At 71.1% G+C, this 55,253-nt stretch carries 53 protein-coding genes (1 of these 53 cut by a window edge); 46 read left to right on the forward strand and 7 right to left on the reverse strand.

Annotation, left to right across the window (positions count from 1 at the left end; all coding sequences use genetic code 11):
* Window positions 1-135, forward strand: partial view of a hypothetical protein gene (locus ACFRFH_RS09655; protein WP_382462802.1) — the 3' portion only. It extends 294 nt beyond the left edge of the window; 135 of the gene's 429 nt are visible here — the last part of the coding sequence; its start codon lies beyond the left edge, outside the window; its stop codon occupies window positions 133-135.
* Window positions 136-203: 68 nt separating this feature from the next.
* Here the strand turns inward: ACFRFH_RS09655 and ACFRFH_RS09660 are convergent, their stop codons facing one another.
* Window positions 204-959 (reverse strand): class I SAM-dependent methyltransferase, encoded by a 756-nt coding sequence (locus ACFRFH_RS09660; protein ID WP_382462803.1) that lies wholly within the window; start codon window positions 957-959, stop codon window positions 204-206.
* Window positions 960-1,106: 147 nt separating this feature from the next.
* On the opposite strand from ACFRFH_RS09660, the gene ACFRFH_RS09665 reads away from it, so the two are divergent.
* Complete coding sequence (locus ACFRFH_RS09665; RefSeq protein ID WP_382462804.1) at window positions 1,107-1,706, forward strand: AAA family ATPase; 600 nt, start codon at window positions 1,107-1,109, stop codon at window positions 1,704-1,706.
* Between the two features lie 5 nt (window positions 1,707-1,711).
* On the opposite strand, the gene ACFRFH_RS09670 is transcribed toward ACFRFH_RS09665, so the two are convergent.
* A complete protein-coding gene (locus ACFRFH_RS09670; protein ID WP_382462805.1) occupies window positions 1,712-2,152 on the reverse strand; it encodes a GNAT family N-acetyltransferase in 441 nt (146 codons plus the stop codon).
* Between the two features lie 331 nt (window positions 2,153-2,483).
* Between ACFRFH_RS09670 and ACFRFH_RS09675 the strand changes: the two genes are divergently transcribed.
* From ACFRFH_RS09675 to ACFRFH_RS09690, 4 genes are all read left to right on the forward strand, one after another.
* Window positions 2,484-3,461 carry a TolB family protein gene (locus ACFRFH_RS09675; RefSeq protein ID WP_382462806.1) on the forward strand — a complete coding sequence of 326 codons (978 nt, stop codon included), beginning with the start codon at window positions 2,484-2,486 and terminating at the stop codon, window positions 3,459-3,461.
* Window positions 3,462-3,649: 188 nt separating this feature from the next.
* Window positions 3,650-5,638: a protease pro-enzyme activation domain-containing protein gene (locus ACFRFH_RS09680; protein ID WP_382462807.1), complete on the forward strand. Its 1,989-nt coding sequence runs from the start codon at window positions 3,650-3,652 to the stop codon at window positions 5,636-5,638.
* Between the two features lie 103 nt (window positions 5,639-5,741).
* On the forward strand, window positions 5,742-7,709 hold the full coding sequence (gene thrS / locus ACFRFH_RS09685; RefSeq protein WP_382462808.1) for a threonine--tRNA ligase: 1,968 nt from the start codon (window positions 5,742-5,744) through the stop codon (window positions 7,707-7,709).
* Window positions 7,697-8,311, forward strand: coding sequence for an HIT family protein (locus ACFRFH_RS09690; protein WP_382462809.1), 615 nt, complete (start codon window positions 7,697-7,699; stop codon window positions 8,309-8,311). Before thrS ends, ACFRFH_RS09690 begins: the two co-directional genes overlap by 13 nt.
* 71 nt (window positions 8,312-8,382) lie before the next feature.
* On the opposite strand, the gene pdxY is transcribed toward ACFRFH_RS09690, so the two are convergent.
* Both pdxY and ACFRFH_RS09700 read right to left on the reverse strand, forming a co-directional pair.
* Window positions 8,383-9,234, reverse strand: a complete 852-nt coding sequence (pdxY, locus tag ACFRFH_RS09695) for a pyridoxal kinase PdxY (RefSeq protein WP_382462810.1) — start codon at window positions 9,232-9,234, stop codon at window positions 8,383-8,385.
* A 17-nt stretch (window positions 9,235-9,251) separates the two neighbouring features.
* A complete protein-coding gene (locus ACFRFH_RS09700) occupies window positions 9,252-10,577 on the reverse strand; it encodes an aminotransferase class I/II-fold pyridoxal phosphate-dependent enzyme (RefSeq protein ID WP_382462811.1) in 1,326 nt (441 codons plus the stop codon).
* 95 nt (window positions 10,578-10,672) lie between these two features.
* On the opposite strand from ACFRFH_RS09700, the gene pdxS reads away from it, so the two are divergent.
* The 12 genes from pdxS (at window position 10,673) to ACFRFH_RS09760 (ending at window position 23,053) form a co-directional block, all read left to right on the forward strand.
* Window positions 10,673-11,575: a pyridoxal 5'-phosphate synthase lyase subunit PdxS gene (gene pdxS / locus ACFRFH_RS09705; RefSeq protein ID WP_382462812.1), complete on the forward strand. Its 903-nt coding sequence runs from the start codon at window positions 10,673-10,675 to the stop codon at window positions 11,573-11,575.
* Window positions 11,565-12,200, forward strand: coding sequence for a pyridoxal 5'-phosphate synthase glutaminase subunit PdxT (gene pdxT / locus ACFRFH_RS09710; RefSeq protein WP_382462813.1), 636 nt, complete (start codon window positions 11,565-11,567; stop codon window positions 12,198-12,200). The genes pdxS and pdxT overlap by 11 nt, the downstream gene beginning before the upstream one ends.
* Window positions 12,201-12,239: 39 nt before the next feature.
* A complete protein-coding gene (locus tag ACFRFH_RS09715; RefSeq protein ID WP_382462814.1) occupies window positions 12,240-13,913 on the forward strand; it encodes an FAD-dependent oxidoreductase in 1,674 nt (557 codons plus the stop codon).
* A gap of 103 nt (window positions 13,914-14,016) precedes the next feature.
* Window positions 14,017-14,778: a YebC/PmpR family DNA-binding transcriptional regulator gene (locus ACFRFH_RS09720; RefSeq protein ID WP_382462815.1), complete on the forward strand. Its 762-nt coding sequence runs from the start codon at window positions 14,017-14,019 to the stop codon at window positions 14,776-14,778.
* Window positions 14,779-14,793: 15 nt separating this feature from the next.
* The gene (ruvC, locus tag ACFRFH_RS09725; RefSeq protein ID WP_382463392.1) at window positions 14,794-15,408 is read left to right on the forward strand and encodes a crossover junction endodeoxyribonuclease RuvC; all 615 of its coding nucleotides are present in this window, start codon (window positions 14,794-14,796) and stop codon (window positions 15,406-15,408) included.
* Entirely contained in the window at window positions 15,405-16,037 is a 633-nt protein-coding gene (ruvA, locus tag ACFRFH_RS09730; protein ID WP_382462816.1) for a Holliday junction branch migration protein RuvA, read from the forward strand. Before ruvC ends, ruvA begins: the two co-directional genes overlap by 4 nt.
* Window positions 16,034-17,086, forward strand: coding sequence for a Holliday junction branch migration DNA helicase RuvB (gene ruvB, locus ACFRFH_RS09735; protein WP_382462817.1), 1,053 nt, complete (start codon window positions 16,034-16,036; stop codon window positions 17,084-17,086). Before ruvA ends, ruvB begins: the two co-directional genes overlap by 4 nt.
* A gap of 59 nt (window positions 17,087-17,145) precedes the next feature.
* Window positions 17,146-17,547, forward strand: a complete 402-nt coding sequence (gene yajC / locus ACFRFH_RS09740; protein WP_382462818.1) for a preprotein translocase subunit YajC — start codon at window positions 17,146-17,148, stop codon at window positions 17,545-17,547.
* A gap of 65 nt (window positions 17,548-17,612) precedes the next feature.
* The gene (secD, locus tag ACFRFH_RS09745; protein ID WP_382462819.1) at window positions 17,613-19,352 is read left to right on the forward strand and encodes a protein translocase subunit SecD; all 1,740 of its coding nucleotides are present in this window, start codon (window positions 17,613-17,615) and stop codon (window positions 19,350-19,352) included.
* Entirely contained in the window at window positions 19,352-20,368 is a 1,017-nt protein-coding gene (secF, locus tag ACFRFH_RS09750; RefSeq protein WP_382462820.1) for a protein translocase subunit SecF, read from the forward strand. The genes secD and secF overlap by 1 nt, the downstream gene beginning before the upstream one ends.
* 9 nt (window positions 20,369-20,377) lie before the next feature.
* The gene (locus ACFRFH_RS09755; protein ID WP_382462821.1) at window positions 20,378-20,731 is read left to right on the forward strand and encodes a rhodanese-like domain-containing protein; all 354 of its coding nucleotides are present in this window, start codon (window positions 20,378-20,380) and stop codon (window positions 20,729-20,731) included.
* A gap of 72 nt (window positions 20,732-20,803) precedes the next feature.
* The gene (locus ACFRFH_RS09760) at window positions 20,804-23,053 is read left to right on the forward strand and encodes a RelA/SpoT family protein (protein ID WP_382462822.1); all 2,250 of its coding nucleotides are present in this window, start codon (window positions 20,804-20,806) and stop codon (window positions 23,051-23,053) included.
* Here ACFRFH_RS09760 and ACFRFH_RS09765 read toward each other — a convergent pair.
* From ACFRFH_RS09765 to ACFRFH_RS09775, 3 genes are all read right to left on the reverse strand, one after another.
* Window positions 23,040-23,609, reverse strand: coding sequence for a hypothetical protein (locus tag ACFRFH_RS09765; protein WP_382462823.1), 570 nt, complete (start codon window positions 23,607-23,609; stop codon window positions 23,040-23,042). The two genes, ACFRFH_RS09760 and ACFRFH_RS09765, sit on opposite strands and share 14 nt — an antisense overlap.
* A 124-nt stretch (window positions 23,610-23,733) precedes the next feature.
* On the reverse strand, window positions 23,734-24,963 hold the full coding sequence (locus tag ACFRFH_RS09770) for a DUF349 domain-containing protein (RefSeq protein WP_382462824.1): 1,230 nt from the start codon (window positions 24,961-24,963) through the stop codon (window positions 23,734-23,736).
* A gap of 57 nt (window positions 24,964-25,020) precedes the next feature.
* Complete coding sequence (locus ACFRFH_RS09775) at window positions 25,021-25,809, reverse strand: peptidylprolyl isomerase (RefSeq protein ID WP_382462825.1); 789 nt, start codon at window positions 25,807-25,809, stop codon at window positions 25,021-25,023.
* Between the two features lie 183 nt (window positions 25,810-25,992).
* Between ACFRFH_RS09775 and ACFRFH_RS09780 the strand changes: the two genes are divergently transcribed.
* The 28 genes from ACFRFH_RS09780 (at window position 25,993) to ACFRFH_RS09915 (ending at window position 55,175) form a co-directional block, all read left to right on the forward strand.
* A complete protein-coding gene (locus ACFRFH_RS09780) occupies window positions 25,993-27,333 on the forward strand; it encodes a replication-associated recombination protein A (protein WP_382462826.1) in 1,341 nt (446 codons plus the stop codon).
* Between the two features lie 192 nt (window positions 27,334-27,525).
* Entirely contained in the window at window positions 27,526-28,152 is a 627-nt protein-coding gene (rpsD, locus tag ACFRFH_RS09785; RefSeq protein ID WP_382463393.1) for a 30S ribosomal protein S4, read from the forward strand.
* Window positions 28,153-28,287: 135 nt separating this feature from the next.
* Window positions 28,288-28,665: a DUF948 domain-containing protein gene (locus tag ACFRFH_RS09790; protein WP_382462827.1), complete on the forward strand. Its 378-nt coding sequence runs from the start codon at window positions 28,288-28,290 to the stop codon at window positions 28,663-28,665.
* 50 nt (window positions 28,666-28,715) lie between these two features.
* On the forward strand, window positions 28,716-28,907 hold the full coding sequence (locus ACFRFH_RS09795) for a hypothetical protein (RefSeq protein WP_382462828.1): 192 nt from the start codon (window positions 28,716-28,718) through the stop codon (window positions 28,905-28,907).
* A gap of 60 nt (window positions 28,908-28,967) precedes the next feature.
* Window positions 28,968-31,625 carry an alanine--tRNA ligase gene (gene alaS, locus ACFRFH_RS09800; RefSeq protein WP_382462829.1) on the forward strand — a complete coding sequence of 886 codons (2,658 nt, stop codon included), beginning with the start codon at window positions 28,968-28,970 and terminating at the stop codon, window positions 31,623-31,625.
* 3 nt (window positions 31,626-31,628) lie between these two features.
* Window positions 31,629-32,096, forward strand: a complete 468-nt coding sequence (gene ruvX / locus ACFRFH_RS09805; RefSeq protein WP_382462830.1) for a Holliday junction resolvase RuvX — start codon at window positions 31,629-31,631, stop codon at window positions 32,094-32,096.
* Between the two features lies 1 nt (window position 32,097).
* Window positions 32,098-33,687: an endolytic transglycosylase MltG gene (gene mltG, locus ACFRFH_RS09810; protein ID WP_382462831.1), complete on the forward strand. Its 1,590-nt coding sequence runs from the start codon at window positions 32,098-32,100 to the stop codon at window positions 33,685-33,687.
* The gene (locus ACFRFH_RS09815; RefSeq protein WP_382462832.1) at window positions 33,680-34,897 is read left to right on the forward strand and encodes a shikimate dehydrogenase; all 1,218 of its coding nucleotides are present in this window, start codon (window positions 33,680-33,682) and stop codon (window positions 34,895-34,897) included. Before mltG ends, ACFRFH_RS09815 begins: the two co-directional genes overlap by 8 nt.
* A gap of 64 nt (window positions 34,898-34,961) precedes the next feature.
* A complete protein-coding gene (gene aroC / locus ACFRFH_RS09820; protein ID WP_382462833.1) occupies window positions 34,962-36,170 on the forward strand; it encodes a chorismate synthase in 1,209 nt (402 codons plus the stop codon).
* Between the two features lie 5 nt (window positions 36,171-36,175).
* Window positions 36,176-36,724 (forward strand): shikimate kinase, encoded by a 549-nt coding sequence (locus tag ACFRFH_RS09825; protein WP_382462834.1) that lies wholly within the window; start codon window positions 36,176-36,178, stop codon window positions 36,722-36,724.
* Window positions 36,721-37,800, forward strand: a complete 1,080-nt coding sequence (gene aroB, locus ACFRFH_RS09830; RefSeq protein ID WP_382462835.1) for a 3-dehydroquinate synthase — start codon at window positions 36,721-36,723, stop codon at window positions 37,798-37,800. Before ACFRFH_RS09825 ends, aroB begins: the two co-directional genes overlap by 4 nt.
* Window positions 37,800-38,189: a hypothetical protein gene (locus tag ACFRFH_RS09835; RefSeq protein ID WP_382462836.1), complete on the forward strand. Its 390-nt coding sequence runs from the start codon at window positions 37,800-37,802 to the stop codon at window positions 38,187-38,189. The genes aroB and ACFRFH_RS09835 overlap by 1 nt, the downstream gene beginning before the upstream one ends.
* Window positions 38,190-38,194: 5 nt before the next feature.
* Window positions 38,195-38,632, forward strand: coding sequence for a type II 3-dehydroquinate dehydratase (locus ACFRFH_RS09840; protein ID WP_382462837.1), 438 nt, complete (start codon window positions 38,195-38,197; stop codon window positions 38,630-38,632).
* 100 nt (window positions 38,633-38,732) lie between these two features.
* Entirely contained in the window at window positions 38,733-39,296 is a 564-nt protein-coding gene (gene efp / locus ACFRFH_RS09845; protein ID WP_382459918.1) for an elongation factor P, read from the forward strand.
* Window positions 39,296-39,718 carry a transcription antitermination factor NusB gene (nusB, locus tag ACFRFH_RS09850; RefSeq protein WP_208039424.1) on the forward strand — a complete coding sequence of 141 codons (423 nt, stop codon included), beginning with the start codon at window positions 39,296-39,298 and terminating at the stop codon, window positions 39,716-39,718. Before efp ends, nusB begins: the two co-directional genes overlap by 1 nt.
* A complete protein-coding gene (locus ACFRFH_RS09855) occupies window positions 39,715-40,431 on the forward strand; it encodes a DsbA family protein (RefSeq protein ID WP_382462838.1) in 717 nt (238 codons plus the stop codon). Before nusB ends, ACFRFH_RS09855 begins: the two co-directional genes overlap by 4 nt.
* Before the next feature lie 77 nt (window positions 40,432-40,508).
* Complete coding sequence (pyrR, locus tag ACFRFH_RS09860; protein ID WP_382462839.1) at window positions 40,509-41,078, forward strand: bifunctional pyr operon transcriptional regulator/uracil phosphoribosyltransferase PyrR; 570 nt, start codon at window positions 40,509-40,511, stop codon at window positions 41,076-41,078.
* Window positions 41,075-42,067, forward strand: coding sequence for an aspartate carbamoyltransferase catalytic subunit (locus ACFRFH_RS09865; protein WP_382462840.1), 993 nt, complete (start codon window positions 41,075-41,077; stop codon window positions 42,065-42,067). The genes pyrR and ACFRFH_RS09865 overlap by 4 nt, the downstream gene beginning before the upstream one ends.
* A complete protein-coding gene (locus ACFRFH_RS09870; protein WP_382462841.1) occupies window positions 42,064-43,392 on the forward strand; it encodes a dihydroorotase in 1,329 nt (442 codons plus the stop codon). Before ACFRFH_RS09865 ends, ACFRFH_RS09870 begins: the two co-directional genes overlap by 4 nt.
* Complete coding sequence (locus ACFRFH_RS09875) at window positions 43,385-43,909, forward strand: hypothetical protein (protein WP_382462842.1); 525 nt, start codon at window positions 43,385-43,387, stop codon at window positions 43,907-43,909. Before ACFRFH_RS09870 ends, ACFRFH_RS09875 begins: the two co-directional genes overlap by 8 nt.
* Before the next feature lies 1 nt (window position 43,910).
* Window positions 43,911-45,080, forward strand: coding sequence for a glutamine-hydrolyzing carbamoyl-phosphate synthase small subunit (carA, locus tag ACFRFH_RS09880; RefSeq protein WP_382462843.1), 1,170 nt, complete (start codon window positions 43,911-43,913; stop codon window positions 45,078-45,080).
* The gene (gene carB / locus ACFRFH_RS09885) at window positions 45,080-48,361 is read left to right on the forward strand and encodes a carbamoyl-phosphate synthase large subunit (RefSeq protein ID WP_382462844.1); all 3,282 of its coding nucleotides are present in this window, start codon (window positions 45,080-45,082) and stop codon (window positions 48,359-48,361) included. Before carA ends, carB begins: the two co-directional genes overlap by 1 nt.
* Window positions 48,358-49,230, forward strand: a complete 873-nt coding sequence (gene pyrF / locus ACFRFH_RS09890; protein ID WP_382462845.1) for an orotidine-5'-phosphate decarboxylase — start codon at window positions 48,358-48,360, stop codon at window positions 49,228-49,230. The genes carB and pyrF overlap by 4 nt, the downstream gene beginning before the upstream one ends.
* Window positions 49,223-50,155, forward strand: a complete 933-nt coding sequence (gmk, locus tag ACFRFH_RS09895) for a guanylate kinase (RefSeq protein WP_382462846.1) — start codon at window positions 49,223-49,225, stop codon at window positions 50,153-50,155. Before pyrF ends, gmk begins: the two co-directional genes overlap by 8 nt.
* Before the next feature lie 96 nt (window positions 50,156-50,251).
* Window positions 50,252-50,512: a DNA-directed RNA polymerase subunit omega gene (gene rpoZ / locus ACFRFH_RS09900; protein WP_185277257.1), complete on the forward strand. Its 261-nt coding sequence runs from the start codon at window positions 50,252-50,254 to the stop codon at window positions 50,510-50,512.
* Window positions 50,513-50,620: 108 nt separating this feature from the next.
* Window positions 50,621-51,904: a bifunctional phosphopantothenoylcysteine decarboxylase/phosphopantothenate synthase gene (locus ACFRFH_RS09905; RefSeq protein WP_382463394.1), complete on the forward strand. Its 1,284-nt coding sequence runs from the start codon at window positions 50,621-50,623 to the stop codon at window positions 51,902-51,904.
* Window positions 51,905-51,963: 59 nt separating this feature from the next.
* On the forward strand, window positions 51,964-53,157 hold the full coding sequence (gene metK, locus ACFRFH_RS09910) for a methionine adenosyltransferase (protein WP_382462847.1): 1,194 nt from the start codon (window positions 51,964-51,966) through the stop codon (window positions 53,155-53,157).
* Between the two features lie 2 nt (window positions 53,158-53,159).
* Window positions 53,160-55,175, forward strand: coding sequence for a primosomal protein N' (locus tag ACFRFH_RS09915; RefSeq protein WP_382462848.1), 2,016 nt, complete (start codon window positions 53,160-53,162; stop codon window positions 55,173-55,175).
* The last annotated feature ends 78 nt before the right edge of the window (window positions 55,176-55,253 follow it).

Consider the following 55,253-nt stretch of genomic DNA (forward strand, 5'->3'; position numbering starts at 1 on the left):
GACGCGGGCTTCCGCCAGGCGATCGTGTCGTTGCAGGGCGACACCGTCCGATCCGCCCGGACGTCTCGGGATCGGGAGGTCGTGATCGAGCCGGGTGGGGGGACGTTCCTCATCGAGCCGAGCGCGGGGGAGTGAGAGGCGGGAGGATCGGGAAGCTGTCCGCGGCGCTCACTCCCCGGCCACGTTCACGACGTCGACGATCCTCACTGCGGCGGCTCCGCCACCAGCACGAAGAGCACGAACGCGAGGAACCGCCCGCTCGCGTGCTTCCGGATCTCCGGGAAGCGGTCGAACGCCTCCGGTGCGGGGGCCGGCTCGCTGATCGTAGCGATCCTGAAGCCGGCGGCGGCGAACGCGTCGGTCATCGCGTGCAGCGGCCGATCCCAGAAGGTGAGCTCGGCGGTCCGGCCTCCGAGCACCCACTCCTCGGTCCGCTCGTGGACCCCGAAGTACTCGCGGTCGCCGCCCGACAGCCGGTCGGAGAGGAAGAGGGCGGTGGGATGCTCCTCCGACACGATCAGGCGCCCGCCGGGCCGGAGGACGCGGTGGAGCTCGGCGAGGGTCGGTCCCCAGTCCTTCAGGTAGTGGAGGACCTGCGAGGCGACGACGTCGTCGAAGCTGTCGTCGTCGAACGGCAGCGGCTCTGCCAGGTCGGCGACGTGCAGGTCGACTCCGGTCCCGAGCCGGGCTCGTGCCTGTTCGAGCATCCCGGCGCTCGCGTCGACGCCGGTGACCATCGCACCACGGTCGCGGAGGTCGGCCAGGATCGGTCCCGAACCGCACCCGACGTCCAGGATGCGGTGACCGGCGACATCGCCTGCGAGCTCCACGAGCGCGGGCCGGTTGTAGTACTCGTTCAGCAGGCTGGTCGCGTTGAGCTCCGTGTAGCCCTCGGCGATCGCGTCGTAGGGAGCCGCGCGAGGAGTGTGGTCACGGTCGGCGTCGAGTGATCGAGTCATAACGGCATGCTTTCAGACGGAGCGGTCAGCCCGCATCCGCGATCACCTGGTCGATCCAGCCGTGCCGCGGCAGCGCTCGGATCGACAGGATGTAGTCGGACAGCGGCATCCCTGCAGCCTACGCAGCCCCGGGCTACCCTGTCCGTCATGCCGTCGCAACAGCCGCCACTCCCGCCCGCCGCCGCCGGCCCCGCCCTCATACTGGTCGTCGGCCGCCCCGCGTCGGGGAAGACCACCGTCAGCACGGCCATCGCCGACCGCTGGGGGCTCCCCGTGGTGTCCAAGGACGGGCTGAAGGAGGTCCTGTTCGACACCCTCGGCGCCGGCGACCGGGAGTGGTCGATGACGCTGGGCCGCGCAAGTTTCGCGCTGCTCGACTACGTGGTCGAGCGGCAGCTGCAGGCGGGCGCCCCCTTCGTGGTGGACGCAGCGTTCAACGCCGCCTACGAGGACGCCAAGTTCCAGGCGTGGCAGGCGCAGTACGGGTTCACGACGATCCAGGTGCACTGCACCGCGCCGGCGGACGAGCTGGTCCGCCGGTTCGAGCAACGCGCCCGCGACGGGTCGCGGCATCCCGGTCACGGCGACCACGCCTGGGTCGAGCAGTTCCGGGAGAGCGTCGACGACGACCGGCGGGAGGTGCTCGACCTGCGCGGGACGGTGCTGCCGTACCCCTCGGAGGCTCCCGGGGCGCTGGACGCCCTGCTCGCGCGACTCGACCGGCTCCTGTCAGCGCCCGGGCGCTGAGCGACCTAGTCCCGCGCCCCCGCGTACCGCATCAGCGTCGACTCCCGGCGCACGAACCCCACCGACTCGTACAGCGCGATCGCCGCCCGCCGGCTCGGTCGCGAGGTCAGGTCCAGCGTCCGGAGGCCCCGCGCCTCGGCGAGCTGGATGATCGCCTCCAACAGCCGCCGGGCGATGCCCCGGCCGCGGTGCGCCTCATCCACCACCACGTCGTCCACATGACCGCGCCAACCGGTCGTGAGCGGGAACGAGGCCAGCGTCGCCATCCCGGCCACCTCGCCGTCCACGCGGGCGAGCCGCAGGTCGGCGCCCGGGTGGCCCAGCATCGCCACCAGCCGCTCCTCGTCGAACGTGGATGAGCGGGAGAGCTGCGGGAGCAACCGGCGGATGGCCTCCAGGTCGGCGCTGTCGAGGGCGGTCGGGACGTCGATCTCGATCGTGGTCATGCGCTCCACCGTAACCTCCGCTCACCGTCACGGCGCACCGGTCCCGGCCCGGCGCGAACCCATCCGGATTCCGCGCATCCCATCCAGCTCGCGCAGAACGCTTGCCATGACGGTTCCTCCTGATGCACCGTGAGCGTGCGGGCGCCGGGTGTCAGATCATCGGCTTCCGGTTCCCGGCAGGTGATTGCTCGTGGAGACGTGCGTCAGGGTCGCGGCCCGAACCGCGAACCGGCCACGGCCGGTATGGAGGCAGGCGGTCGCGGGGGATCGCCTGCGATGAACCATGCGCCACAGCGGCGGGAAGGGTGGTGTCGTCCGGCGGCGGGTCAGTGTGCTCGCTCCTCTGTTCGGCGCCGCCCTGCTCGTCGCCGCGCTGCTGGCCGCCGCGCTGCTGGCGGCCACCCTGCGAGCCCCCAAGTCCGCGTCCGCGGCCGCCCATGAGGTCGGGGTGTACGTCTGGTCGCGCGTCAGCGATTCGGGCACCAGCACCCACCTCGCCCTCTACGACTTCGCCAGCCACCGGGTCCGTCAGCTGACGCACCCACCCGACCTCTCGGTCGACTACGGCCCCCGGGTGTCACCCGACGGCCGCTACGTGCTCTTCGGCCGTGCGACCGGGAGCCTCCGCTTCGAGGTGCGGGTCATCGGGCTCGACGGTCGGGGCGAACGACGCCTCGACGACGGCAGCCGGCTCGCCCCCGACGGGCCGACTCACCCGGTGTGGGCGCCCGACGGCCACCATGTGATCTACACGATGCAGACCGGGGACCGGCGAGGCGAGTTGTGGCAGACCGACCTCGCCGGGGCTATTCACATCCGAATAACCGCGGGCAGCCCGGGATTCAGCCAGAGCGCCCCGACGTTCGCACCGGCCGGGTACCGTGTCGTGCTGGCACACGACCCCACCGGTCGGACCGCGCTGTTCCGGGAGGACCGCGACGGCTCGCACAGTGTCCAGCTCACCGCCTGGTCCCTGGGCGTCGGGATCGCCCATGTCTCCACCGCGCGCTCAGGGCCGACCCGCGACCTGCTCGCCTTCACCATCGGCGCACAACTGGCGACGATGCCGGCGACGTGCCGGTCCGTCGCCGCCTGCTACGCGAAGCTCAGATACGTCGCGCCCGGCAGGATCGCGTTCGGCGTCACCTGGGCCGGCGGCCGGGCCATCGTGTTCCACGACCCGACCCAGGGGCGCGGCCGGGAGGGGACGCTCTGGGCGCTCATCTGGTACGGCGACCGGCCGGTGCTGCGCGAGCTGCCGGTCACCGACCATGCCGAACCGACGTGGCGGCACATCCCGCTGCGGTGAACGTCGTCGCCCCTTTCTGAACACTTTCTCAGAAAACCATGCTTGGTCTACCCCCGTTCACAGGGGTTGGATAGCCGTGCGCTTACCAGCGCATCCATCGCATTGGTGAAAGGACATCCATGCGCACGACAACCAGAACCCTCAGGGCCGCAGCCGTCACCACCGGCGCGGCCCTTCTCTTTGCCGCGGTGGCAGCGTCACCCGCCGTCGCATCACCAGGAAGGAACGCCCTACCGGGCAGCCAACCGGCCTGGGCGAACGCGAAAGCGCTCCGCTCCGCAGCCCCCGCGACCGACACGGTCGACCTGCGGGTGTACCTGCCGTGGCAGAACCAGGCGCAGGCGGCGGCGACGGCGCTCGCCGTGTCCACGCCCGGCTCGGCGAGCTATCGGCACTACCTGACCCCGCAGCAGTTCCGCCAGCAGTTCGCTCCCGCGCAGTCCAGCGTGGTCGCGGTGCAGCAGTTCCTGCGGTCCGCCGGGTTCAACATCGTGGACACGCCGTCCAACAACCGCTACGTCTCCGCCGAGGGCACCGTCGCCCAGGCGCAGAGCGCGTTCGGGGTCACCCTCGGCGAGTACGACGCCTACGGCACCACGCTGCGCGCGCCGGAGTCCGCGGTCACCATCCCGGCCTCCCTCAACGGGATCGTCGAGAGCGTGGCGGGCCTCGACCAGGGCGCCGACCTGATCGCGCCGAGCAACACGAACGGCAACGGCCCGAACCAGGTGCACGGCGCACCGTCCGCGGGCTTCCGCGCCGGCCAGCCGTGCTCGCTCTGGTACGGGGAGAAGACGGTCGCGATGCCGAACGCCCCCGCGTACGGCACCAGCAGCAAGCCGATCGCCCCATGCGGGTACACGCCGGCCCAGGTGCGCGGCCTCTACGGCCTCGACTCCGTCGCCGCGACGGGAGCGGGCCAGACGGTCGCCTTCGTCGGCGCCACCGCGAGCCCGACGATCGTGCAGGACGTGACGAAGTACAGCAGCCTGCACAACCTGCCCGCACCGAAGATCACCCAGATGGTGGCGCCGGGGGTCTACAAGCTCCCCGACACGCCCAAGCAGACGCCTGGTGACTTCTACGGTGAGGAGACGCTGGACGCCGAGGCCATCCACTCGATGGCGCCGGATGCCAGCCTGCTCTATGTCGCCTCGTCGAACGCGCGGCAGGACTTCGACGCGTCGGTGAACCACATCGTCGACAAGCACCTGGCGAGCATCCTCTCGATCAGCTACGGGTTCGCAGGGGAGGCCGTGCCGCAGGGCTTCATCAACAGCCTGAACAACACGTTCATCCAGGCGGCCGCGACCGGCATCGGCGTGTTCGTCTCCAGCGGTGACAGCGGTGACGAGGTCGGCAGCTTCGGTTCGCCCCAGGTCGACTTCTACGCCGACAGCCCGTGGGTGACCGCGGTCGGCGGTTCGTCCGCCTCCGTCGTCCCGACCGGCGCTGCTCCGACCGGTCTCGGCTACGGCTCGGTCGACGACCCGTCCTCCGCCCTCAACCAGAACGGCTGGAAGCGGTCGTTCGAGGTGGGCTGGCAGACCGGGCTCGACGCGGTGAAGCCCACCGCGACCGACCACATCACGAGCGCGCCGTACGAACTGGACGGCACGTTCGCGGCGGCCCTGCCGGGCAACTTCAACGGCGGTGGCGGTGGAGGCGTGAGCAAGATCTTCGCGCAGCCGTCCTACCAGGCCGCGGCGGTCGGCTCGGCGTCCGGACGACTGGTGCCCGACATCAGCGCCCTGGCCGACCCGAACACGGGCCTGCTCGTCGGTCAGACCCAGACGTTCAGCAACGGGACGTACTACGACGAGTACCGCATCGGCGGCACCTCCGTCGCCGCTCCGCTGACCGCGGGCATGGCGGCCGTCGCCAACCAGGTCGCCGGCGCTCCGCTCGGGTTCCTGAACCCGCGCATCTACGGGGCGTACTCGGCCGGAGGCTCGGCGTACTACGACGTCGACCAGAAGGACATGTTCGGCTCGGCGCTGCCGAGCGTCCTCCGGGTGAACTACGTCGACAGCGAGAGCGCCGCGGGCGGTCTCAGCTACAGCCTGCGGACCCAGGAGTCGCCGAACCAGACGCTCCACAGCACCAAGGGCTACGACACCGCCACCGGAGTGGGGACGCCGAACGGCGCCTCCTTCTTCGCAGCGATCACGAAGTAGCGCGTCCATCGCAGTGCCGAGTGCCCCCTCCCGGACGGGAGGGGGCACTCGTGCCGACTAGGCTTGACGCATCCCATTGGAATACGACTCAAGGAGTGGACAGGTGGCCGACGGCTTCGAGCTCTTCACCGACCGTTCCGTTGTCGCGATGCGCGTCAACGGTGAGCTGAAGGATCTCGCGACGACCGTCACGACCACCGACACCGTCGAGCCGGTCACCATCGACTCGCCCGAGGGCCTCAGCATCCTCCGCCACTCCACCGCGCACGTCCTCGCGCAGGCCGTGCAGGCGGTCAACCCGGAGGCCAAGCTCGGCATCGGGCCGCCCATCACCGACGGCTTCTACTACGACTTCGACGTCGCCGAGCCGTTCACCCCCGAGGACCTGAAGGCCCTCGACAAGGAGATGGCGCGGATCGTGCGCGCGGGCCAGCGTTTCATGCGCCGCGTGGTCACCGACGACGAGGCGCGCGCCGAGCTCGCCGGCGAGCCGTACAAGCTCGAGCTGATCGGCCTCAAGGGCTCCGGCGCGGAGTCCGGCGGCGACGAGTCCGTGGAGGTCGGCTCCGGCGAGCTGACGATCTACGACAACGTCGACCCGAAGACCGGCGAGACGGTCTGGAAGGACCTCTGCCGCGGCCCGCACGTCCCGAGCACGCGCATGCTCGGCAACGGCTGGGCGCTCACCCGCGTCGCCGCCGCCTACTGGCGCGGCTCGGAGAAGAACCCGCAGCTCCAGCGCATCTACGGAACCGCGTGGCCCAGCAAGGACGAGCTGCGCGCGTACCAGACCCGCATGGAGGAGGCCGCCAAGCGCGACCACCGCAAGCTCGGCGCGGAGCTCGACCTGTTCAGCTTCCCCGACGAGATCGGCTCGGGCCTGGCGGTGTTCCACCCCAAGGGCGGGATCATCCGCAACGAGATCGAGAACTTCATGCGCGAGCGGCTGATCGCGAACGACTACGAGCTGGTGAACACGCCGCACATCACCAAGGCGCACCTGTACGAGATCAGCCAGCACCTCAACTGGTACAAGGACGGAATGTTCCCGCCCATGCATCTGGACGAGGAGCGCGACGCCGAGGGCAACATCACCCGGCAGGGGCAGGACTACTACCTCAAGCCGATGAACTGCCCGATGCACAACCTGATCTTCCGGGCGCGCGGGCGCAGCTACCGCGAGCTGCCGCTGCGCCTGGCGGAGTTCGGCACCGTGTACCGGTACGAGAAGTCCGGCACGCTCTCCGGCCTGACCCGCGTGCGCGGCCTGACGCAGGACGACGCGCACATCTACGTGACCGACGAGCAGATCAAGGACGAGGTCGCGCGCCAGCTCGAGTTCGTGCTGGAGACCCTGCGCGGCTACGGCCTCACCGACTTCTACCTGGAGCTCTCCACCAAGGACCCGGAGAAGTACGTCGGCAGCGACGAGAGCTGGGAGACCGCGACCCAGACCCTCCACGAGGTGGCCGTCGAGTCCGGGCTGGAGCTCGTGGACGACCCGGGCGGAGCGGCCTTCTACGGCCCGAAGATCTCGGTGCAGGCCCGCGACGCGATCGGCCGCACCTGGCAGCTCTCGACGGTCCAGCTCGACTTCAACCAGCCGGAGCTGTTCGAGCTGGAGTACAACGCGGCCGACGGCACGCGCAAGCAGCCGGCGATGATCCACCGCGCGCTGCTCGGTTCGATCGAGCGGTTCTTCGCGATCCTGCTGGAGCACTACGCGGGCGCCTTCCCGGTCTGGCTGTCGCCGATCCAGGTCGTGGGCATCCCGGTCGCCGACAACTACGGGCCGTTCCTGGACGACGTGATCGCCCGGCTGAAGGCCAGGGGAGTGCGCGCCGAGGTGGACCACTCCGACGACCGCATGCAGAAGAAGATCCGCACGCACACGAAAGCCAAGGTGCCCTTCCAGCTCATCGTGGGCGAGGAGGACGCCACGGCAGGCACGGTCAGCTTCCGCTTCCGCGACGGCAGCCAGCGCAACGGCGTGACCGTGGACGAGGCGATCGAGCGGATCGTCGCGAGCATCGAGAGCCACGAGCTGGTCGAGACGGCATGGCTCGACTGAGCCTCGACGACTACGCCGACGGCTCGGCCGGTGAGGGCGGCGGGGACGTCCACGCGGAGGGAATCCGCGTGGACGACCCGTCGCACCTCGTCGGCGTGCCCGACGAGTTCCAGCGGCTGTGGACCCCGCACCGGATGGTCTACATCCAGCACGGCCAGCAGCCGGGCAAGGACGACTGCCCGTTCTGCGTCGCCCCGATCCTGAGCGACGAGGACGCGCTGATCGTCGCGCGCGGCGAGCACGCCTACGCGCTGCTCAACCTGTTCCCGTACAACAGCGGCCACCTGCTGGTCTGCCCGTACCGCCACATCGCGAACTACGACGAGGCGACGCCGGAGGAGGTCGCCGAGATCGGCAGCATCACCCAGACCGCGATGCGCGTCATCCGCGAGGTCTCGCACAACGACGGCTTCAACATCGGGATGAACCAGGGCGAGGTCGCCGGCGCCGGGATCGCCGCGCACCTGCACCAGCACATCGTGCCGCGCTGGGCGCAGGACGCGAACTTCTTCCCGATCATCGCCAAGACGAAGGCGTTGCCGCAGCTCCTCGGCGAGGTCCGCGAGGCCATCGCGAACGCCTGGCCCCACGACGCCGACTGACCCCCCCGCATTCGTGCCGAATGTCGTGTTTGCGGGCGCGAAAGGCGACATTCGGCACGAATGCGTGCGGGTCAGCGCACCTGCGTGACGGTGAACTGCTCTCGCGGGTGCGCGTACGACTCCTGGGACTCCACAAGCTGCAGCTCGCGCTCACCCGACGCGAGCGTGTTCGCGAGCAGGTCGTACACGCTGGACACGGTCTTGCTCAGCGCGGAGGCCGCATCGCCGGACGCGACATAGTGTGCCGTGAACAGCGCCGCCGTGACGTCGCCCGACCCGTTCGCCTTCAGCGGCAGCCGCGGCGTCTGCACGATCCACGCGCCCGCGTCGTCCACCGCGAGCATCTCGATCGTGTCCTCCGGCTGGTCCGGCCGCTCCACACTGGTGACGAGGACGGTGCGCGGCCCCATCGCCCGCGCGGCGTCGACCGAGGCGAGCGTGGACTCCAGGTCGGCCGGCTCGGTCCCGGTGAGGTAGCCGAGCTCGAACTGGTTCGGCGTGATGATGTCGGCGACCGGGACGACCCTGTCGCGCAGCAGCTCGGGGATGGCCGGCGCGACGAAGCAGCCGGATTTGGCGTTGCCCATCACCGGGTCGCACGCGTACACGGCGTTCGGGTTGGCCGCCTTGACGCGGGCCACGGCGTCCACGATCACGTCCCCGATGCCCTCGCTGCCCTGGTATCCGGACAGGACGGCGTCGATGCTCCCGAGCACACCCCGCTCCTCGATCCCGGTGATCACCGCCCGAACGTCGTCCGGCGCGATCAGCGGCCCACGCCACGCGCCGTAGCCCGTGTGGTTGGAGAAGTTCACGGTGTAGACGGGGAGGACCTCCACGCCGATGCGCTGGAGCGGGAACACGGCGGCGGAGTTGCCGACGTGGCCGTAGGCGACAGCGGACTGGATGGAGAGGATACGCATCCTTCGATCCTGGCAGATCAGACGCGGGCCGAGCGCTCGGCCGCCTCCACCAGGTCGTCCACCAGCCGGCCCGCCTCCTCGTCGCCGAGGTCGTGCACGGTCAGCCGCAGGTGATGCGACGCTGCGGGCCGCCCTCCCAGCAGGAACTCGTCCCCGGTCCGCGCCAGCCACCCGCGCCGCATCAGCCGCTCCGCCACGATCCGCGCCTCGACCGGCAGCTCCACCCAGAGGTTGAGCCCGTCGCCGGCCTCGGTCGGGAGGCCCCGAGCGCTGAGCAGCGCCGCGAACGCCGCGTTCCGCGCGGCGTAGTGCCGACCGGCCTCCGCGACCTCGCTCAGCACCGTGTCGTCGGTGAGCTGCGCGAGCACGAGCCGCTGGAGGATGTGGCTCACCCAGGTGGTGCCCGGGCTCAGCCGGAAGGCGAGCCGGTCGGCGGTCTCCGCGTCCGTCGCGGCGATCGCGAGGCACATGTCGGGGCCGAGGAACTTCGAGACCGAGCGGACCAGCGCGAAGCGGCGGTGGCCCGGCCCGATCAGCGTCTCGTACGGCCGTTGCGACAGCATGGAGAAGTGGTCGTCCTCAATGACGAGCACGTAGGGATGGTCGGCCAGCAGCGCACGCAGGGCGGCGGCGCGCGCGGGGGAGAGGGTGGCGCCGGTCGGGTTCTGGGCGCGCGGCGTGCAGATGATCGCGCGCACGCCGTCGTCGAGCGCCGCGCGCAGGCCGTCCACCGTCATCCCCTCGGCGTCCACCGGCACGGGCACGGCGCGGTAGCCGCCGTGGCGGACCGTGTGGATGCTGGCCAGGAAGCACGGGTCCTCGAGCGCGACCGCGTCGTCGCGCAGTAGCGCCTGGGCCAGGAGCCGCTCGACGGCGTCGACCGCGCCGTTCGTCACGGTGATCCGGAGGTCCGGATTCGGCAGGTCCTCCCGCACCCAGGCGAGCGCGATGGCCTCCAGGGCCGGGTCGATCACCGGCTCGCCGTAGAGCACCGGCCGCCCGGTCGCGCGGGCCAGGGCGGAGGAGAGGTCGGGGATGCGGCCGGGATCGGGATTGCCCGTGCCGACGTCGCGGAGGACGTTGTCGGCCGCGTAGCCCTCCTGCGCGACGGCCTCCACGCCCGCGATGACCGTGCCGGCCCTGCCGCGTGCGACGACCACGCCCGCCTGCGCCAGCAGCCGGTACGCGGCGACGGCCGTGTTGCGGTTGACCTGCAGCCGGGCGGCCAGCTCGCGCACCGGGGGGAGGGCGTCGCCACGGCGCAGCGCACCGCGTTCGTGCAGTGCTCGCACGCTCGCCGCGATCTCCGCCGCGGTCGTGCCCGTGATGACCTGTTCGTCCAATTTCCGCTCCCCGGCGTCGAGTCTAACCAGCCCTCAGGAGGATGATATCTTCGGCATAGGCCAAAACTTTTTTCGTACCGCACGAGAGGGCGATCATGACAGTCACAGAACAGGGCACCGCCACGGGGTCGAGCCGGGTCAAGCGCGGCCTGGCCGAGATGCTGAAGGGCGGCGTCATCATGGACGTCGTCACGCGGGACCAGGCCCGCATCGCCGAGGACGCCGGAGCCGTCGCCGTGATGGCGCTCGAGCGCGTCCCCGCCGACATCCGCGCGCAGGGCGGCGTCGCCCGCATGAGCGACCCGGACCTGATCGAGGCGATCATCGCCGAGGTCTCCATCCCGGTCATGGCGAAGGCCCGCATCGGCCACTTCGTCGAGGCCCAGGTGCTGCAGGCGCTGGACGTGGACTACATCGACGAGTCCGAGGTGCTCTCGCCCGCCGACTACGTCAACCACATCGACAAGTGGCAGTTCACCGTGCCGTTCGTCTGCGGTGCCACCAACCTCGGTGAGGCCCTGCGCCGCATCAACGAGGGCGCGGCGATGATCCGCTCGAAGGGCGAGGCCGGCACCGGCGACGTCTCGGAGGCCACCAAGCACATCCGCAAGATCACCTCCGAGATCAACGCGCTCAAGTCGATGACCCGCGACGAGCTCTATGTCGCCGCCAAGGACCTCCAGGCCCCCTACGAGCTGGTCGCCGAGATCGCCGAGACCGGCAAGCTCCCCGTCGTGCTGTTCACCGCGGGCGGCGTGGCCACCCCGGCCGACGCGGCGATGATGATGCAGCTCGGCGCGGACGGCGTCTTCGTCGGCTCGGGCATCTTCAAGTCCGGCAACCCGGAGCAGCGCGCGGCCGCCATCGTCAAGGCGACCACGTTCTTCGACGACCCGCAGGTCATCGCCGAGGTCTCCCGCGGCCTGGGCGAGGCGATGGTCGGCATCAACGTCTCCGACCTCGCCGCGCCGCACCGCCTCTCCGAGCGTGGCTGGTAACGCCACTCCTGCCGGCCCCCGCGTCGGCGTCCTGGCCCTGCAGGGAGACTTCCGCGAGCACCTCGCGGTCCTGCGGGTCCTCGGCGCCGACGCTGTGCCCGTCCGACGGGCGGAGGAGCTGGAGAGCATCGACGGCCTCGTCATCCCGGGCGGCGAGTCCAGCGTCATGGACAAGCTGTCGCGGGCGTTCGGCGTGGCCGAGCCGCTGAAGGCCGCCATCGCCGCCGGGCTGCCGGTCTACGGCACCTGCGCCGGGCTCATCATGCTCGCGGACGCGATCGTCGACGGCATCGCCGGCCAGCAGAGCCTCGGCGGCCTGGACGTCGCCGTGCGCCGCAACGCCTTCGGCTCCCAGGTGGACTCCTTCGAGACCGACCTCGACATCCCACAGCTCGGCGACGAGCCGGTGCACGCGGTGTTCATCCGCGCGCCGATCGTGGAGAGCGTAGGGGAGAAGGCGACCGTGCTCGCGCGCGTGCCGGACGGGCGGGTCGTGGCGGTGGAGCAGGGCGACCTGCTCGGGACGTCGTTCCATCCGGAGATCACGGGGGATACGCAGTTCCATGAGTACTTCCTGGCGAAGGTGCGGGCGCGGGTGAACGCGCGGGTGGACGCGGCTGTCTGAGGATGGCACCACCCCGCCGCGGTCCCCTATGATCACCGCGTGCCGACGCCTCCCGCCGAGCGGCCGCCGTTCCGGGTTCCGGTCGGCACCGCGGCCAATCCCGTCCTGGAGCAGGACGTCCTCGCCCGCCTGATGTCGCTCGGCGAGCCGGAGGAGTTCGGCGTCGGCGACACCCTGTTCCGCGCCGGGGACGAGGACCTCGACTTCTTCGTCATGGAGTCCGGGCGGGTCGACATCGTCCGGGAGGCCACGGTGGACTCGCGCGAGCGCGTCGTCGCCGAGTGGCAGGCGGGCGAGTTCCTCGGCGAGCTGAGCATGCTGACCGGGCAGGCCTCCCTGCTCACCGCCCGGATCGTCGAGCCGAGCCGGGTGCGGCGCATCTCGAACGCGGCGTTCAAGCAGCTCATGGCGAACGACGGGGAGCTGTCGGAGATCCTGCTCGCGGCCTTCCGCGCCCGGCGGCGCCTGTTGATGGCCGCCGCCGACCGCACCACGCAGATATTCGGGACGGAGGGTTCCGCCGCGGCCCTGGCGCTGCGCCGCTACGCCGCACGGATGGAGCTGCCGCACCGCTGGACCGACGTCTCGACCGAGGCGGGCCGGGCGGCGCTGGAGGCCTCGGAGCACGCCGGCCTCGACCTCCCGCTGGTGGTGTCGCGCGGCGCGGTGATCGCCGCCGCGACCCCGCTCGCCCTCGCGGAGGCGGTCGGCCTGGCGTACCGCTACCGCGACGGGGACGAGTTCGACCTGGTCGTCGTCGGCGCGGGTCCCGCCGGGCTGGCGGCCGGCATCTACGGCGCCTCCGAGGGGCTGCGGACGCTGGTGCTCGACGCCCTCGCACCCGGCGGCCAGGCGGCGGCCAGCTCCCGGATCGAGAACTACCTCGGCTTCCCGTCCGGCGTCTCCGGCGCCGAGATCACCGAGCTGGGCCTGGTGCAGGCGCTGAAGTTCGGCGTGCGGCTGTCGGCGCCCGCGGAGGTCACGGCGCTGTCGCCGCGGGAGGGCGGCCACGAGCTGACGCTGGCGGAGGGCGACGGCATCCGGGCACGCGCGATCGTCGTGGCCACCGGAGCGCGCTACCGCCGCCTCCCGCTGGAGCGCTGGGCGGACTTCGAGGGCGGCAGCATCTTCTTCGCGACGACCGAGCTGGAGGCCAGGACCGTTGCGCGCCGGCCCGCGGTCGTCGTGGGCGGCGCGAACTCCGCGGGGCAGGCCGCGCTCTACCTCGCGGAGCTGGGCAGCGAGGTGGCCGTGGTCGTCCGCGGTCCGGACATCGCCGCCAAGATGTCCAGCTACCTGGTCGACCGGGTGCGGGCGCACGAGCGGATCACGGTGCACGCGTCGTCCGACGTGACCGCGCTGCACGGCGGCGATCAGCTGGAGGCCGTCACGCTCACCTCGTCCGCCACCGGCGAGAGCGAGGACGTCGCCGCCGCGGCGCTGTTCTGCTTCGTCGGCGCGGAGCCGCGGGCGTCGTGGCTGAGCGGCGCGGCGGTGGACGGCAGCGGCTTCCTGCTGACGGATGTCGACCTCCCGGCGGACGGCCCGGTCGGCGCGGACATAGGGCGCGGGCCGCTGCCGTTCGAGACGAGCCTGGCCGGCGTGTTCGCGGCAGGGGACGTGCGGCACGGCTCGATGAAGCGCATCGCGGCCGCGGTCGGCGAGGGCGCGAGCGCTGTCGCCTCGGTTCACAGGGCGCTCGCGGCGCAGTAGCGCTCGCGGCGCAGTAGCGCTCCCACGGCCGGCCGCGCCTTCGGGCGGCCTCCTGCCGAGGCATTATTATGGACAGGTTCAACCGCAATTCGAGGGAGCACCAGTGTCCGGGCATTCCAAGTGGGCAACGACCAAGCACAAGAAGGCGGTCATCGACGCCCGCCGCGCGAAGTCGTTCGCCAAGCTCATCAAGAACATCGAGGTGGCGGCGAAGACCGGCGGAGCCGACCTGACCGGCAACCCGACCCTGGTCGACGCGGTCCAGAAGGCCAAGAAGACCTCGGTCCCGAACGACAACATCGACCGCGCGATCAAGCGCGGCGCCGGCCTCACCGGCGAGTCGATCGAGTACACGACCATCATGTACGAGGGCTACGGCCCGGGCGGCGTCGCCCTCATGATCGAGTGCCTCACCGACAACAAGAACCGAGCAGCCGCCGAGGTCCGCACCGCGATGACCCGCAACGGCGGCACAATGGCCGACCCGGGCAGCGTGGCCTACAACTTCCACCGCAAGGGCGTCATCGTCGTCCCGCACGCGGACGGGGTGGACGAGGACACCGTCCTCACGGCGGTCCTCGACGCGGGCGCCGAGGAGGTCACCGACCGCGGCGAGAGCTTCGAGGTGCTGACTGAGGCCACCGACCTGGTCGCCGCGCGAACCGCGCTGCAGGAGGCCGGCATCGACTACGACTCGGCCGACGCCGAGTTCGTCGCCACGGTCAACGTGGAGGCCGACGCCGAGCTGGCGCGCAAGGTCTTCCGCCTCATCGACGCCCTGGAGGACTCGGACGACGTGCAGAACGTCTTCACGAACCTCGACCTCACGCCCGAGGTGCAGGCGCAGCTCGAAGACGACGAGTAAGGCGCTGCGATGACGATCCGGGTGCTCGGCATCGACCCGGGTCTGACGCGCTGCGGCGTCGGCGTCGTGGACGTCCGCCCCGACCGCACGGCCGCGCTCGTGGAGGTCACGGTCATCCGCACGCCCGCCGACATGCCGCTGGAGCAGCGGCTGCTGGCGGTCGGCACCGGGATCGACGAACTGCTCGACGCCCACCGCCCGGACGTGGTGGCGATCGAGCGTGTCTTCGCCCAGCACAACCTCCGCACCGTCATGGGCGTCGCGCAGGTGAGCGGAGTGGCGCTGCACGCCGCCGCGCGCCGCGGCCTGAGCGTCGCGCTGCACACGCCGAGCGAGGTGAAGGCGGCGATCACCGGGTACGGCGCCGCGGACAAGAAGCAGGTGCAGGCGATGGTCGCCCGCATCCTCGGCCTCGCCGAGGTGCCGAAGCCGGCGGACGCCGCCGACGCCCTCGCCATCGCGATCTGCCACGCCTGGCGCGGCGCGCCCGCTGCCGCCGGGGAAGCAGGCGACGGCGGAGCGACCGGCGGGCGAGCAGCCGGCGCGGCGCAGACCCCCGCGCAGGCCGCGTGGCTCGCCGCCGAGCGCTCCGCCCGGACGTCGGCCGTTCCCCGTAGGCTGGCCAGGTGATCTCCTCCCTCCGCGGCACCGTCCTCTCTGCCAGCGGCGGCACCGCCGTGATCGAGGTGGGCGGGGTCGGCATGGCCGTGCAGCTGACGCCCGACCATGTCCTCTCGCTGCGCGTGGGGGACGAGGCGTTCGTGCACACGTCGCTCATCGTCCGGGAGGACGCCCTCCAGCTCTTCGGCTTCGCCGACCTCGAGCAGCTCCAGGTCTTCGAGCTGCTCACCGGCGTGTCCGGAGTCGGCCCGAAGTCCGCGATCGGCGTGCTCTCGGTGCTCGGCCCCGACCAGATCGCCGACGCCGTCGCGGCCGACGATGACGCGCCGTTCCGCAAGGTGTCGGGGATCGGCCCCAAGACCGCCAAGCTCATCGTCGTCTCGCTCACCGGCAAGCTCGCCGCAGCCCGACGCGCGCCTACCCGCGCGGTGAAGACCAAGGGCGCGCCCTCCGCCGTCCCCGACAGCGTGATCGTCGCCCTGGTGGGCCTCGGCTGGCCGGAGAGGATCGCGGCGGAGGCCGTGTCCGACGTGGTCGCCGAGACCGAGGAGGGCGAGCGCGACTCCGTGCAGGCCCTGCTGCGGCTCTCGCTCGCGCGCCTCGGCCCGGCCGGCGCGGCGAGCGGAGCGGGCCGATGACAGACGACCTCACCGCGCCGGAACTCGAGTCGGAGTCCGAGCTCGCCTTCGAGGGCGCGCTGCGTCCGCGCACGCTGTCCGAGTTCGTCGGCCAGGCGAAGGTCCGCGGCCAGCTCCAGCTGCTGTTGACGGCCGCGAAGATGCAGGATCGCACGGCCGACCACATCCTCCTCGCCGGCCCGCCCGGGCTCGGCAAGACCACGCTCGCCATGATCGTCGCGCACGAGAGCGAGCGGCCGCTGCGGCTCTCCAGCGGCCCCGCCATCCAGCACGCCGGCGACCTCGCCGCGCTGCTGTCGTCGCTGACGCCGGGGGAGGTGCTCTTCATCGACGAGATCCACCGCATGGCGCGCTCGGCGGAGGAGATGCTGTACCTCGCGATGGAGGACTTCCGCATCGACATCATGGTCGGCAAGGGCGCCGGGGCGACGTCCATCCCGCTCGAGCTCGCGCCGTTCACCCTCGTCGGCGCGACGACGCGCTCCGGTCTGTTGCCGAACCCGCTGCGCGACCGCTTCGGTTTCACCGCTCACCTGGAGTTCTACGACGAGGGCGAGCTGACGCAGGTGCTCACCCGCGCCGCGACGATGCTCGATTTCGAGGTGGACCGCGAGGCGCTGGCGGAGATCGCCGGCCGCTGCCGGGGCACCCCGCGCATCGCCAACCGGCTGCTGCGCCGCGTGCGCGACTACGCGCTCGTGCACGGACACCGCGCCGACGTTGTGGCCGTGCAGGCCGCGCTGGAGCTGTACGACGTCGACCCGCTCGGCCTCGACCGCCTCGACCGCGCCGTGCTGCACGCCATCCTGGAGCGCTTCGAGGGCGGTCCGGTCGGCCTCAACACCCTCGCGGTGTCGGTCGGTGAGGAGGCGGAGACCATCGAATCCGTGGTCGAACCGTTCCTCGTCCGCATCGGTCTGCTGTCCCGCACACCGCGCGGACGGGTCGCGACAGCGGCGGCCTGGCGGCACTTCGGGCTCACCGGCCCGCGACCTGGGGGTGTACCGCAAGGCCACTCACAGCAACCGTCCCTGATGGATGACCTATAATTCAAGCTGGCCACTCGCCACACACCCCCTTGACTTCACCGGAAGGTTCGGCTTACTTCATGGATCCGTTGACCATTGTGATGGTCGTCATTCTGGCGGCCCTCGTCTTCTTCATGTTCCGCAACAGCCGCAAGCGGCAGAAGGAGCAGGCGGAGACCCGTTCGAAGATGGTGCCAGGCGCCGAGGTCATGACCAACTTCGGCCTGTACGGCACCCTGCTGTCCGTCGACGAGGACGACAACACCGCCATCATCGAGACCAGCCCCGGCCACGTCGTGAAGGTGCACCGCCAGGTGCTCTCGCGCGTCGTCGAGCCGAAGACCCCGGAGATCGACGACACCGAGGTCGCGGGCCCCGAGCTCAACCAGGACCACGCCATCCCGGCCGAGTCCTCCGCACCGGAATTCGGCGAGCGGGTCGACGACGCGCCGAAGAAGCCCGGCGCGAAGAGCGACGACTGATAGCATCCCTGTGCTCCGCGCACCGAGAGGGTGCGCGGATCGCTCGTAGAAAGCTGAGTTCCTAGGTGGCAAAGTCGACTCCGGTCAAAAAAGCCTGGCGTTCGTTGACCTGGCTCGGCGTCATCGTGGTGGTCCTTCTGGGGACCCTCGCGGCCGGCGTCCTGTTCAGTAACGCGACGTGGCTGCCCAAGCTCGCCCTCGACCTCGAGGGCGGCACCCAGATCATCCTCGCTCCGCAGGTGGAGAACGGTCAGTCGGTGCAGCAGCAGCAGCTCGACCAGGCGGTCTCGATCATCCGGCAGCGCATCGACGCGTCCGGCGTGTCCGAGGCGCAGATCTCCACCGAGGGCTCGCGCAACATCGTGGTGTCGCTGCCGGGCAAGCCCGACCAGCAGACGCTCGACCGCGTCAAGGCGAGCGCGCGGCTGGACTTCCGGCCGGTGCTGCTCACCGGCGGCCCGACCAACGAGGTCGTGGGCGCCGACGGCAAGTCGACCCCGGCGCCGAGCCCGGCTCCCGGCCTCCAGTCCACGCCGTCGACGTCGCCGACGAACGGCAGCGACCTGGCCTGGGTGACCCCGGCGCTGCAGGCGGAGTACGACGCGTTCTCGTGCGCCGCGAACAAGAACAAGGACCTCAGCGCCGCTCCCACGGACAAGCCGCTGATCACCTGCGACGACAACAACACGGTCAAGTACCTGCTCGGCCCGGTCGAGGTCAAGGGCCAGAACATCTCCGACGCGAGCGCCGGCCTGATGCAGAGCTCGCAGGGCGTCACGACCGGCCAGTGGGCCGTCAACATCGTCTTCGACTCCACAGCCACCAAGCAGTTCGCCACGGTCACGACCCGCCTGAACGCCCTCAAGGGCGCGCAGAACCAGTTCGCGATCGTCCTGGACGGCCGTGTCATCTCGGCGCCGACCACGAATGCGGTGATCACCGACGGCAAGCCGCAGATCTCGGGCAACTTCACCGAGCAGAGCGCCAAGACGCTCGCCGACCAGCTCAAGTTCGGCGCGCTGCCGTTCAGCTTCAAGGTGCAGAGCCAGGACGACATCTCGGCGACGCTCGGTACCTCGCAGCTCATCAGCGGGCTGATCGCCGGTCTGATCGGTCTGATCCTGGTCGCGATCTACACGTTCTTCCAGTACCGCCTGCTCGGCCTCGTGACGATCGTCTCGCTCGTCGTCGCCGGCACGCTGACCTGGCTCACCATCTCGCTGATGTCGTGGCACTACGACTACCGGCTCTCGCTCGCGGGCGTCGCCGGTCTGATCGTGGCGATCGGCTTCACAGCGGACTCGTTCATCGTCTACTTCGAGCGAATACGAGACGAGCTGCGCGACGGGCGAAGTCTCGAATCCGCCGTGGAGGCCGGCTGGGGCCGTGCGCGCCGCACGATCTACGCGTCCAAGGCGACCAACCTCCTCGCGGCCGTCGTGCTGTACGTGCTGGCCGCGGCCAACGTGCGCGGCTTCGCGTTCACGCTGGGGCTCACGACCATCATCGACGTGATCGTGGTGCTGCTGTTCACTCACCCGACGCTCCAGCTCCTGGCCAAGACCCGGTTCTTCAGCAGCGGCCACCCGCTCTCCGGCCTCGACCCCGACGCGCTGGGCGCGGTGTACCGCGGCGCAGCCCGGTTCCGTGCGCCGAAGCCCGAGCTGGTGGGCACCGGCAAGGCCGCCCGCAGCAGCGGGGAGGCGGCACGCCGCCAGACGATCGCCGAGCGCAAGGCGGCGGAGCTCGCCTCCGCCTCGACCTCCTCGTCGTCGGATCGATCGACCGAGGGGAAGGACAACTGATGGCCAGCCGCCTCACCAAGTTCGGCAACGACCTCTACACGGGCGCGCGCTCGTTCGACTTCGTCGGCAAGCGCAAGATCTGGTACACCATCGCCATCGTGATGGTCGCCCTCTCGATCCTGGTCCCCATCGTCAGGGGCGGGTTCAACTTCTCGATCGAGTTCCGCGGCGGATCGCAGTTCCAGATCAGCCAGGTGCAGAGCACCGACACCACCAAGGCGCAGAACGCCGTCGCGAGCGTGGTGCCCAACGCGATCTCGCACGTCAGCGTCATCGGCAACAACGCCATCCAGGTGCAGACCGACCAGCTCTCCGACACCCAGACCAAGGCCGTCGCCGACGCGCTGGCCACGGCCTACGGCGTCCCGTCGTCCGAGATCTCCTCGACCTTCATCGGTCCGTCGTGGGGCGCGGACGTCACGCAGCAATCCATCCAGGGCCTCGTGGTGTTCCTGCTGCTGGCGTTCATCGCGATGGCGCTGTACTTCCGCACCTGGAAGATGTCGGCGTCTGCGATCATCTCGCTCTTCCACGACCTCATCATCACCGCGGGGATCTACGCCCTCGTCGGCTTCGAGGTGTCGCCCGCGACGATGATCGGCTTCCTGACGATCCTCGGCTACTCGCTGTACGACACGGTCGTGGTGTTCGACAAGATCCGTGAGAACACGCGCGAGGAGCTGGAGCTCACCCGGCGCACGTTCCCGGAGGCGGTCAACCTGGCGGTGAACCAGACCCTGGTGCGTTCGATCAACACGGCCGTGGTCGCTGTGCTGCCGGTCGCGTCGATCCTCTTCATCGGGGCCTACGCCTTCGGCGCCGCCACGCTGCGCGACATCTCGCTGGCGCTGCTCATCGGCATCATCGTCGGCACGTACTCGACCATCTTCCTGGCCGCGCCGATGTACTCGCAGTTCCGCGAGGGCGAGGCCGCCATCAAGAAGCACGACCAGAAGGTCCGCGCGGTGCGTCCCAAGGCCAAGGTCGCCACGTCCGAGCCGGTCGCGGCGGAGTAGCGTCGGCGCATGAGCGGTCGTTACCTGTCGGAGGATGAGGTGACTGCCGCGCGTGCGCGCGAGCTCGTGGACGCCGGAGCGGCCTGGCTGCTCGACGTCCGCGAGGACCACGAGTGGGAGTCGGGCCACGCTCCGGCCGCCCACCACATCCCCATGGGGGAGCTCGGCCTGCGCCAGCACGAGCTGCCGGAGGACGAGCAGATCCTGGTGATCTGCGCCGTCGGCGGCCGGTCGCGGATGGTGACCGACGCGTTGCTGCAGGCGGACTATCCGGCGGCGAACGTCGCCGGCGGGATGCTCGCCTGGCAAGCCTCGGGAGGCCCGGTCTCCGAGCCGGGCCGGCCGCCGTCGGAGCCCGCCTGAGCGTCCGTCGCGCCGCCCCTGTGAACAGGTCGGCGCGAACAGCGGCGATAATGGACGACAGGAGGCGAGCAGATGGTTGACACGACGACACCGCAGTCCGCCTCGCTGCGCCGTCTCGTGCCGCGGATCTTCTCCCGCGCCCAGCCCGCGGGCGCCGTCGACACCCTGATCCGCACGGTGCGCATGCACCACCCGAAGGCCGACCTCTCGCTCATCGAGCGCGCCTACGCGGTCGCCGAGCGCGCCCACGACGGCCAGAAGCGCCGCTCCGGCGAGCCGTACATCACGCACCCAGTCGCCGTCGCGCAGATCATCGCCGACCTCGGGATCGGTGCCAAGACCATCGCCGCCGCGCTGCTGCACGACACGGTGGAGGACACGGCCTACACGCTGGACGAGCTGCGCGACCAGTTCGGCGACGAGATCGCCATGCTGGTCGACGGCGTCACCAAGCTCGACAAGGTCAAGTACGGCGACAGCGCGCAGGCCGAGACCGTCCGCAAGATGATCGTGGCGATGTCGAAGGACATCCGTGTGCTGATCATCAAGCTGGCCGACCGCCTGCACAACGCGCGCACTTGGGGCTTCGTGCCCGCGGCGAACGCGACCCGCAAGGCGACGGAGACCCTCGAGATCTACGCTCCGCTCGCGCACCGGCTCGGCATCCAGACGATCAAGTGGGAGCTGGAAGACCTCTCGTTCGCCGTGCTGTATCCCAAGCTGTACGCCGAGATCGAGAGCCTGGTGAAGCAGCGCACTCCTGAGCGCGAGCGCCTCGTGCAGCAGGTGATCGACGCGATCAACGACGACCTGAAGACCGCGAAGATCCGCGGCAAGGTGGTCGGCCGGCCCAAGCAGTACTACTCGATCTACCAGAAGATGGTCGTGCGCGGCCGCGAGTTCGACGACATCTACGACCTGGTCGGCATCCGTGTGCTCGTCAACACGGTGCGCGACTGCTATGCCGTCCTCGGCTCCATCCACGCGCGCTGGACGCCGATGCCCGGCCGGTTCAAGGACTACATCGCCACCCCGAAGTTCAACCTGTACCAGTCGCTCCACACGACGGTGATCGGTCCGCAGGGCCGGCCGGTCGAGATCCAGATCCGCACCGAGGAGATGCACCAGCGGGCCGAGTTCGGTGTCGCTGCGCACTGGAAGTACAAGGAGCAGACCACCGGCAAGAGCGCCGGCGGCCCCGGCAAGGTGGACACCGACCTGGCCTGGCTCGCGCACATCTCCGACTGGCAGGCCGAGACGGCCGACCCGTCGGAGTTCCTCGACTCGCTGCGGTTCGAGATCGGCGCGAAGGAGGTGTACGTCTTCACGCCGAAGGGCCGCGTGATCGGCCTGCCGGCCGGCGCGACGCCGGTCGACTTCGCGTACGCCGTGCACACCGAGGTCGGCCACCGCACGATGGGCGCCAAGGTGAACGGCCGCCTGGTTCCGCTGGAGAGCACGCTCTCCACCGGCGACGTGGTGGAGATCTTCACCTCCAAGAACCCGGACTCCGGCCCGAGCCAGGACTGGCTGAACTTCGTCAAGAGCCCGCGGGCCCGCAACAAGATCCGCCAGTGGTTCACCAAGGAGCGCCGCGACGAGGCGATCGAGCAGGGCAAGGACGCCATCGCCCGCGCGATGCGCAAGCAGAACCTGCCGCTGCAGAAGCTGATGACGCAGGACGCCCTCGTGGAGGTCGCCTCCTCGCTCAAGCACCCCGACGTCTCGTCGCTGTACGCGTCGGTCGGCGAAGGCCACATCTCGACGCAGTCGGTGATCGAGAAGATCGTGGCCTCGCTGCAGAGCGAGGTCGAGTCCGACGGCGAAATGGACATCCCGGTCAAGGGCCGGCCCAAGCAGCTGCGCAACAGCGACTCCGGCGTGCTCGTGCGCGGTGCGCCCGACATCCTGGTGAAGCTGGCCAAGTGCTGCACGCCGGTGCCCGGCGACCCGATCGTCGGCTTCGTGACGCGCGGTCAGGGCGTCTCCGTGCACCAGGCGAACTGCCACAACGTGCAGTCGCTTTTGCAGGAGCCCGACCGCATGATCGACGTGGAGTGGGCGCCGAGCTCCAAGAGCGTCTTCCTGGTACAGATCCAGGTGGAGGCCCTGGACCGCTCCGGGCTGCTCTCCGACGTCACGCGCGTGCTGTCCGAGCATCATGTCAACATCCTTTCTGCGACGGTCACGACGTCGAGCAACCGGCTGGCGCTGAGCCGCTTCGTGTTCGAGATGGGCGACACCACCCACCTGGACCGCGTGCTCAACGCCGTGCGCCGGATCGACGGCGTCTACGACGTGTACCGGGTCAGCGCCGGCTGACGGGGGCCGGGAGCTCCGTGCGCTCCACCACGGACATCCGGGTGAGCGCCCGCGTCGCCCCGTGCCGGCGGGACCGGGCGAGGTGGGCGCCGAGCCGGTCGGGCGAGGCACGCCCGATCTCGAGCAGGTGACGCACCTCCAGGGCCTCCGGATGCCCGAACCGGGGGAGCGTCAGCATCAGGTCGGCCGCCGTGCGCAGCGGGGCGGTGACCCGCACACCGCACAGCTCGACGACGTCGCCGGCCGCGAGCCGGTGCTGGTGCGCGTCGAATTCGGGCGAGACGCGACCGCGGCGGATGCGGTCGACGCACACCTGTGGTCGTGCGGGCGGCGTCGAACGGGTGCCGTGTATCCAGGCCGCGGTGCCGCGGTCGGCGACCGTGCTTCCCGGCCGAAGCGTCGCGAACACAGTGGCGCGCAGTGACGGGGTGTCGGGGGTGTCGGTCGCCGCGAACGCGTCGCCGACCCGGTAGAGCTGCCCGTCGAGCACGAGCGAGCACAGCTCGGCGAGCGGAAGGACGTCACGGTCGAGGAGGAGAGGGAGTGCTGTTGTCATGCGTCCAGCCTCCGCCGGTCGCAACCCTCGTGGACCGCCGTCGGCGAATCCGTGGAGTACTCACCCGATCACGCGGGCTGTGGAGAACAAACCCGGCGCCGACGACCAGACCGGCGACCGGGAGTCAGCCGAGCGCGTCCAGCCACACCTTGCGGGCGTCGAGGGCCTCCTGGGCGGCCTTGACCTTGGCGGAGTCGCCGCCGGCCTTGGCCTCCTCGAGCTCCTGCTCCAGCTTGGCGATCGCCGCGTTGAGCTGGCTGGCCAGCCCCTCGGAGCGCGCCTTCTTCTCGGGGTTGTTGCGCTCCCAGTGCTCCTCGTCCAGCCGGCGCACCGCCGTCTCGACCTTGCGCAGGCGGTCCTCGATGGGGCGCACCTGGTCGCGCGGCACGCGGCCGACGGCGTCCCAGCGCTCCTGGATGGAGAGCAGCTTGGTGCGCGCGGTCTCGCGGTCCTTCTCCTTCAGGAGCGGCTCCGCCTCCTCGAGCAGTGCGAGCTTGAGCGTGAGGTTCTCCTCGTACTCGACGTTGTCGCGCGCGTCGACCTCGGCCTTGGCCGAGTAGATCGCGTCGCCCGCGGCCTTGAACCGGGCCCACAGTGCGTCGTCGTTCTTCTTGCCCGCGCGGCCGGCCAGCTTCCACTGGTCGAGCAGGCGCCGGTATTCCGGCACGCCGTCGGCGCCGAGCGGCACGAGGCCCTCGGCCTGCTCGATGAGCGCGTTCTTGCGGCTGCGGACGTCGCGGTGCTGGTTGTCCAGGTCGGCGAAGAACGCCTTGCGGTTGTGCTCGATGGTCGAGCGCGCGGCGCGGAACCGCTTCCAGAGCTCGTTGGCCTCGTTCTTGGGCAGCCGGGGACCGTCGTGCTGGTGGGCCTGCCAGCTCGCGAAGAGCGCGTCGAGCTCGGCGGTGGTCTGCTTCCACTGCGTGCGGGCCGGGTCCTGCGCGGCGAGGGCCTCGGCCTGCTCCACGATCGCGGTGCGCTCGGCGACGGCCTGCTCGAGTGCGGCCTTGGCCTCGGCGCTCTGCTGCTCGGTGAGCTCCTCGACGGTGCCGCCGAGCGCGTCGAGCCTGGTCATCAGCGACGGGAGGTCGCCGACGGCGTTCGCGCCCTCGACCGCGGTGCGCAGGCTCGCGACCGACTTGGCGACGTCGGCGGCCGGGGCGCCGCGGCGGGCACGCTGCTCCAGCAGGCCGACCTGGCCGGCCAGGTCGTTGTACTTGCGTTCGAAGTAGGAGATCGCCTCCTCGGGAGTGCCGTCCGGGTACTCGCCGACGGCGCGCTCGCCATCGCCCTCACGGACGTACACGGTGCCGGTCTCATCGACGCGACCCCAGGGGTGCTGTTCAGAAGTAGCCAAGAGCCTCACCTTGCTTGCGGTGCCACGTTGGGAATCAGCCTATTGCACACGCCGGGATCACTGCAGCGTGAAGCTGTCGATCTTCGTCGCGACGGCGGGCTTGCCGTCCGTGCTGCCGCCCTGGACGCCCTTGTCGGTGACACTGCTGATCAGGGTGGGGAGACCGCTGGTGATCTTCCCGATGACGGTGTAGCCGCCGGCGGAGTCGGACGGGATGGTGGTGTCCTTGTAGACGATGAAGAACTGGCTGCCCTGGCTGTTGGCGTTGCCGCTCTGTCGCGCCATCGCGAGGGTGCCCGCCGCGTACTTGTCGTTCTTCGGCGCGTTCTCGACCGGGCCGTAGGAGTAGCCGGGACCACCGGTGCCGTCGCCGTTCGGGTCGCCGCACTGCAGCACGTAGAAGCCGCCGTTGGTGAGGCGGTGGCAGGTGAGCCCGTCGTAGAACTTCTTCTGCGTCAGCGAGATGGTCGAGGAGACCGCCTGCGGCGCGGCGGCGCCGTCGAGCGAGACGCCGAGCTTGATGCCGTTGATCGTCAGGTCGCCCGTCCAGGTGCGGCCCTCGGCGATGCTCTTCGACGGCACGGCCGCGGCCGACGACGACGGGGAGGGCGACGCGGCGGAGGGCGACGGGGAGGCCGACGCGCTTGTGGCGGCGGGCTTCGCGAAGAAGAGGAGCTGGGTGCCGACCGCGAGCAGGACGATCACGAGCACGCTGATCCCGGCGATCCAGTTGTCCCGCTTGCGGCGCTTGACCTTCTCCTCGTGCACCGTCTGCCGCGCCTGATACGCGCGGAGGCGCTCGCGGGCCTGTCGCGCTTCGCGGTCGTTCTGCTTGCTGGGTGCCACGTCTGTCCTCCGGGGGCGCCGTCGAGCGGGGGATGGATGCCCACCGCGCCGACGGATGCCGTGCGGCGGGATGGATGCTGCACGAACCCTATCCGGCGTGGCTATGAGCGCCCAAACCCACGCGCCGGTGTCGGCCTCGCCCGGGCGGACGCCGATGTCGGTGGCGGCGACTACTCTTGTCGGGTGGTCGACCTGCAACCTGGGCTCCGGACGGGAGCGACGCCTCTCGCCGTGCGCATGCGGCCGAAGTCGCTGGACGAGGTCGCCGGGCAGCGTCATCTGCTGCGGCCAGGCTCCCCGCTGGTCGCGCTGGCCTCCGACAAGGACGGGCAGTCCGGCTCGGTCTCCGTCATCCTGTGGGGCCCGCCCGGCACCGGCAAGACCACGCTGGCGCAGGCCATCGCCCACTCGTCCGGCCGGCGCTTCGTGGAGCTCTCCGCCGTCACCGCGGGCGTGAAGGACGTCCGCCTGGTCATGGACGAGGCGCTCTCCACCCGCGACCTGTACGGCGTCTCGACCGTCCTCTTCCTCGACGAGATCCACCGCTTCACCAAGGCCCAGCAGGACGCCCTGCTGCCCGGCGTGGAGAACGGCTGGGTCATCCTGGTCGCCGCCACCACCGAGAACCCGTCGTTCTCCGTCATCTCCCCGCTGCTGTCGCGGTCGCTCCTGCTGACGCTGGAGACGCTCAGCGACGAGGACCTCGGCGTCGTGGTCGACCGGGCGGTGTCCGACGACCGCGGCCTCGGCGGCCAGTACACGCTGGACGACGAGGCGCGCGCCGCCCTCATCCGGCTCGCGTCCGGCGACGCCAGGCGGGCCCTCACCGCACTGGAGGCCGCGTCGGTCACCGCCGCATCGGTGACGCCCGCGACTTCCAAGAAGAAGCCGGTCATCACCGCCGAGCTGGTGGCGCAGGCGGTCGACCGCGCCCTGCTGCGCTACGACCGCAACGGCGACGAGCACTACGACGTGATCAGCGCCTTCATCAAGTCGGTCCGCGGCTCCGACGTCGACGCCGCGCTGCACTACCTGGCGAGGATGATCGAGGCGGGGGAGGACCCGCGATTCATCGCCCGCAGAATCATCGTCTCGGCGTCCGAGGACATCGGGATGGCCGACCCGCAGGCGCTCGTGGTGGCCATTGCCGCCGCCGACGCGGTGCAGTACATCGGGATGCCGGAGGGGCGCATCCCGCTCGCGCAGGCGGTCGTCCACCTCGCCACCGCCCCCAAGTCGAACGCCGCGTACATGGCGCTCGACGCGGCGATCGCCGACGTGCGCGCCGGCAAGATCGGGAGGGTGCCCAAACACCTCCGCGACGCGCACTATCCCGGCGCCAAGCGGCTCGGCCACGGCAAGGGCTACAAGTACCCGCACGACGACGCCCTCGGGGTGCTTCAGCAGCAATACTTGCCCGACGAATTGGCCGACACCACCTACTACGCGCCGACAGAGCACGGCAACGAGCGCGACGTCGCCGCCCGCCTGGCGAAGCTGCGCCGCATCGTGCGCGGACGCTGACGCGGTTCTGCTAGAATCGTCTGGCCTAGAAGCGTGTTCAGGGTGCGGCTGCCCGAGACACGCTTTCGACGGACAGGCCCTTTAGCCGGGCGTCCCTGGCGTCAATCCCTCTCTCTTGCAGGTGAAAGACCCTGCGCGGTGCGCCCCTGTGCGCACTGCGACCAACATTCGTAGAGAGAAAACCGAAAGGAAATCGTGTCTTCACGTTCCCGCAGCAAGACCCGCGAGTCGCGCGCACTGGGCATCGCCCTGACCCCGAAGGCGGCCCGCTACATGGAGAAGCGCCCGTACGCTCCGGGTGAGCACGGCCGCACCAAGCGCAAGGCTGACTCCGACTACGCCGTTCGTCTGCGCGAGAAGCAGCGTCTGCGCGCCCAGTACGGCATCCTCGAGAAGCAGGTCCGCATCGCGTTCGAAGAGGCCCGCCGCAGCGCCGGCCTGACCGGTGAGAACCTGGTCGAGCTGCTCGAGATGCGCCTCGACGCCCTGGTGCTGCGCGCCGGCTTCGCCCGCACCATCTCGCAGGCCCGCCAGTTCGTCGTGCACCGTCACATCCTCGTCGACGGCAAGCTCGTCGACCGCCCGTCCTTCCGCGTGAAGCCGGGTCAGCTCATCCACGTCAAGGCCCGCTCCGAGGGCACCGAGCCCTTCCAGGTCGCGGCCGCCGGCGGTCACGTCGACGTCCTGCCCAAGGTTCCGGGCTACCTGGACGTCGAGATCGACAAGCTCCAGGCCCGCCTCGTGCGCCGCCCGAAGCGCGCCGAGGTCCCCATCACCTGTGACGTGCAGCTCGTCGTCGAGTACTACGCCGCCCGCTAAGGCGAACGACAGACTCCCGCAGAACGGGGTCGCGGCTTCGGCCGCGGCCCCGTTTCTCGTTCTCCCGGGTCCATCCGGGAGCGGTTTCCCGTACGCTGGGGGTCGTATGCCCGTCACGGAATGGAGGGGGCCGTCATGTCCGGAGGCGACATCGCAGGACTGATCGCGGCGGCCGTATTCGCCGTCCTGGTCGGATTCATCGCCGTTCCGCTGCTGAAGCTCGGCCGCGTGCTCGACTCCACGCGCGACGCCATCAAGGAGGCCAGCGACGGCATCACGCCGATCCTGGAGGAGACCGCGACCACGCTGCAGGAGACGAACAAGCAGCTCGCGCGGGTCGACGCGATCACCAGGAACGTCGCCGACGTCACGGGCAACGTGTCCGCGCTGGTAGCGCTGTTCGCCGCGACGGTCGGCGGTCCGCTGATCAAGCTGGCGGGCTTCAGCGCGGCCGTCCGAGCCGCCCTGCGCGTGCCGGGGGCCTCCCGGCGTTCCCGCCGCCAGGCGGACTAGACTTGCGCGAGTGCGCTGAGCGCGCGCAACCAGGGAGGGAAGATCCGGCAATGAAGAGTTTCCTGTGGCTCCTGATCGGCGTGGCCGTCGGCTTCGTCGTCGCCCACAAGGTCAACGAGACCCCCAAGGGTCGCGAGTTCTTCGGCTCGCTCGACAAGAAGGCGCGCGACTTCGGCGAGGCCGTCACGGACGGGTACCGCCAGCGCGAGGCCGAGCTGCGATCGGCCATCGACGGCGAGTGATCCGCCGTACCCCTTCTGACGCCCTCGTCTCCTCGTTCCACCCTCGATCGACCGGAAACCATGCAGACTGCTGAAATCCACCGCCGCTGGCTCGACTTCTTCGCCACGCGCGGTCACACCGTCGTCCCGTCCGCCTCGCTGGTCAGCGACGACCCGTCGCTGCTGTTCACGGTGGCCGGGATGGTGCCGTTCGTGCCGTATCTGACGGGCGTCGTGCCCGCGCCGTTCCCGCGCGCGACCAGCGTCCAGAAGTGCATCCGCACGCTGGACATCGAGGAGGTCGGCAAGACCCCGCGCCACGGCACCTTCTTCCAGATGTGCGGCAACTTCTCGTTCGGCGACTACTTCAAGGAGCAGGCGATCACGTTCGCCTGGGACCTCCTCACCCTGCCCGAGGACGAGGGCGGCCTCGGCTTCGACCCGAAGGACCTCTGGGTCACCGTGTACGAGGACGACGACGAGGCCCGCGAGATCTGGACCCGCGTCGCCGGCCTCCCGGCCGAGCGCATCCAGGGCCTCGGCAAGGACACCAACTACTGGTCGACCGGCCAGCCCGGCCCTGCGGGCCCCTGCTCGGAGATCTTCTTCGACCGCGGCCCGGCCTACGGCATCGACGGCGGCCCGGCGACGGACGACGACCGCTATGTCGAGATCTGGAACCTCGTCTTCATGCAGTACCTGCGTGGCGAGGGAACCGGCAAGAAGGACTTCGAGATCCTCGGCGACCTGCCGAAGAAGAACATCGACACCGGCCTGGGGCTGGAGCGCGTCGCGTTCATCAAGCAGGGCGTCGACAACATGTACGAGATCGACCAGGTGCGCCCGGTGCTCGACCGCGCGGCGGAGCTGGCCGCCAAGCCGTACGGCAACGAGGCGCACGAGGACGACGTCCGCCTGCGCGTTGTCGCCGACCACGTCCGAAGCGCGCTGATGCTGATGACCGACGGCGTGACGCCGTCCAACGAGGGCCGCGGGTACGTGCTGCGCCGCCTGCTGCGCCGCACCGTGCGTGCGATGCGCCTGCTGGGCGTCGAGACCGCGACGTTCCCCGCGCTCTTCCCCGCCTCCCGCGACGCCATGAAGGCGGCGTACCCCGAGGTGGAGGCCGAGTTCGCGCGCACGTCGCAGCTCGCCTACGCGGAGGAGGAGACCTTCCTGCGCACCCTCGTCTCCGGCACGACCATCCTCGACACGGCCGTCGCGAACACCAAAGGCGCGGGCAAGGACGAGCTCGCGGGCGACACCGCGTTCCTGCTGCACGACACCTACGGCTTCCCGATCGACCTGACCCTGGAGATGGCGGAGGAGGCCGGCCTCAGCGTCGACCGTGCCGCGTTCGACACGCTCATGGCCGACCAGCGCGCCCGCGCGAAGGCGGACGCCAAGGCGAAGAAGACGGCGCTGGCCGACCTGTCGGTCTACAGCGCGTTCCGCGCGCAGGGCGAGACGGTCTTCACCGGCTACACCGACCTCGAGACGGAGTCGAGCGTGCTCGGCCTGATCGTCGACGGCCGGTCGGTGAACGTCGCGCGCGAGGGCCAGGTCGCCGAGATCATCCTCGGTGCGACCTCCCTCTACGCGGAGTCCGGCGGCCAGGACGCCGACGCGGGCACCATCGTGGGCCCGGGCTACGAGCTCGACGTGCTCGACGTGCAGAAGCCGGTCAAGGGCCTGATCAGCCACAAGGTGCTCGTCCGCAGCGGCGAGGTCGGCGTCGGCTCCCCGGCGACCAGCCTCGTGGACGCGGAGTACCGCCGCGGCGCCAAGCAGGCGCACTCCGGCACGCACATCATCCACGCGGCGCTGCGCCAGGTGCTCGGCTCCAACGCGCACCAGTCCGGCTCGTTCAACAAGGCCGGCTACCTGCGCCTCGACTTCTCCTGGAACCAGGCGCTGTCGCCGGAGACCCGCAGCGAGATCGAGGAGATCTCCAACAACGCGATCCGCGACAACCTGCAGGTGACGACGCGCGAGCTGCCGCTGGCGGAGGCCAAGGCGCTCGGCGCGATGGCGCTGTTCGGCGAGAAGTACGGCGACGTCGTGCGCGTGGTTGACATCGGCGGCCCGTGGTCGCGCGAACTCTGCGCGGGCACGCACGTCGCCACGAGCGCGGAGATCGGCATGATCAACCTGGTGAGCGAGTCGTCCGTCGGCTCGACCAACCGCCGCGTCGAGTCGCTGGTCGGCCTGGAGGCCTTCCAGGACCTCGCCGTCGAGCGCACCATCGTGTCGCAGCTCTCCGGCGCCCTCAAGACGCCGCGCGAGCAGCTCCCCGAGAAGATCGCGGACCTGATGGCGAACCTCAAGGCCGCCGAGAAGCGCATCCAGGCGTTCGAGGCCCGCGCGGTGCTCGACAAGGTGCCCGCGCTGCTGGATTCCGCGACCCGTCGCGGCGCCGTCACCGTGGTGGCCGAGGACGCCGGCACGCTCAACTCGGCCGACGACCTGCGCCTGCTGGCGACGACCGTCCGCGAGCGGCTCGGCTCGGACGCGGCGACCGTCGCGCTCGCGGCCCGCGCGGCGGGCAAGCCCGTCGTGATCGTGGCGACCAACCAGGCCGCCCGTGACGCCGGCGTGAACGCGGGAGCGCTCGCCAAGACGGCCTCCGGCGTGCTCGGCGGTGGCGGCGGCGGCAAGGCGGACCTCGCGCAGGGCGGCGGCACGGACGCCGAGGCGATCCCGGCCGCGCTGTCCGCGGTGGTCTCGGCGATCGGCTAGCGCGTGCGCACGGGCGTGCGGCTCGGCATCGACGTCGGGAAGGTGCGGATCGGCGTGAGCCGGTCCGACCTGCACGGGATGCTGGCGACTCCGGTGGAGACGGTCGCACGCTCCGAGGATGCTGCGGATCGGCGCAGGATCGCGGAGATTGTGACCGAACTCGGAGTTTTCGAGATTATCGTCGGGTTGCCTCTGGCGCTCTCGGGCGCGCACACTGCGTCGACGGCGGATGCCGTCGCCTTCGCGGAAGCGCTCGAGGCCCAGATGGACGTCCCGGTGCGACTGGTGGACGAGCGGCTCTCGACCGTCTCGGCCCACTCGGCGCTCCGGGCGTCGGGCAAGAACTCGAAAAGCGCGCGTCCGGTGGTGGATCAGGTGGCCGCCACGATAATTTTGCAGCACGCCCTCGACGCGGAGCGCGCTTCAGGCCGTCCGCCGGGCCACCCCGTCGAACCGAGCATTGGACCCTAGTTTGTCCCAGAACCCGCAGGAGAAGCCGGAGCCCCCCGTCTTCCCCGCCGTGAACCGGCAGCAGCCGCTGACCCGGCGCGAGGCGCGCCAGGCCAGGGAGGCCGAGGAGGCCCAGGCCGCGCAGGCTCAGCAGGAGGCGCAGCAGCCGCCCGCGGACCGGCCGGCGCCCGTCGACGACACCCGCAACCCGCAGACCCCTGGGCCGTGGACGCCCCCTCCCGCCGAGACTCTGTCGAACCGCGACACCCTGGACGGCCTGGACTTCGACTCCGTTGTGACCGGACCCGTGTCCGTCGACGCGGCGCGCTCCGGGCGGGAGCCGGTCGGCGCGTCCGCGCGCCACGAGGCCGCCCACGGCGCCGCGGCCGGCGACCACGGCCGGTTCGACGACTCGGCGCACGCGATCTTCGCGTCGCTCGCCGGCGACGGCGCGGACGACCACGCCGACGCGTCGGGTGGCGGACGCGGCGACTCGCCCCTGGCGTGGCGCCAGCAGAACTACCTCTCGCACGAGCCGCCCAGGCGCAAGCGGCGCTGGCTGAAGCGGCTCGTCATCACCCTCGTCATCATCCTGGTTCTCGGCGGCCTCGCGGCCGGCGGCTTCATGGCGTTCCAGCCGCAGGTCGCCGCGCTTGTGGCGAAGGTCATGCCGCAGGACAACGACTACAAAGGCAACGGCACCGGCTCGGTGACGTTCACGATCAAGTCGGGCGACGACGGCAGCGCGATCGCGACCAACCTGCAGAAAGCAGGCGTTACCAAGAGCTACACCGCGTTCTACTCGCTGCTGCTGCACCAGCAGCCGCAGATCGTCTGGCAGCCCGGCGTCTTCAAGCTCGCGAAGCAGATGAGCGCGAAGGCGGCCCTCGCGGCGCTGCAGAGCCCATCCTCCCGGTTGCAGAACACCGCGGTGATCCCCGAGGGCACGGCGGAGAAGGACGCGCTGCAGACCGTGGCGACCGCCACGAAGATCCCGCTCGCCCAGTTGCAGGCGGCCGCCGCCACCCCGGCCGACTTCGGGCTGCCGGCGCAGGCGAAGACGCTCGAGGGCTTCCTGTTCCCGGCGACCTACACGTTCGCGCCCGGTGTCACCGCGCACGATGCGATCAAGACGATGGTGGACCGGTCCTTCCAGGCGCTCGACCAGGCGGGCGTGCCGGTCGCCGACCGCTGGAACGATGTCATCCTCGCCTCGGTCGTGCAGCGTGAGGCCGGGCTGAAGGACGACTACCCGAAGGTCGCGCGCGTGTTCCTCAACCGGCTCGCGCAGGGCTGGGACCTCCAGTCCGACGCGACCGTCGCCTACGGAACCGGGCACACCGACCGGGTGACGACCACCGACGCCGAGCGCGCGGACGCGTCCAACCCGTACAACACCTACGCGCACCCCGGCCTCCCGGTCGGGCCGATCTCGAACCCCGGCGATCTCGCGCTCAACGCGGTGACGCACCCGGCGGACGGGACCTGGATGTACTTCGTCACCTGGAACCTCAAGACCGGCGAGACGATCTTCTCGACCACGCAGGCGGAGCACGACGCGGCGGTCGCGAAATGGCAGCAATGGATGAAGGACAACCCCGGCTATGAGTGACGCACCGAAGCCCCGGCCCGCCGCGAAGTCGCGCGCCCCTCGACCGAAGCCGGCGAAGGCCGAACCGGCCGAGGAGTCGCTCGACGCCGTCGAGAACGGGGTATCGGAGGCGTCCGCCGAAGAGCTGATCGCCGAGCTGGTGGAGGCCGAGCGCGTGGCGGAGGCCGAGGAGGCGGCGATCGCGGAGGCCGAGCGGGCCGCCGACGAGGAGGAGCCGCTGGAGGACGAGGAGCCCGCGGAGGAGCTCACGTCGGAGGAGGAGCCCGCGGAGGAGCTCACGTCGGAGGAGGAGCCCGAGGAGCCCGAGGAGCCTGCTGAGGAGCCCACGCCCTCCCGCCGCCTCGCCGTCCTCGGGTCGCCGATCGGCCACTCCAAGTCGCCCGCCCTGCACAGTGCCGCCTACGCCGCGCTCGGCCTGGACTGGTCGTACGACCAGCTCGACGTCAGCGAGGCCGGCCTGTCCGCGTTCCTCGACGGCCTGGGCGAGGAGTGGCGCGGGCTGTCGCTGACCATGCCGCTCAAGCAGTCCGTCATCCCGCTGCTGACCGAGACCGACCGGGTCGCGGAGCAGACCGGCGTGGCCAACACCGTGCTGCTCGACGGCGACGACATCAGCGGCTTCAACACCGACGTCGCCGGCATCGTCCGGGCGCTGTCCGCCGCCGGCCTGCAGGAGGCGCGCTATGTGCACGTCCTGGGCGGGGGAGCGACCGCCGCGTCCGCACTGGTCGCCGCCGCCGAGCTGGGCGCGGAGCGGGTGGACGTGCATGTGCGCGACCTGCAGAAGAGCGTCTGGCTGGAGCCGCTGGCCCACCAGCTCGGGCTGCGGGTCCGCATCCGGTCGTTCGCGCAGGCCGACCGGTCGCTGGAGGTGCCGCAGCTCGTGATCAGCACGCTGCCGGGCGGCGCCTCCACCGAGGCGATCTACACCGACTCCACGCGCCGCGCGGCCGTGCTGCTCGACGTCGCCTACGACCCGTGGCCGAGCGTGCTCGCGACGGCCTGGCAGGCCGTCGGCGGCCGGGTCGTCTCGGGCCTGGCGATGCTCGCGCAGCAGGCGCTGCTGCAGGTGCGCATCTTCGTCTCCGGCGACGTGCTGCAGCCGCTGCCCGACGAGGAGGGCGTGCTGGAGGCCATGCTCGCCGCGGTCGGCATCGACGCGGAGGGGTCGCCGGTCGGCGATGGCTCCGTGGAAGGCGAATCCGAGTAGCGGAGCACCGCCGCCGGCCGTAACGCCGGGAGGCGGCACCCTGCCGCTGTGCCAGAATCGAAGCATGCTTCGTTGGCTCACGGCCGGGGAATCCCACGGCCCCGAACTCATCGCCGTCCTGGAGGGACTCCCCGCCGGGGTCCCGGTCTCCCTGGACGCCGTCCGCGCCGATCTCGCCCGACGCAAGCTGGGCTATGGCCGCGGTGCGCGGATGAAGTTCGAGCAGGATGCGCTGGAGGTCTCCGGCGGCGTCCGCCACGGCCTGAGCCTCGGCAGCCCGATCGCGCTGCGCATCGGCAACACCGAGTGGCCCAAGTGGGTCGACGTCATGAGCCCGGAGCCGGTCGACCCGGAGAAGCTCGCGTCCGGCCGCGGCGCCGCGCTGACGCGTCCGCGTCCCGGCCACGCCGACCTCGTCGGCATGCAGAAGTACGGCTTCGACGAGGCCCGTCCGGTCCTGGAGCGCGCCAGCGCTCGGGAGACCGCGGCCCGCGTCGCGCTCGGGGCCGTCGCGCGCTCGTTCCTCGCCGAACTCGGCATCACGCTCGTCAGCCACACGCTGTCCATCGGCCCGGTCCGGGTCCCGGAGGACGCCCCACTGCCCACGCCCGCCGATGTCGCGACGCTCGACGCCGACCCGCTGCGCTGCTTCCACCCGGCCACCTCCGAGCGGATGGTCGCCGAGGTCGACGACGCGCACAAGGAGGGCGACACCCTCGGCGGCGTCGTCGAGGTGCTCGCCTACGGCCTCCCGCCGGGGCTCGGGTCGCATGTGCACTGGGACCGCCGGCTCGACGCCCAGCTCGCCGCGGCGCTCATGGGCATCCAGGCGATCAAGGGCGTGGAGGTCGGCGACGGCTTCCTGACGACCACTCGCCGCGGCTCGCAGGCGCACGACGAGCTCGTGGCCGAAGAGGGCGCCATCCAACGGACCAGCGACAAGGCCGGCGGCACCGAGGGCGGCATGAGCACCGGCGGCGTGCTGCGCGTCCGCGCGGGCATGAAGCCGATCGCGACCGTCCCGCACGCGCTGCGCACCATCGACATCGCCACGAGCGAGGCCGCTCCCGCCCACCACCAGCGCTCCGACGTCTGTGCCGTCCCCGCGGCCGGGGTGGTCGCGGAGGCGATGGTCGCGCTCGTGCTCGCGAACGCTGTGCTGGAGAAGTTCGGCGGCGACTCGGTGACCGAGACGGCGCGCAACCTGCACGGCTACCTCGACGCCATCCCGCAGAACCTGGCGACAGAGCGCGTCAGCGCGCCCTACGCCTGAGTCCCGTGACGATCGTCCTGATCGGCCCGCCGGCGGCGGGCAAGACGCGCGTGGGCAAGCGCCTGGCCAAGCGGCTCGGCCTGCCGTTCGCGGACACCGACGCGGTCGTCGTCGCCGGGCACGGCGCCATCGCGGAGATCTTCGCGGAGCACGGTGAGCCGTACTTCCGCGCGCTGGAGCGCGCTGCGGTCGCGGAGGCCGTCGCCCGGCCGGGCATCGTCTCGCTGGGCGGGGGAGCGGTGCTCGACCCGGATACGCAGGCCGACCTGGCCACCACCCGCGTCGTCCTGCTGACCGTGCGCCCCGAGGCCATCGCCGCCCGGATCACCAACCGCAAGCGCCCGCTGGTCACCGACCTGGAGTCGTGGAAGCGACTCGTCGCGGCGCGCACCCCGCTCTACGAGTCGCTCGCGGACTACACCGCGGACACGTCCACCCGGCCGATCGACACCATCGTGGAGGAGATCGCGCGCTGGATCGAAGACGGCGGCATCCCCACCGGCCACGGCCAGAGCACCGAACAAGGCCAGAGCACCGAACTAGGAGAGTCATGACCGACCAGCCCACCGAGATCCTCGTCGCCGGGGCGAGCCCGTACCCGGTCGTCGTCGGCCGCGGCCTCCGGTTCGACCTCGCCGCGCACCTCGGCACCGGGGTGAGCAAGGTGCTCGTCGTCCACCCGCCGACCCTGGGCGCCGCTGCGGCCGAACTGCGCGAGTCGCTGCTCGGGCAGTACGAGGTGCTGCTCGCCGAGGTCCCGGACGCGGAGGCCGCCAAGCGCGTCGAGGTCGCCTCGTTCCTCTGGGGCATCATGGGCCAGGCCGACTTCACCCGCTCCGACGCGGTGATCGGCTTCGGCGGCGGCGCCGTCACCGACCTGGCCGGCTTCGTGGCCGCGACCTGGCTGCGCGGCGTGAAGCTGATCCAGGTGCCCACGACCGTGCTCGGGATGGTGGACGCGGCGGTCGGCGGCAAGACCGGCATCAACACCGCCGAGGGCAAGAACCTGGTCGGCGCCTTCTACGCTCCCGCCGCCGTGGTCTGCGACCTCGACACGCTCACCTCCCTCGGGCGCAACGAACTGCTCGCGGGCTTCGCCGAGGTCGTCAAGTACGGCTTCATCGCCGAGCCGGAGATCCTGGACATCATCGAGCGGGACGTGGACGTCGCCACCGACCCGGAGTCGCCGGAGTTCCGCCGCCTGGTCGAGCTGTCGATCGGGATCAAGGCGCGCGTGGTCGGGGAGGACTTCACCGAGCAGGGCCTGCGCGAGATCCTCAACTACGGGCACACGCTCGGCCACGCGATCGAGCACGCCGAGCGCTACCAGTGGCGGCACGGCGCGGCGGTCTCCGTCGGGATGGTCTACGCCGCCGAGCTCGGCCGGCTGAGCGGGCGGCTGAGCGACGAGGCCGTGGACCGGCACCGCCGCATCCTGGAGTCGCTCACGCTGCCGACCAGCTACCCGCTCGGCCGCTGGCAGACGCTGCTGGCGAGCATGCAGCGCGACAAGAAGGCGCGCGGCAGCCTGCTGCGATTCATCGTGCTCGACGACATCGGCCGGCCGACCGTCCTCGCCGGTCCGGACCAGAGCCTGCTGTTCGCCGCCTACCAGGAGGTGGGGTCCTGATGGCCAAGACGATCGCGCAGAAGCTGCTCCTGAGCGACGGCGACGCCCTGAGCCTCGTGGGCGCGGGCCCCGACGAGCGCGCCGTGCTCGGCCCGCTGCCGGACGGCGTGACGGAGGTCGCGCCCGCCGAGGCCGCCGTCGCCGTGACGTTCGTGCGCACCCGCGACGAGCTGATGTCGCAGTTCCGGACCGAGCTGCCCGCGCTCTTCGGCGCCCGCGCCGTCTGGTTCCTGTACCCGAAGGGCGGCAGGGCCGACTTCAACCGCGACACCTTCATCCGCGAGGCCGGCGCGTTCGGCTGGCGGCCGATCAGCAACGTGGCCGTGGACGACGTCTGGTCGGCGGTGCGCGTCCGTCCACTCACCGACGGCGAGGCGCCGGTAGGGTGAGCGGCATGACTTCCGTCCTCGTCCTGAACGGTCCCAACCTCGGCCGGCTCGGCACCCGCGAGCCGGACGTGTACGGCGCCGGGACGCTCGACGACCTGCGCGCCCAGCTGGCCTCCGACGCCCCCGGGCTGGACATCGACCTCCGCCAGACCGACGTCGAGGGGGAGCTGCTGGGCTGGCTGCACGAAGCCGCCGACACCGGCGCCCCGGTCATCCTCAACGCGGGCGCGTGGACGCACTACTCGTACGCGCTGCGCGACGCGGTCTCCCTGGTGACGAAGGCCGGCGGCACCGTCGTCGAGGTGCACCTGTCGAACCCGCACGCCCGCGAGGAGTTCCGGCACACCAGCGTCATCAGCGCGGTCTCCACCGGCGTCATCGCCGGGTTCGGCTTCGAGTCGTACCGCCTCGCTCTGGCGTTCATTCGCCGAAACGCGCGCTGACGTCTAGAATCTTCTGGGGCTCCGTACGCCGGGGCCCGTCGTGGACGGCGAGGGGCGCCGCTACCACCCGTAACTTCCGCAAACCGAATGGAACTCCCGCATGGCATCGACCGCTGACATCAAGAACGGCATCGTCCTCAACATCGACGGACAGCTCTGGAGCGTCATCGAGTTCCAGCACGTCAAGCCGGGCAAGGGTGGAGCGTTCGTCCGCACGAAGCTGAAGAACGTCACGACCGGCAAGACCGTCGACCGCACCTACAACGCGGGCGCGAAGATCGACATCACCAACGTCGACCGCCGCGAGTACCAGTACCTGTACCAGGACGGCGCCGACTTCGTCTTCATGGACACCAGCGACTACGACCAGCTCACCATCACCGGCCCGGTCGTCGGCGACGCCGCCAACTTCATGCTGGAGAACCAGAACGTCACCGTCGCGCTGCACGAGGGCTCGCCGCTCTACGTCGAGCTCCCGGCCTCCGTCGTGCTGGAGATCACCTACACCGAGCCGGGCCTGCAGGGCGACCGCTCCACCGGCGGCACCAAGCCGGCGACCGTTCAGACCGGCTACCAGATCCAGGTCCCGCTGTTCCTGGAGACCGGCACCAAGGTCAAGGTCGACACCCGCACCGGTGACTACCTCGGTCGCGTCAACGACTAGTGAGCGCCCGGACCAAGGCGCGCAAGCGCGCCCTCGATGTGCTGTTCAGCGCCGACCTGCGGCAGCTGACCCTGCCGCAGGCCCTGGCGGCCGAGGCGGAGCGCGCGGCCAACGAGCCGACGCGTGAGGCCTCCTGGCTGTACGCGCGCGAGATCGTGGACGGCGTGATCGACCACCAGGACGAGATCGACGAGCAGATCGAGACGTACGCCCAGGGCTGGACCCTGGCGCGGATGCCCGCCGTCGACCGCGCCATCCTGCGCATCGGCGTCTGGGAGCTGTTGTTCAACGACGAGGTGCCGGACGGCGTCGCGATCTCGGAGGCCGTCGAGGCGGCGACCGTGCTGTCGACGGACGACTCGGCCGGCTTCGTGAACGGCCTGCTGGCCAAGATCGCGCAGAACCGCCCGCAGCGCGCATGACCGCGCCGGGCCGGCTGCGCCGGATCGCCGCCGCAGGGGTGCTCGCGGTCGCGGTGACCGCGGGCGTCGCGTCCTGTTCGCTGCTCGGCGGCAACTCGAACGTCCCGGTCGCGACGGCCAAGCCGGCGACCGGCACGGACGGCGCTGCGAACTTCGACGGGGGCTACGTCTCCGCGGGGTCGGGCGCGAAGAAGGTCGACGTCTGGTTCGACCCGATGTGCCCGGTCTGCGGCGCGTTCGAGAAGTCGAACGGCACGACGCTGGCCAACGCCGTCACGGACGGCTCGATCACGCTCCGCCTTCACCCGCTGACCTTCCTGGACCGCTCGTCGAACGGCACCGGGTACTCCACCCGGGCGTCGGCTGCGCTGGTCTGCGTCGCCGTGCACGACCGGAATCGCACGCTCGACTACTACCAGGCGCTCTACGCGAACCAGCCGGAGGAGAACTCCAACGGTCTGACCGACAAGCAGCTCGCCAAGCTCGCGACCGACCGCGGCATCGCCGACATCTCGGGCTGCATCGACCGCAGCGGGCCGTACCAGGCCTGGGCGCAGGCGAACACGGCACAGTCGCAGACCGGGCCGATCAGGGTCGACGGCAAGAAGGTCCTCGACAACATCCAGGGCACGCCGACCGTGATCGTGAACGGCAAGCAGTACACCGGCTCGATCAGCGACGAGAAGGCGTTCGCGAGCTTCCTCGGCCGGTGAGCGGCGCCGGGCCTGCTAGGCTCGATCCAATTGGCATCCTTTAACAGCCGTCCTGTGAGGCGGGGAAGGAGGTCGGCATGACAGCGCGCACCGTGCTGCAACAGGCTGACATCGCCCGGGCGTTGACTCGGATCTCCCACGAGATCCTGGAGTCCAACCGGGGAACGAACGACCTGGTGATCCTGGGCATCCCGACGCGCGGCGTCGTGCTGGCCCGGCGGATCGCCGCGAACATCCAGCGGATCGAGCCGGACTCGGTCGCGTCGCCCGACGACATCGTCGGCTCCCTCGACGTGACGATGTACCGCGACGACCTGTCCCGGAATCCCACCCGGGCTCCGCAGCCGACCTCGCTGCCGGGGTCGATCGACGGGCGGACCGTCGTCCTGGTGGACGATGTGCTCTTCTCCGGCCGCACCATCCGGGCCGCGCTCGACGCGCTCAGCGATCTCGGGAGGCCCCGGGCAGTCCGGCTCGCCGTGCTGGTCGACCGCGGGCACCGCGAGCTGCCGATCCGGGCGGACTTCGTGGGCAAGAACCTGCCGTCGGCCGCCTCCGAGCGCATCTTCGTGCGGCTGGACGAGGTCGACGGCGAGGAATCGGTGACCATCGAGGAGTCGGCGACCATCGAGGAGGCCGGAGCATGAGGCACCTGCTCAGCACCAAGACCCTGTCCCGCGACGAAGCGATCACCCTGCTCGACGTCGCCGAAGACATGGCGGACGTGCAGGACCGCGAGGTCAAGAAGCTGCCGACCCTGCGCGGCAAGACGGTCGTCAACCTCTTCTTCGAGGACTCCACCCGCACGCGCATCTCGTTCGAGGCGGCGGCGAAGCGGCTCTCGGCGGACGTCATCAACTTCTCCGCCAAGGGCTCCAGCGTCTCCAAGGGCGAGAGCCTGAAGGACACCGCGCAGACGCTCGCGGCGATGGGCGCGGACGCGGTGGTCGTGCGGCACAGCGCCTCCGGTGCCCCGCAGACGCTCGCGACCAGCGGCTGGATCGACGCGGGCGTGCTCAACGCCGGCGACGGCACCCACGAGCACCCGACCCAGGCGCTGCTCGACGCCTTCACGATGCGGCGCCGCCTGCACGGCCGCGCTTCGCGTGGACACGACCTCGACGGCGTGACCGTGACGATCGTCGGCGACATCCTGCACTCCCGCGTCGCCCGCTCCAACGTCTGGCTGCTTCAGACGCTCGGCGCCCAGGTGACGCTGGTCGCGCCGCCGACCCTGTTGCCGGTCGACGTGTCGAGCTGGCCGGCCACGATCGGCTACGACCTGGACGCGGCGATCGACGCGCAGCCGGACGTCGTGATGATGCTGCGCATCCAGGGCGAGCGGATGCACGCCGCATACTTCCCCTCCGAGCGCGAGTACGCGCGGCGCTGGGGGCTGGACGACGAACGGCTGGGCCGGCTCGGGGCCGATAGCATTGTGATGCACCCGGGACCGATGAACCGCGGGCTGGAGATCTCGGCGGCCGCCGCCGACTCGCCGCGGTCGACGGTGCGGGAGCAGGTCGCCAACGGTGTGTCCGTGCGAATGGCGGCACTGTATCTGCTGCTCTCCGGTGGCGACGGACCCAAGGATGGACACAGGGACGGCCAGCAGACGAATGACGGTGTGCGATGAGTGAGAGCGTGATGACCCAGAAGTACCTGATCCGCGGCGCGACTCTGGCCGATGGCGCCCGCACCGACCTTCTGCTCTCCGACGGGCGGATCGCCGCGACCGGCTCGGACGCCCAGGTCTCGGGCGCGACCGTGATCGACGCGGACGGCCTGATCGCCCTCCCTGGACTGGTCGACCTGCACACGCACCTGCGCGAGCCCGGCTACGAGCAGAGCGAGACGGTCCTGACCGGCACGCGCGCCGCCGCGGCGGGAGGCTTCACCGCCGTCTTCCCGATGGCGAACACCTCCCCGGTCGCCGACACTGCCGGCGTCGTGGAGCAGGTGCTCCGGCTCGGCGAGGCCGCGGGCTACGCGACCGTCCAGCCGATCGGTGCCGTGACCGTCGGGCTCGCGGGGGAGCGGCTCGCCGAGCTCGGCGCGATGGCCGACTCCCGCGCCAAGGTGCGGGTCTTCTCCGACGACGGCAAGTGCGTCTCCGACCCGCTGCTGATGCGCCGCGCGCTGGAGTACGTCAAGGCGTTCGGCGGCGTGATCGCCCAGCACGCGCAGGAGCCGCGGCTCACCGAGGGCGCCCAGATGAACGAGGGCGCGCTGTCCGGCGAGCTGGGCCTGACCGGCTGGCCGGCCGTCGCCGAGGAGTCGATCATCGCCCGGGACGTGCTCCTCGCCGAGCACGTCGGCTCGCGCCTGCATGTCTGCCATGTCTCGACCGCCGGCTCGGTGGACGTCATCCGCTGGGCGAAGGCGCGCGGCGTCGACGTCACGGCCGAGGTCACGCCGCACCACCTGCTGCTGACCGAGGAGCTCGCCTCCGGCTACGACGCGCGCTACAAGGTCAACCCGCCGCTGCGCCGCGCGGAGGACGTGGAGGCGCTGCGCGCGGGCCTCGCGGACGGGACGATCGACATCGTCGCGACCGACCACGCGCCGCACCCCGTGGAGTCCAAGGACTGCGAGTGGGACGCCGCCGCGTTCGGGATGGTCGGGCTGGAGTCCGCGCTCTCGGTCGTGCAGGCGTCGGTGGTCGACAACGGCCTCCTCGGCTGGACGGACATCGCCCGCGTGCTCTCGGCGGCCCCGGCCAGGATCGGCCGGCTGGACGGCCACGGCCTCCCGCTCGAGACCGGCGCGCCCGCCGAGCTGTTCCTCTACGACCCGACCGCGTCTCGGGAGTTCTCGACCGGCGACCTCGCCGGCAAGGGCGTCAACTCGCCCTACCTGTCGATGACCCTGCCGGGCCGCGTGGTGGCGACCTTCCACCGCGGCTACGCGACCGTGCTCGACGGCACCGTGGTCGAGGAACTGGAGGCGACCCGTGGATAAGCTCCTGCCGACCATCGGCATCCTCCTCGTCGTCATCGTCGTGCTCGCGCTCGCGCTGGTCGGCTGGCGCCGACGCATCCGGCGCGACGCCCCCGCGGGCGGCGGGTACCCGGCGCCCGAGACCCTGGCGGCCCCCACGGCCTCCTCCGAGGTGCTCTACGTCGCCACGACCAAGTCGGGCGAGCCGCTGGAGCGCCTGGCGCTGCCCGGGCTGTCGTACCGCGGCCGGGGCACCATCGAGGTCTCCGGAGACGGTGTGCAGCTCCGCGTCACGGGGGAGCCGCCGGTGTTCATCCCGGCGACGGCGCTCACCGGCGTCGGCGCGGCGACGGTCACCATCGACCGGGTCGTGGAGCGGGACGGCCTGCTCCGGCTCGGCTGGACCACCAGCGGCGGCGCGTCCGCCGACAGCTACTTCCGGGTCGTGGACCCGGCCGGGCGCGGTCTGCTGACCGCGGCCGTCGAAGACATCCTCCCGGGCGATTCGCCCGCGGACACGAACGAAAGCGAGGTGTGACGTGGCCGCAGCAGAACCTGCCGTGCTCGTCCTCGAAGACGGGAAGCGCTACGTGGGCCGGGCCTACGGCGCCCGCGGGCGGACGCTCGGCGAGGCGGTCTTCGCCACCGGGATGACCGGCTACCAGGAGACCCTGACCGACCCGTCGTACGCGGGCCAGATCGTCCTGATGACGGCGCCGCACATCGGCAACACCGGCACGAACGACGAGGACATGGAGTCCCGCCGGATCTGGGTGGACGGCTTCGTCGTCCGCGAGCCCAGCCGGGTCGTCTCCAACTTCCGCGCCCAGCGCAGCCTGGACGACGACCTCGTCGAGCAGGGTGTCGTCGGCATCAGCGGCATCGACACCCGCGCCGTCACCCGGCACATCCGCTCGGCGGGCGCCATGCGCTCCGGGATCTTCTCCGGCGACGACTTCGGGCTGAGCGACTCCGAGCAGCTCGAGCTCGTGCTCTCCGGCGCGAAGATGTCCGGCCGCAACCTGTCGGCCGAGGTCTCCACCGTCGAGCCGTACACGGTCCCCGCGGTCGGCGAGCGCGTCGGCTCGGTCGCGGTCCTCGACCTCGGCGTCAAGAAGTCCACGCTCGACAACCTCGCCGCGCGCGGGCTGGACGTCCACGTCCTCCCGCAGCAGGTCACCGCTGAGCACGTCCTCAGCCTGAACCCGTCCGCGCTGTTCTTCTCCAACGGCCCCGGCGACCCGCAGGCCTCGGACAAGCACGTCACGCTCCTCCAGGAGACGCTGCGCGCCGGGCTGCCCTACTTCGGCATCTGCTTCGGCAACCAGCTCCTCGGCCGCGCGCTCGGCCTCACCACCTACAAGCTGCCGTTCGGCCACCGCGGGATCAACCAGCCGGTGCTCGACAAGCGCACCGGCCGGGTGGAGATCACCGCGCAGAACCACGGCTTCGCGGTCAAGGCGCCGATCGACGAGACCTTCGACTCCCCGGCCGGGTTCGGCCAGGTGGAGGTCAGCCACTTCAGCCTCAACGACAACGTCGTGGAGGGCCTGAACTGCCTCGACATCGACGCCTTCAGCGTGCAGTACCACCCGGAGGCGGCGGCGGGCCCGCACGACGCCAACTACCTCTTCGACCGGTTCCTCGACATGATCCACAAGCGCGAGGCCGGCTCCGAGAGCGACACGACCCAGGAAGGCACCGACTGATGCCCAAGCGCGACGACATCCACTCCGTCCTGGTCATCGGGTCCGGCCCGATCGTCATCGGCCAGGCCTGCGAGTTCGACTACTCGGGCACCCAGGCGTGCCGCGTGCTCAAGCAGGAGGGCGTGCGCGTCATCCTGGTGAACTCCAACCCGGCCACCATCATGACCGACCCGGACTTCGCCGACGCGACCTACGTCGAGCCGATCACCTGGGAGGTCATCGAGACCATCATCGCGAAGGAGAAGCCGGACGCGATCCTGCCGACCCTCGGCGGCCAGACCGCGCTCAACGCGGCCATGCAGCTCCACGAGCACGGCATCCTGGAGAAGTATGGCGTCGAGCTGATCGGCGCGAAGTTCGAGGCGATCCAGAAGGGCGAGGACCGCCAGATCTTCAAGGAGCTCGTGGTCGCCGCCGGCGCGGAGGTCGCGCGCTCGCACATCGCCCACACCGTCGAGGAGGCGCTGGAGTTCGCCGAGGACCTCGGCTACCCGCTCGTGGTCCGCCCCTCGTTCACGATGGGCGGGCTCGGCTCGGGCTTCGCCTATACGCCGGAGGACCTGCGCCGGATCGCCGGCGACGGCATCCACCAGAGCCCGACCAGCGAGGTGCTCCTGGAGGAGTCCATCCTCGGCTGGAAGGAGTACGAGCTCGAGCTGATGCGCGACACCTCCGACAACACGGTGGTCGTCTGCTCGATCGAGAACGTCGACCCGGTCGGCGTGCACACCGGCGACTCGATCACCGTCGCGCCCGCGCTGACGCTGACCGACCGCGAGTACCAGAAGCTGCGCGACATCGGCATCGACATCATCCGCGCGGTGGGCGTCGACACCGGCGGCTGCAACATCCAGTTCGCGGTGGACCCGGAGAACGGCCGGATCATCGTCATCGAGATGAACCCGCGCGTCTCCCGCTCCTCGGCGCTGGCGTCGAAGGCCACCGGCTTCCCGATCGCGAAGATCGCCGCGAAGCTCGCCATCGGCTACCGGCTGGACGAGATCCCCAACGACATCACCAAGGTCACCCCGGCGAGCTTCGAGCCGACGCTGGACTACGTCGTCGTCAAGGTGCCGCGGTTCGCGTTCGAGAAGTTCCCGGCCGCCGACCCGACGCTGACCACCACCATGAAGTCGGTGGGAGAGGCGATGGCGATCGGCCGCAGCTTCACCAGCGCGCTGCAGAAGGCGCTCCGCTCGCTGGAGAAGCGCGGCTCGTCCTTCCACTGGGGCGCGCAGTCCCACACCGTCGAGGAGCTGCTGGAGTCGATCGCGACGCCGACCGACGGCCGGATCGTGGACGTGCAGCAGGCGCTCCGCCTGGGCGCGACGCCCGAGCAGGTCTTCGAGGCGACCAAGATCGACCCCTGGTTCCTCGACCAGATCGTGCTCATCAACGAGGTGGCCGAGCAGATCCGCGACGCCGAGACGCTCGACACCGACACGCTCCGCTACGCGAAGGACCACGGCTTCTCGGACGCCCAGATCGGCGAGCTGCGCGGCTTCGGCGAGGCCGACGTGCGCGAGGTGCGGCACATCCTCGGCGTCCGCCCGGTCTACAAGACGGTCGACACCTGCGCGGGCGAGTTCCCCGCGCTCACGCCGTACCACTACTCCAGCTACGACGAGGAGACGGAGGTCGCCCCGAGCGACACCCGCAAGGTCGTCATCCTCGGCTCCGGCCCCAACCGCATCGGCCAGGGCGTCGAGTTCGACTACTCCTGCGTTCACGCGTCGTTCGCGCTGCACGACGCCGGGTTCGAGACCATCATGATCAACTGCAACCCGGAGACGGTCTCGACCGACTACGACACCTCCGACCGCCTGTACTTCGAGCCGCTGACGCTCGAGGACGTGCTGGAGGTCATCCACGCCGAGTCGCAGTCCGGCGAGCTGGTCGGCGTCGTCGTGCAGCTCGGCGGCCAGACCGCCCTCGGCCTCGCCAAGGGCCTCGAGGCGGCGGGCGTCCCGATCCTCGGCACCACGCCGGAGGCCATCGACCTGGCGGAGGAGCGCGGGCTGTTCGCCGGCATCCTCGAGAACGCCGGGCTGCTGGCCCCGAAGAACGGCACGGCGATCGACTTCCCGAGCGCCGCGCACGCCGCGGAGCAGATCGGCTACCCGGTGCTCGTGCGCCCCAGCTTCGTGCTCGGCGGCCGCGGCATGGAGATCGTCTACGACACCGCCTCGCTCGCGGACTACTTCGAGCGGGTCGCGGGCCAGGGCATCGTCGGGCCGTCGCACCCGCTGCTGGTCGACCGCTTCCTGGACGACGCGATCGAGATCGACGTGGACGCGCTCTACGACGGCGAGCGGCTCTACATCGGCGGCGTCATGGAGCACATCGAGGAGGCCGGCATCCACTCCGGCGACTCGAGCTGCACCCTGCCGCCGATCACGCTGGGCCGCCGCGAGATCGACCGGGTGCGCGAGGCGACGCTGAAGATCGCCGAGGGCATCGGCGTCCGCGGCCTGCTGAACGTGCAGTTCGCGATCGGCGCCGGCGTGCTCTACGTGCTGGAGGCCAACCCGCGCGCGTCGCGCACCGTCCCGTTCGTGTCGAAGGCGCTCGGCATCCCGCTCGCCAAGGCCGCGTCGCGGATCATGGTCGGCGACACCGTCACCGGCCTGATCGAGGAGGGCCTGCTGCCGGAGACCGACGGCTCGGTCATCCCGATGGACTCGCCGGTCGCCGTGAAGGAGGCCGTGCTGCCGTTCAAGCGGTTCCGCACCCGCGAGGGCAAGATCGTCGACTCGGTGCTCGGCCCGGAGATGCGCTCGACCGGCGAGGTCATGGGCATCGACCGCGACTTCCCGACCGCGTTCGCCAAGAGCCAGGCCGCGGCCTACGGCGGCATGCCGCTGGAGGGCACCGTGTTCGTCTCGGTCTCCGACCGCGACAAGCGCGCGATCGTCCTGCCGGTGCTGCGGCTGAAGCAGCTCGGCTACGACATCGTCGCCACCGAGGGCACCGCCGAGGTGCTCAACCGCAACGGCATCGAGGCGCGGATCGTGCGCAAGTTCAGCGAGGCGCCGGAGGAGGACTCGGTCGTCGGGCTCATCACGCGGAACGAGGTGGACGTCGTCATCAACACGCCGAGCGGCCGCTCCGCCCGCGCCGACGGGTACGAGATCCGCGCGGCGGCGGTGGCGGGGGACAAGCCGCTGTTCACGACCATCGCGGAGCTGAGCGCGGCCGTCGCGTCGCTCGACGCGGTGCGCGAGGGCTTCGAGGTGACGTCGCTGCAGGAGTACGCGCTGCAGAGGGCTGCGCGCGCGTGACCGGGTTGCCCTCCGCGCCGTTCGGCGACAGGCTGGCCGCGGCGTTCGACGCGCACGGCCGCCTGTGCGTCGGCATCGACCCGCACCAGGCGCTCCTCGCCGAGTGGGACCTGGAGCTCTCCGCGAAGGGCGCCAGGGAGTTCGGGCTGCGCGTGGTCGACGCCGCCATCGGCCGGGTCGGGATCGTCAAGCCGCAGGTCGCGTTCTTCGAGCTCTACGGGTCGGCGGGGTACGCCGCGCTCGAAGAGGTGATCGGCACCGCCCGCTCGGCCGGCCTGCTGGTGATCGCCGACGCCAAGCGCGGCGACATCGGCACCAGCGTCGCCGCGTACACGGAGTCCTGGTTCAGGCCGGGATCGCCGTTGGAGTCCGACGCTCTGACGGTCTCGGCGTTCCAGGGCGTCGGTTCGCTGGCCGAATCGATGGAGCTGGCGGAGCTCACCAACAAGGGCCTGTTCGTGCTCGCAGCGACCTCCAACCCGGAGGCCGCAGCGGGTCAGCAGGCGGTGCTCCAGGGCGGACCCCGTGCCGGGATGACGGTCGCCCGTGCGATCATCGAAGACGTGCACGCGTTCAACCAGGAGAAGCCTCCGCATCCCTTCGGCACGGTCGGCCTGGTGCTCGGCGCCACCGTCGCGCTCGGGGACTACGGGATCGACACCGCGACCGCCGTCGCGCCTGCCGTGCCGGTGCTCGCGCCCGGGTTCGGCCACCAGGGCGCCCGGGTGGCCGACATGCGCGCGCTCTTCGGCGCGTTCACGCCAGGCGTGATCGTGAGCGAGTCCCGCGGGCTGCTGACAGTCGGCCCCCGCGGGCTGGCCGAAGCCGTGGCCCGTCGCGCCGAGGAGGTGCGCGCCAGCCATGGCTGAGCCGACCACCGCCTCCCGCCGCCCCGCACCGCCGGAGGTCGACCGGACCGCCGCGTCCGCCGCCGCCGTCGCGGCCCGCCGTGCGCGCGCGGCCGTCAAGAACGCCATCGCCTCGCGTGAGGTCTCGCCGCTGGTGGTCCTCGACCACGCGACCGCCGCGCCCGAGGGCGTGGAGGGCCGGCTGCGCGTCACCGAGTTCCTGCTGAGCGTCCCCGCCATCGGCACCACCAAGATGCAGGAAGCGTTGCAGCGGCTGGCCATCTCGCCGGCCAAGCGGCTCGGCGGCCTCGGCCGGCACCAGCGGCTCAAGCTGCGCGAGTACCTGATCGAGCGCGAGAACAGAACCGACCGCCGCCGCAACCAGCTCGTCGTGCTGGCCGGCCCCACCGCCGTCGGCAAGGGCACGGTCTCCACCTACATCCGGGAGAACTACCCGGAGGTGCTGCTGTCGGTCTCCGCGACCACGCGCGCGCCGCGGCCCGGCGAGGTCGACGGCGTCAACTACTACTTCGTCGACGACGCGGAGTTCGACCGGATGATCGAGCAGGGCGAGCTCCTGGAGCACGCCACCGTGCACAACGCGTACCGCTACGGCACGCCGCGCGGGCCGATCGAAGCGGCGCTGGAGCAGGGCAGGAGCGTCCTGCTGGAGATCGACCTCCAGGGCGCCCGCCAGGTGCGCGAGTCGATGCCGGAGGCGCGGCTGATCTTCCTGCTGCCGCCGACCTGGGACGAGCTGGTCAGACGCCTGATCGGGCGCGGCACCGAGGAGGCCGCCGAGCAACAGCGCAGGCTGGAGACCGCGAAGGTGGAACTCGCCGCCCAGGACGAGTTCGATTACCGCGTGGTCAACCACACGGTCGCTGAGGCGGCCCGGGAGGTCGTAGACTTGATGAAGGTCCGCGCGGCGCCGTCGCGCCCGTAGGCCGGAATCGTACGCGCCGGGGACGGCGCTCTACCGCAGTTCCTCCACGTCTCGACACCGCGAGGCGTGGACGCACAACAGAGAGGGTTACCGCACATGGCGACCACCAACAACGGCATCATCGACCCGCCCATCGACGACCTCCTGGCCCGCGTCGAGTCCAAGTACGCGCTGGTCATCTTCGCCTCCAAGCGCGCCCGCCAGATCAACGACTACTACGCCGACCTGCACGAGGGCAGCCTGTTCGACAACGTCGGACCGCTGGTCGACTCCTCCGTCGACGACAAGCCCCTCTCGGTCGCGCTGCACGAGATCAACGAGGACAAGCTCGTCATCAAGCCGCTGGCCGCGGAGTAACTTCCCGGCACCACCGGCAGACAGAGAGCCGCCGACCGAGCGCAAGAGAACGACCACAGCCGGGACCGTGTCCCGCTGGCTGGAGGAGATGCCGCCGTGAGCCCACGATTGACCGTCGTCGTCGGAGTGACCGGCGGCATCGCCGCGTATAAAGCAGTCGGGGTCATCCGCGCGCTGGTGCTCGACGGGCACTCGGTGCACGTCGTGGCGACGGAGGCCGCGCTGCGGTTCGTGGGCCGCCCCACGCTCGAGGCGATCAGCCGGAACCCTGTCGCGACCGACCTCTACGAGGGCGTCGCCGAGGTGCGGCACGTCGCGATCGGCCAGTCCGCCGACCTCATCGTCATCGCCCCGGCGACGGCGAACACCCTGGCGAAGCTCGCCGCCGGCATCGCCGACGACCTGCTCGGCAACACCGTCCTGGCGTCGACGGCCCCGCTCGTGGTCGCCCCGGCGATGCACACCGAGATGTGGCGCAACCCCGCCACGGTCGCCAACGTCGCCACCCTGCGGAGCCGCGGCGTCACCGTCGTGGCCCCGGCCTCCGGCCAGCTCACGGGCGCCGACTCCGGACCCGGCCGCATGGAGGAGCCCGAGGTCATCGTGCGCGCCGCGCTGCGCGCCGCCGGCATCTCGCCGCGCCTGGCCGTCTCCGCGGTGCCGGAGCCGGTCGCGGACGTCGTGGTGCTCTCCGAGCGGCGCCGCGCCAACGAGGCCTCCCGCCGGCCGCGCGGGGGCGTCGACCTCGCGGGCAAGCGCGTCGTCGTGACCGCAGGCGGCACCCGGGAGCCGCTGGACCCGGTGCGCTTCCTCGGCAACCGGTCGAGCGGCCGGCAGGGCGTCGCCGTCGCGGCGGCGGCCCAGGCTCGCGGCGCCGAAGTCGTCCTGATCGCCGCGCACCTGGAGGTCGAGCCGCCGGAGGGCGTCGAGCTGGTCCAGGTGCAGACTGCGCTGGAGCTGCAGGAGGCCGTCACCGAGGCGGCGCGCTCCGCCGACCTGGTCGTGATGACCGCCGCGGTCGCCGACTACCGGCCCGCCGTCATGCGCGACTCCAAGATCAAGAAGTCCGAGGCGGGCCAGACCCTCACGCTCGAACTGGTCGCCAACCCGGACATCCTTGCCGGCCTCTCCGCCGCCAAGCCCGAGGGCCAGGTCGTCGTCGGCTTCGCCGCCGAGACCGAGCCGGACCCGTCGACGCTCATCGAGCTGGGCCGCACCAAGCTCGCCGCCAAGGGCAGCGACTTCCTCGTGCTCAACCAGGTCGGCTGGGAGCAGGGCTTCGCAACGGAGAGCAACGAGGTCGTGGTCCTCCGCAGGGGCGGCGATATAGTGATGGAGGCCTCGGGGAGCAAGCTGTCGGTGGCCGACCGTATCTTGGACGTCGTCGTCTAGTCGTCGACCAGGGCCACGGCATCCCTGGCCGAACCTCCACGCCGCGATCAAGGAGAACAATGGCAGATCTGCGCCTCTTCACGTCGGAGTCGGTCACGGAAGGTCACCCCGACAAGATCTGCGACCAGATCTCCGACAGCATCCTGGACGCGCTGCTCGCGGTGGACCCGCACAGCCGCGTGGCCGTGGAGACGCTGGTCACGACCGGGCTGGTCCACGTCGCGGGCGAGGTGACGACGAACGGCTACGTCGAGATCCCCGCGCTGGTGCGCGAGAAGATCGTCGAGATCGGCTACGACTCCTCCGACGTCAGCTTCGACGGCACCCAGTGCGGCGTGTCCGTCTCCATCGGCGCGCAGTCGCCCGACATCGCCCAGGGCGTCGACAACGCGTTCGAGTCGCGCACCGAGCAGAGCACCGACGACCTCGACCGGCAGGGCGCCGGCGACCAGGGCATCATGTTCGGCTTCGCCACCACCGAGACGCCGCAGTACATGCCGCTGCCGATCTGGCTGGCGCACCGCCTCGCCGAGCGTCTCGCCGCCGTGCGCAAGGACGGCACCCTCGACTACCTGCGGCCGGACGGCAAGACGCAGGTCACGATCGGCTACGAGGGCCACACGCCGCGAACGGTGGAGACCGTCGTGCTCTCGACCCAGCACGCGCCGCACGTCTCCAGCGAGCAGCTGCAGGCCGAGGTCGTGGAGGAGGTCATCGCTCCAGTCATGCACGCCGCCGGGCTGGAGACCGCGCACATCCGCACGCTCATCAACCCGACCGGCCGGTTCGAGATCGGCGGCCCGAAGGGCGACGCCGGGCTCACCGGGCGCAAGATCATCGTCGACACCTACGGCGGCGCCAGCCGGCACGGCGGCGGTGCGTTCTCCGGCAAGGACCCGTCGAAGGTCGACCGCTCGGCCGCGTACGCGATGCGCTGGGTCGCGAAGAACGCCGTCGCGGCGGGCCTCGCCGAGCGGCTCGAGGTGCAGATCGCGTACGCGATCGGCAAGGCCGCCCCGGTCGGGCTCTACGTGGAGTCGTTCGGCACCGGCACCGTCTCGGACGAGCAGATCATCCGCGCCATCCGCGAGGTGTTCGACCTGCGCCCCGCCGCGATCGTGCGCGACCTCGACCTGCTCCGGCCGATCTACGCGCAGACGGCGACCTATGGCCACTTCGGCCGTGACCTCCCCGACTTCACCTGGGAGCGGCTGGACCGCGTCGACGACCTGCGCTCCGCCGCGGGGCTGTAGCCGTGCCGGCGGCCGCCACGGTCGCCCGTGTGGCCCTGGACTCGCCGCTCCCGCAGCTCGACCATCTGTTCGACTACAGCGTGCCGGACGAGCTCGCGGAGCAGGCGGTCCCCGGCGTGCGCGTGCGCGTACCGCTGCGCTCGGCTGGGCGGGTGGCCGACGGGTACCTGGTCGAGCTCGCCGAACCCGATGAAGCCTTCTCCGGCACGCTGAGCCCGCTGGAGGCCGTGGTGTCGCCCGTGCCGGTGCTCACCGAGCCGGTGTGGCGGCTCGCCCGCCGGCTCGCCGACCGCAGCGCGGGGACGGCGAGCGACATCCTTCGGCTCGCCGTGCCGCCGCGCATGGTGCGCGTGGAGAAGGCGTGGCTGGCGGCGCGCGAGGCGGGCGCTGCCGCTCCCGCTTCCGTTTCCGCGCCTGGCGGGGCGCAGCCTGCGGCGTTCCCGGTGCGCGGCTACGTCGCCGGCGCGCTGGAGGCCGCGGTCGCGGCGGGGGAGCGCATCGCACTGCGGCCGATCCCGCGGCTGAGCAGGCTCCCGGACGGCACCTGGGTCGGGGAGTGGGCGGTCACGCTCGCGGCGCTCGCGACCGCCACCTGGCGGGCGGGCAGCACCGCCATCGTCGCCGTGCCCGACCACCGCGACCTGGAGCAGCTCGCGGCCGCGCTGGCGGCGATCGCCCCGGCGTCCGCGGTGGTGCGCGCCGACGCCTCCCAGTCGAACCCGGAGCGGTACAAGGGCTTCCTCGCCGCGCTCTCCGGCCCGCGCATCGTCATCGGCAACCGCTCGGTGGTCTACGCTCCCGCCGCCCGGCTCGGCCTCGTCGCCGTGTGGGAGGACAGCGACCCGCTGTTCGCCGAGCCGCTCAGCCCGTATGTGCACGCGCGCGACGCCGCGCTCGTCCGGCAGGAGCTGGAGGGCGGAGCGCTCGTGCTGAGCGGGTTGGTCCGCAGCGTCGAGGCGCAGCGGCTGGTCGACCTCGGCTGGCTGCGCGACCTCGGGCCGGAGCGCGCGTACACGGGCAAGGTCGTGCTGACCGCGAACCAGAGCGCCGACGAGCCGGCCGCCCGCGCCGCGCGCATCCCGTCGTCCGCGTGGCGGGCCGCCAGGGAGGCGCTGAGCGGCGAGAGCGGGAGGCCGCCCGGCCCCGTGCTCGTGCAGGTCGCCCGCCCGGGCTACCTGCCGGTGCTGTCGTGCGCGAACTGCGGTCAGGCGGCGCGCTGCGCCCGCTGCACCGGGCCGCTCGGGCAGCGTCGGGCGGGGGCGACGCCGTCCTGCGGCGTGTGCGGCGCGCTGGCCACCGACTGGCACTGCACGCGCTGCGAGCAGACCAAGCTGCGGATGGTGACGGCAGGTTCCGGCCGGACGGCGGAGGAGCTGGGTCGCGCCTTCCCCGGCACGCGCGTGATCCTCGCGGACGGCGACCACCCGGTGCAGCGCGTCGGCTCCGCCCCTGCGCTCGTGGTCGCCACCCGCGGCGCCGAGCCGATCGCCGAGGGCGGCTACCAGGCGGTGCTGCTGCTCGACGGCGAGCGGATGCTGGCCAGGGAGAACCTGCACGTCGCCGAGGACTGCCTGCGCTGGTGGACGAGCGCTGCCGTGCTGGCCGCCGCCGCTGCACCGACTGTGCTGGTCGGCGTCTCCGGCGACCTCGCCCGCGACTTCGCGACCGGCCGCCTGGTCGACTTCGCCCGCGAGGAGCTGGCGGACCGCCGCCAGCTCCGGTTCCCGCCCGCCGTGCGGCTGGCCTCGGTGACCGGGGCGGCCGAGTCGGTCGACGGCGTGCTGAAGGCGGTCGACCCCGAGTTGCTGGTCGACGTGCTCGGCCCGGCGGAGGTCGACGAGAAGACGGTCAGGGCCATCCTGCGCTTCGAGTACGCGAAGGGCGCCGACGTGGCCGCGGCCGTGCGCGCGACGGTCGTCCGCAACGCGACGCAGCGCCGCCGGGCTCCGGGAGGCCGCCCCGGCTACCGCCCCGCCCCCACCCTCCGCGTCCGCTTCGACGACCCCGAAATCCTCTAACCCCCACCGCCGAGGGGCCCCGAAAAGCCCCAAAAAACCAGTTTTAGGGGCGGTAAAGAGCCCCGCCGCGGCACCGGC

Origin of the sequence: Leifsonia sp. NPDC056824 (assembly GCF_042789575.1) — a bacterium.
Classification (GTDB): Bacteria; Actinomycetota; Actinomycetes; order Actinomycetales; family Microbacteriaceae; genus Leifsonia.

Coding starts and splice junctions, on each gene's coding strand:
- ACFRFH_RS09840 (WP_382462837.1), top strand. CDS start 38,195: ATGACTTCCGTCCTCGTCCTGAACGGTCCCAACCTCGGCCGGCTCGGC.
- ACFRFH_RS09765 (WP_382462823.1), bottom strand. CDS start 23,609: ATGACAACAGCACTCCCTCTCCTCCTCGACCGTGACGTCCTTCCGCTC.
- carB (WP_382462844.1), top strand. CDS start 45,080: ATGCCCAAGCGCGACGACATCCACTCCGTCCTGGTCATCGGGTCCGGC.
- ACFRFH_RS09755 (WP_382462821.1), top strand. CDS start 20,378: ATGAGCGGTCGTTACCTGTCGGAGGATGAGGTGACTGCCGCGCGTGCG.
- ACFRFH_RS09670 (WP_382462805.1), bottom strand. CDS start 2,152: ATGACCACGATCGAGATCGACGTCCCGACCGCCCTCGACAGCGCCGAC.
- ACFRFH_RS09790 (WP_382462827.1), top strand. CDS start 28,288: ATGTCCGGAGGCGACATCGCAGGACTGATCGCGGCGGCCGTATTCGCC.
- secF (WP_382462820.1), top strand. CDS start 19,352: ATGGCCAGCCGCCTCACCAAGTTCGGCAACGACCTCTACACGGGCGCG.
- pdxS (WP_382462812.1), top strand. CDS start 10,673: ATGACAGTCACAGAACAGGGCACCGCCACGGGGTCGAGCCGGGTCAAG.
- efp (WP_382459918.1), top strand. CDS start 38,733: ATGGCATCGACCGCTGACATCAAGAACGGCATCGTCCTCAACATCGAC.
- rpoZ (WP_185277257.1), top strand. CDS start 50,252: ATGGCGACCACCAACAACGGCATCATCGACCCGCCCATCGACGACCTC.
- ACFRFH_RS09835 (WP_382462836.1), top strand. CDS start 37,800: ATGGCCAAGACGATCGCGCAGAAGCTGCTCCTGAGCGACGGCGACGCC.
- ACFRFH_RS09795 (WP_382462828.1), top strand. CDS start 28,716: ATGAAGAGTTTCCTGTGGCTCCTGATCGGCGTGGCCGTCGGCTTCGTC.
- yajC (WP_382462818.1), top strand. CDS start 17,146: ATGGATCCGTTGACCATTGTGATGGTCGTCATTCTGGCGGCCCTCGTC.
- alaS (WP_382462829.1), top strand. CDS start 28,968: ATGCAGACTGCTGAAATCCACCGCCGCTGGCTCGACTTCTTCGCCACG.
- ACFRFH_RS09660 (WP_382462803.1), bottom strand. CDS start 959: ATGACTCGATCACTCGACGCCGACCGTGACCACACTCCTCGCGCGGCT.
- metK (WP_382462847.1), top strand. CDS start 51,964: ATGGCAGATCTGCGCCTCTTCACGTCGGAGTCGGTCACGGAAGGTCAC.
- ACFRFH_RS09760 (WP_382462822.1), top strand. CDS start 20,804: ATGGTTGACACGACGACACCGCAGTCCGCCTCGCTGCGCCGTCTCGTG.
- gmk (WP_382462846.1), top strand. CDS start 49,223: ATGGCTGAGCCGACCACCGCCTCCCGCCGCCCCGCACCGCCGGAGGTC.
- ACFRFH_RS09815 (WP_382462832.1), top strand. CDS start 33,680: ATGAGTGACGCACCGAAGCCCCGGCCCGCCGCGAAGTCGCGCGCCCCT.
- ACFRFH_RS09865 (WP_382462840.1), top strand. CDS start 41,075: ATGAGGCACCTGCTCAGCACCAAGACCCTGTCCCGCGACGAAGCGATC.
- aroB (WP_382462835.1), top strand. CDS start 36,721: ATGACCGACCAGCCCACCGAGATCCTCGTCGCCGGGGCGAGCCCGTAC.
- pyrR (WP_382462839.1), top strand. CDS start 40,509: ATGACAGCGCGCACCGTGCTGCAACAGGCTGACATCGCCCGGGCGTTG.
- pdxY (WP_382462810.1), bottom strand. CDS start 9,234: ATGCGTATCCTCTCCATCCAGTCCGCTGTCGCCTACGGCCACGTCGGC.
- aroC (WP_382462833.1), top strand. CDS start 34,962: ATGCTTCGTTGGCTCACGGCCGGGGAATCCCACGGCCCCGAACTCATC.
- ACFRFH_RS09665 (WP_382462804.1), top strand. CDS start 1,107: ATGCCGTCGCAACAGCCGCCACTCCCGCCCGCCGCCGCCGGCCCCGCC.
- ACFRFH_RS09870 (WP_382462841.1), top strand. CDS start 42,064: ATGAGTGAGAGCGTGATGACCCAGAAGTACCTGATCCGCGGCGCGACT.
- ACFRFH_RS09690 (WP_382462809.1), top strand. CDS start 7,697: ATGGCTCGACTGAGCCTCGACGACTACGCCGACGGCTCGGCCGGTGAG.
- ACFRFH_RS09855 (WP_382462838.1), top strand. CDS start 39,715: ATGACCGCGCCGGGCCGGCTGCGCCGGATCGCCGCCGCAGGGGTGCTC.
- ruvB (WP_382462817.1), top strand. CDS start 16,034: ATGACAGACGACCTCACCGCGCCGGAACTCGAGTCGGAGTCCGAGCTC.